This is a genomic window from Acholeplasma oculi (assembly GCF_900166985.1).
Classification (GTDB): domain Bacteria; phylum Bacillota_I; class Bacilli_A; order Acholeplasmatales; family Acholeplasmataceae; genus Acholeplasma; species Acholeplasma oculi.
This window is the reverse complement of the sequence record NZ_FUZK01000001.1, coordinates 230,687-288,357: the sequence shown is the minus strand read 5'-3', so window position 1 is coordinate 288,357 and position 57,671 is coordinate 230,687. Positions and strand designations below refer to the sequence as shown.

Here is a 57,671-nt window from a genome sequence, read left to right as displayed (position 1 = left end):
GACAATGCTATAGGCGGATTAAATAAAAAAATCGATTTATCGACTGTACCTGCAGTTACTTTTACAAACCCAGCAATTGCAACCGTTGGATTAACAGAGAAAGAAGCTAAAAATATAGGCTATGATGTAAAAACTTCTGTAATCAATTTAAATTTAGTCCCCAGAGCAATAGTAAATCGTGAAACAACCGGCATATTTAAGTTGGTTGCAGATACAAGAACACATAGAATACTAGGTGCACATATTGTATCTGAAAATGCAGGAGATGTTATTTATGCAGCATTACTAGCGGTAAAACATGGACTTACTATTGAAAATCTTATAGATAGTCTTGCTCCATATTTAACAATGGCCGAGGGGTTAAAATTAGCAGCACTAGCGTTTGATAAAGATGTTTCAAAATTATCTTGTTGTGCAGGATGATACAATAAGTAATATGGATTGGAAGCAATATAACGTGTTTATAAATAATTTAATTTTAAACTGGATGTTAAATTAAAGGAATTAAGTTATGCAAAGATAGCTGAAAATCATTATTTTGATAGACGTACAGTTTAGAAATCATAGTGTAAAATATTTTGTGTAAATGAAAATCTGAATATAATTAAAAAAGGAATCTCACTTCAGTATAATAGAGTTGTCTAAAACCAATATACAAAGGAGATCCCTCATGAATGATTTTACATTAGAAATCTTAAAAACGCTAGTCGAAGGTAAAGATATTAAGGAAATTTTCAGATTTCATGTAGAAAGTGCTGTTAATCAACTACTACAATATGAACTTTGATAATTTCTAGACTCTACAAATATGATCGTAAAGGCTGCTTCATATCAATATAGTGGGCATTTTAAGTAATAATGTCTTAACTTGAATAATATACTTCATAGGGAGTGCGCAACTTTTCAGTAGGGGTGCTAAAATTAGGCAAAGGGTGCTAAAAAAATTCATAGGGTGCTAATTTGTATTAAAATAGGTAGCATCACACACATAACACTAAATGGGTTGATACAAAATTGAGTGGTGATTAGAAACAAGCATTAGGCCTTTTTTGATTTTAGGGAAGGTTTTCTTTAAGTTTGCTAATGAATATGTTAAAATATTGATGAGAAAACTATTTGAACTAGAGGTATCATTTGAAAAAAGGCATCATCATTATACTGGTTTTATTGCTATTATCATCGATTGTGGTGATTTTAAACTTAAAACCAAAAAAACTAGAAAGAACCATTAATGGTATAACCACATCCGCACGTATTTACGATGGCGGTTTTTATCTATATGAAGAAAATGGGTTTAAAGAGACCTTTGTAAAAGGTGTTAATATTGGGGCAACCTTACCTGGTTATTTTCCTGGTGAACTAGGTATCAATAAAGAAACATATTTAAGGTGGTTTCATCAAATTAGTGAGATGCATGCGAATACCATTCGAGTTTATACGACGATGAAACCTGCATTTTATGATGCACTTTACGAGTTTAATCAAACGAGTCAAAACAAGCTTTACGTGATGCATGGGGTTTGGCTAAATGAAGATTTGATCAAAGAAATTAAAGACCCTTATGGGCAAGATAATCTATTAATCAATGAGTTCATCAAGGATGCGACTGATTTGGTTGACATCTTTCACGGCAATAAAACACTAGAGCCTAGACCAGGCTTTGCAAGTGGCGTCTATACGAAAGACGTTAGTGATTATATCATTAGTTGGGTACTAGGCATTGAATGGGACCCGGAATTTGTTATGACTACCAATGCATTAAACAATGAGGATACGGTTTATGATGGCAATTACTTATATACACAAAATGCATCACCATTTGAAGTCTTTTTAGCAAAAGTTGGGGATGCAGTGCTGTCGTATGAAGCTTTAACTTACAAAGAAACAAGACCCTTATCTTACACGAATTGGCTTACAACAGATCCTTTGATTCATATCAATGAACCAGATCCCAAAGAAGATATGGTAAGCGTGAATGTTGAACATATCCGTTTGAAAGATAAAGCATTTGCTGGACAGTTTGCCTCTTATCATGTCTATCCTTACTACCCAGAATTCATGAACCATTCAGAATCGTTAAAAGACGAATATGACCCGATTAATACTTATAAGGCGTATTTGAAAAAGTTAAATAAATTCCATAAAATGCCCGTATTGGTTGCTGAATTTGGTGTGCCTGCCTCTAGGGGAAAAGCTCATGATGCGAAGTATTCTGGATTTAATCAAGGTGGACATACCGAGAAAGCTCAAGGTGAGATTCTGGCTTCAATGCTTAAAGATATCAAAGAGACAAATAGCATGGGTGCACTTATATTTGCCTGGCAAGATGAATGGTTCAAACGCACTTGGAATACGATGGATTTTGATTTGTCTTGGCAAAGACCATTTTGGAGTAATGTTGAAACAAATGAACAAATGTTCGGACTGTTGAGTTTTGAACCAGGAGATCAATTGAAGGTTTTACTAGATGGGAATACAAGCGAATGGAAAGATATTGCCTATATTGGAAATAACCTTAAAGTGACTCAAGATGAGCGTTATCTTTACTTATTAATTGAAAAAGAAGAAGCGAATGAACCCCTTTATATCGGGATTGACACAATCCCAAATCAAGGAAACTTAAGTGTAGTAGATCCAAACATTCAGTTTAGTCGAGGTGCTGATTTCTTAGTATCGTTTAATGAACAACCTCGCATTCAAGTAGATCCTTATTACGACCCATTTAGTCATTTGTACGCAGAAGTATTAGACATGATTGAAAAGCCTTTAGGCATCGATACAATTAATGGTGGCATTTTTATTAATCGATACCACGCGTTATCAAATGCTCTAAGCATTCCTAATACATTTGAACATATTCCATTTTCTAAGTATGAAGCAGGGCTACTTACTGAAGGTATTTCAGACCCCAATGACCCGACATATAATTCTTTGGCAGATTACTATGAAACCGATCAGGTGATTGAACTTAGAATTCCTTATTTACTGCTTAATATTATGGACCCTTCAACCAAAGTAAGAATGGCCAATTTTAAAGGAAAATTCGTGTTCGAAGGTGAAAAATTTGAGGAAATCTACATTGGTGTTGGAAGTGAGTCAAGGACGGTTTTATTGAGTCCATATACATGGAACAACTGGCACATGCCAACGTATCATGAAAGACTTAAACAGTCCTATTACATCGTTAAAGAGGTTTTTAAAGCATATCAATAATAAATCAAAGATTTAGTTGAGATGGTTTAATACTATGGTAAACATGAAGCAAGAAAATGCTTCATGTTTTTTTGATTTCTATGGTTTAGTGTTTTGGTTTACTATATTAATCATATAATCAAGTTGTTATTTGGTTTGCGGGTGATGAATTTGTAGGCATCATTACCCAGGATTTAACTTATATTGATAAAACATCTCCTATTAATTAAAATATGGGTTCGATACCCAACAATAACCCGATAGTGGAATACCTTATTTTGACACAAAGAAAATACCACTAAAAATACTAGAAAAATTAAGCCTCTAAACTAAGCCATAATTTAGGGGTGTAATTTTTTGAGGTTGGGGTGCTAAAAAAACATGGGGTGCTTTTTTGTATCAAAATAGGTAGTATTATACATTAAACGAGCATAGGTCTGATACAATAGCGAATCACTATTCGCCTCAAGTATTAGCCCTTTTTTCATGCCTCTATGAAATTCTTATTCAATTATTTGCACGATTACCTAACTATTTACACGTTTACTCCACTTTTCACACGATTATATAATGTTGATAGTAGCTAACTCGAAGTAGATATATTGATACTTACAAGTAAATTTTCAATAACGCGATACGAGAAAACTTTAAAAAATCAAAATACGTGTAAAATAGGGTTATAAGAGGTGATCCTGATGAAGTTAGAGCGTAATATATAAGCAACTGCTTTCTTAGAAAAATGAAAATGGTAAAACTGCTTTACTCATCGAAGGTGCAAGACGTGTTGGAAAAAGTACTGTCGTTGAGGCTTTCGCAAAAAAAGAATACAAGTCATACATACTGATTGATTTTAGTATTGCTAGTGATGAAATTAAATCGCTTTTCAAAAGATGCTCACCGAATTTAGATGATTTTTTTCTTAACATCAATCACTGGGATTACACTTTATGAAAGGCAGTCACTCATTGTATTTGATAAACCATAATCTAGCAAAAAAGCCTCCTAAATTGATGTATGAACACATTTGATGTGTATTTATATTATGCCAACGAAAAACCCTATTAATGGTATATATGCAACAAATCGTAAGAAAAAAGTAACCCAACTGTACGTCTGGATTACTTCTTTTGAAAACCTGTTCTATTTTGTGATCCCCAATGACCACTTTCTTTTAAACTAGATAAGGTTGCTTTAATTCGGTGCAAACTCATCAATTGCCTAAAGCCAAAGTTTTCAGCAATAGCAATCATTATCATGATTAAAGTATGCTTCATTGGATAAAAATCATTTCTTCTTTCAGAAATCCACAAACTAATCAATGAAATATAAATACCAAATCCAATGGTTGCGTAGAATAATAAAATGACCAACTCAACATTTAGTATACCCAAGATAAACCCAGTGATTAACGCTAAATAACCAATGAGTTCTAAGAATGGGCCCATCATTTCAAAGATGAAGAAGTAAGGAAACCCAATGAGACCTGGTTGTTTATACCTAGGGTTAAATAGTAATGAACGGTGGTAACTTAATATATCTAGTAACCCTCGCTGCCAACGATTTCTTTGTTTTAGTAAAGATGACATATCAGATGGTAATTCTGTGTAACAGTTCGCATGATGGACATATTCAACACGATAAGGCAATTTATCCTTTATGGCTTTATACGTTAATCTAACAACCAACTCCATATCTTCACCAACAGTATCTTTCTTTAAATCACCACTGATGGTTAGATACCCACCTGTGTCGATCAAAGACTTACGGTTAAATAGGCCAAAAGCACCAGAAACAATCAATAAACTATGTAGTTTGGACCAACCAATACGGCCGGTTGTAAAGGCTCTTAAGTACTCCAATGTTTGAAAACGAACAATTGGGTTTTTACCCAATCCGCTTTGTTCAATTTTGCCTTTATCGACAATACAACCATTGACAGGGACAATATTACCACCCAATGCAATGTGTGTTTTCGCATCATCCAGTGTAACACTCATCAGTTTGAGTAATGCATCTTCATCTAATAATGAATCTGCATCGATACCACAGATGTAATCATTTTTAGCGACGTTTATCCCTAAATTCAAGGCGTCAGCTTTTCCACCATTTTGTTTGTCAATGACGATTAAGTTGGGTATTTGTTTAGACACATATACACTTCTAAGTGGCTTTGTCTTCAGTGGCAATTGAAAGAATGGATGCTTCCGTTCTAATTCAAAATGTTTCACTAAAACACCAATGGTATCATCTTTTGAACCATCATTGACAACAATAACTTCATATTTAGGATACTTTAAGTTTAGGAGTGAGGTCACACTTTCAATGATGCTTTTCTCTTCATTATAAGCTGGTGCGATGATGGAAATACTTGGTAATAAATCATGTTCAAATAATAAGGTTTGTTTTTTGATCGACCACATTTGGTCGCGTTCATTCGCACCTTTAAGCGAAAACAACAATAAAATCAGATAAATCGAGTTTACTGCGATGAAGTAAACCGATAAATAAGTATTCAGTGAAATCAAAAATGGCGTTAATAACGGTTCATTTGAGAAAATCAAATCGAGGTTTAAAAAGAAAAATATAATTGGCATAAACGTAATCGCAACGACAATCCAGAAAACTGTCCAAATGACTTTGGTTAGCTCAACCGGCGCTTTTTCTCTAACAGAGGTTGGTAGTGGTTTTTGAATTAAGCCTAACTTGTTTAGAATGCGTTGATTTAAGTAAATCGAAAATTCATCAAGCAAAAACTTATCTTGTGTCGCATACTTCTTAATGATATTGAGCATAATTTTTTCGACTTCTTTGTCTTTATTGATATTCATAAAGTCGATGAAATCTTCTACGATATGTAGTTTCAATAGGTCTTCAATGATTTCAGTGATATAAGAATAACTATCCGATTTTAGTTTTAACATTAAGTAGTCAATGTGGTGAGATAACACCCTAGAAATCGCCAATCTTTGGTGTTCTGTTTTGGATTTCGGATAGTAGTTCAGTAAGTAAATCAACAATGTTTTAGAATCGAACACAATTCTGGATAACGCGTTCGCACGGTTTAAATCTAGGAGTGTCCCATCCATGGCATTCAAATGGTAATCAACCATTTCTTGTGTGACTTTAATAGCGGATGCACGAATCGCTACTTTCCTAACCTCTAGGTCTTCATGTTCCAAGAAATGATCCGTAATAAGGTCTTCAGGATACATTAAAGACAGTGCATATAATGCTTCTTTTTTGATATCTTTATACTCGTTGGTTTGTTCAAACTTATCAAAGGCATATTGTCTTAAATTCGCATCGAAGACATTACTTGCTAGATAGAGTAAAAACTTTTTGATGCGGACGCGTTCATCTGAAAAATATTTACTGATGAATGGTCTAATGACATCATAATTGTTCTTAAATATCGCATATACCCATCTTGGATAGGATAAATCTGAATGACTCAAACTATTCATGGCTAAATTAAATATACGCTCATTGATGTGCGCCTTTAAGGCATATAAAATGAAAAAACGCACCGAATCATTTCGCTCTTTCTCAAGTCGTTTTTCAAATAAGCTGTTCACATCTTTTAAGTCTAATGACTGTAAGTAAAAGACAGCTAGTTTACGCTTATATTTGGATAGACTATTTAAATTTCTATATTGTTTTTTACAAAATCTGGTCTTTGAAATATCTTCAATGATCTTTTTTCTTACCACGGGTTCAATCGATACTTGTGTTTCTATATCGATGAATGCATTGAAGAAAAATTTGGCTGATACCGGTCTTTTAATGGGTTCATTGTCGAAGTATCTTTTAAATAAATAGTCTCTTGCGAGTCCTTGACGCATGCTATTTTTTCGGTTAATACGCTTTTGAAGTAAGATGAGTACGAGTAAGAATATGGTGATGCCAACAAATACACCAATGGCAATAAAGATGATGTCTTTATTCATAGGTTATTTCGCTTTATACGCATACGTTTTACGTGGCCAATCAGTTCTTCTGGAATGATTGGTTTTTCGATGATTAAATCGACATCCAAGACATTCCCACGTTTAATATTTTCAAGTGTTTTGTTGTGCGATACCATGATAAATGGGATATTCGCATGTTCCTTACTCTCATTCAAGTGACGTTTTAACCCAAACCCATCCATTTTCGATAAGTTAATTTCTGATATGATTAAATCGACTGGATAACTATCGACAATTGCAATCGCTTCTTCGACGGATGCAGCCATCTTCACCTCAAAGTGAATACGGTTAAATATACGGTATAGCATATTTCTGTTGATGTCATCTTCGTCGACTAATAAGATGATGCCTTCTGAGGCAACCGGTAAAATCGATTTTTGATCGACGATCTCGCCATTACCGATTTGTCTAGCAAAGTGGATACGTTTATCTAATAAAGTGAAGATTAGTTTGATTTTCTCATTGGTTGTTAGGACTGGACTCACTTCATCTAATGTAACAATCGATAAGCTTGCGGTGACTTTCTCAATAAATAAAATGGAGTCTCTGATTGCATTTCTAACCTTTAAGGCAACCTTGTTGATTGTTTTTGGCGAGACCATTTGGATATAAAGAATGATACCAGGGCCACTTTGTTTAAAAAGTGTTGCTTCATCTGGAATGACTTGTGTGGTTTGATAAGCTAAATTTCTAATTGCTTCATCCCCCGTTTCCTTACCATATCGTTTATTCAGTTCGTTGATTTGGTCTAGTTGGATTAAGATGTAGCCAGTGGTTTTATGTTCTGGCACTGGTGTAGTTAAATCTTTTTTAAGCAGTTCTCTAAAGAATTGTTCATTATATAGTTTTGTGATAGGGCATCTTAAAATCGCGTCTTTGGTTTCTTCAACTTGATTGGAGAGCTTCTCAACGCTTTCTTCTAATTCCTTGTTCACTTTTTGAAGTTGTTCGTTGGATTTTGTAATCTCAACCATTTTTGACATGTAAACAGTTGGCAATTCTAGCCCAAAGCTGTTGTTATATTGTTTAACGAGGGGTTCTAACATGGTCAACCATACTAAACCTTTTTTTGCATAAATAAACTCGAAAAACGCATTCCATAATTTATAACCTGCTAAACTAGTCGTTTTTAGTTCTAGTGGTTTTTTAGACAAGATGAACTCTGACTTAGAAAATGTATCATAAATTTCATCTTGATCAATGTGTATTTTCAAATGCGTGATCATATGATTGATGATTTCGATGTAGTTAAACTCTTTGACAAATTCATCGTTATACTTAAATACTTGATAAGTATTATAAAAATCCAAATGGTATTCATAATCTATCATTTGGTCGATGTCTTTTAAAATCATGGTACCAAATGCAGGTAAAATGGTCTTTATTTGATGTTGTCTGATGCGTTTTAGTGGGTCTTTAATGTATTCACTAGATGGCATATTGGCTTTATGATACGCAAATACCAAGTTTTTTAAGTCTGTATCTTTACTATCTGGTTGATAATAACTTGAAAACAGGGTTGACGAACACAGCGCATTTAAGTTAGCTTCATAGCTCATGAACATCAATGGAAAAGGTAAGAATTGCATCGGTAAAAATGAAAACTTGAAGTCCTCTAAGAATAAGTTATATTCAAGTGATTCAATGGTTTCAATGTCTTTGGATATGTCATTTTTAAGCAGTTGTTCTTTGATGGGTTGAGTGGTTATAATCTGTCCCTTAAATCCATCGACATTCAATCGTCTCATCGTATTGACTAAGGATAAAGACGGTAATTGAATGATTAAGTGTGTAATTTCGCTGATCTCACAATATGTACTAATCTGTTCTTCAAACAGCATAAATTGATCAACCGGTGGTAGATCGATTAAGACCTTTAACGTGTTTGATGTAAACAAGTATAGATTTTGTGTCTCATGTTTTTGGATAAAGAAAGGTCCTATTGGTTTGAAATGGATTGATGTTTTGATTAAGTTATTGTCCATCCTAACCACGCCCCTTGCCGCACTATCTAAAGATATTTTACCATAATTAGTCTAAGTTATAGAAGTATTATAATGAAGACTGTTATCTTTTAGCCAAGCGAATTACTTGAATAACTATATTATGCCGATAACGGCATAATAGGAAGGTGAAATAATGAAATACAAAAATATATCTTATTTTGCTACTAAATGGAATATAAAAGAAAGAAGAATTAGAATACTTTGCACAGAGGGTAGAATTCATGGTGTGAAAAAAGTTGGTAAAACTTGGTTAATTCCAGAAGATGCACAAAAGCCTATTGATAAAATATATCGACAAGTTAATGACTTGTTTTTTGATTCAATAGATTTTAATATTATTGATGAAAAATATCTAACGAAAAGATCAATATGGAGATTGAGTAAAAAGTACAAAATAGAGTACATCACATATTTAGAACATCAATTTTTGGGTCATCCAGAAGATACGATTATCTATTATAAAAATAAGAAAATTGCAATGATAATGGGCAACGTTAATAATCTGCAAGAATTAAAATCAGTAATTGACGATAAAACGAAGAAATAATTGGTAGTATAGTTATAGATTCAAAATGTCAGGTATTTAGTATAGAAAGATATATTAGAACCTGAAAGCGATGAGTATTTTTGTAAATTATTATGAGAAATTTATAACTTAGGATTCGACCTCATCTACAGTTAAGTTATTTAACCAAGTACCTTTTTTAATGATATGTCTGGAATAGATAAGTTTTACTATATCCGTCGATTTACTTGCAAAGAATATCATCAGAATATTTATACCTAATTCCATTCTAAAATGACTTAATAAGATAACTACTGGTAGACCTACCAAATATGTAGGAAGTTGATCAAGTAAGAAAGTTCTTAATGAATCTCCACCTGCTCTTAAAGCATAATAAGTCATTGCATTATATCCATATATTGCAATGAATACTACATTGATTAATATAACTTGATAAGCTAAATAATAAGTTGTATTTACTGGTGTAAAAATAAGTAGTATCAGTGGAGAAAGAACAATAATCAATATGATGATTGCAATATTTGTAATCATCATAATACCACGTAATTTTAATAAGTAATCTTTAGCCTTATTAAAATCACCTTCTCCAAGTGCTTGACCTAATATGACACCAGAAGCAGTTGCCATACCAGAGTAATAGACAAAGAATATATCTGTAGCATTTTGAGAGTAACCATATGCGGTAACCCATTCATAAACACCACTTGTTATAAACATAGCATATAGTACCATTGCAATTGACCATAAAACCTCATTAACAATGATTGGTGCACCTTTTAAAATATACATTTTTATTAAACGTTTTGTAATGACGTACTTTTTAAATATTTCTTTAGCGTAATTTTCTTCACTATATAAGAATGCAACAACAATGAGTACAACAAGTTCAGCAATTTTAGATATTAAAGTTGCCCATGCAGCTCCAATAGCACCCATGGCCGGAAACCCAAGAAATCCATAGATTAATATCATATTTAATATCATATTGACTATAATTCCAACAATACCTGCAAAAAGAGGAATGTTGGCACGGCCAACCGATCTATAAAAGGTTGAAATCATAAAAGAGGATAAGAAAACAACAGCTCCGTATCCAATAATTTGAATATACTCAATACCAAACTTAACGGCCTCTATTTGTTCAGGATCAGATGTTGGTAAAAACATTTTTATAACCATAGGACCGAAAAAATAAATTATAACTGTTGATAAAAATCCAAAAACGACGGATAAAATCAATCCTAATTGAAATGTTCCTACAATTCCTTTTTTGTTTTTAGCACCAAAGTATTGTGATACAAATACACTAATGCCTGCTGCAAGTCCTATCCAAAAGAAGTTAATGATAAACATAAACCTATTGGCAGTAGATACACCATTATAAGCTGTTTGTGAGAAACCGTTAATCATAAAAGTATCAATAAGACCAGCAATATTCAAAATCAATTGTTGAATAACAACAGGAATTAAAACTGCTAAAGCCATTTTATAGAAGGCTTTATCACCAAAATATTTGTTAAATCTTTTCATAAAAAATACCTCAAATTCAATTGTAACAAACAAAATGAATAAAGTATACACCTATAAGGTGGAATCGGGATTTGCTTAAAAAATCACATGATATTATGAAATATATCACGCAGTTGAGTCCTTATATAAAACATTCTAAAGTCTGCAGTTTAAGAAATAAATTGCTGTATGGTATTAATTAGGTTATAATAATTTATAGATGCAATTTATAAACTAAGAGGATAATCACATGATTTATATATTAGCAGGTATCGCTAAGTCAGGGAAATCTTTGATTGCTAACGAAATATTAAAAACTTACCAAATTCGAATCATATCCACAGACTGGATTATGATGATGCTTCATTATGGAAATAAAGACCTAAATATCGATATCAATCGAAGTGATAAATCTGTAAGTCATATGATAGAGCCTTATATTGAAGGGCTCATTAAATCATTAATAGAGTTTAAGAAGGATGTTTTAATAGAAGGTGTACATATTCAACCGGAATTTGCCAGTGTATTACAAAACCGATATCCTGGATTAATCCATATTGTTTTTTTGGGATATAAAAATATAAACCTAGATATAAAGAAACAAGAACTAAAGATTAACGCAAAATTTATTGATAATCCTTGGTACATAAACTATAATGAAGAAGAATTGTCAAAATTAATTCACTACTTGATTAAAGAAAGTGATGATTTGGAAAAAACATGTTTAAAATTTAAGCAAACTTATATTGAAGTCCATAACATTATCAATGATAAAGTAAACATTATAAACGTATTACTAAAAGGTAAACATCCAATAGCTTGAAGTATCTAATACATTTATATAAACAATAAAGGAGAATAAAATGGCCAAATTTATTTTGATTCGACACGCTGAACCACGCTATGACGAAGTAGATGGAAGAGGATACTTTGGAATGGGACATGAACTAGGAAGATTAACCTCAAATGGTGAGTTACAAGCACAACGCCGTGGACATGATGAAAGTTTGTTAGGCGCAGATATAATCATATCATCACCTTATACAAGAGCACTTCAAACAGCTGCAACCATATCTAGAATAACTGGCATAAAACTTACGGTTGAAAATGATTTACATGAATGGATGCCAGATACAACACATCAGTATAAGATAGATGATTTTACGAAGTTATACCATGAGTACCGTGAAAGTAAGGGTATAAGAAATGAACATACAAAGTATCCTTGGGAATCTTATGATGCTTTAAAGAAACGCTTATTTGGGGTACTTGATCAGTATAAACATTTAAAAAAGGTTATTGTCGTATGTCATGGTTTAATCATGTCAACAACAGGAGATTTTGAAGATTTATTTGATTTTGTAGAGACAAAAACAATAGAGTATAATTGATTAATACTTTGTTTGAACAAGGTAGGGGTATAATGGCAACTTCAAAAGAATTTAAAAATTTCGTTTTAGAACAACTCAATTTATTAGATGAAATCAATTCCAGACCTATGATGGGTGGATACTTATTTTATTATCGAGGTGTTTTGTTTGGTGGACTCTATGGTGATAGATTTTTAGTAAAAAAGGTCGAAGAGACACTAAAGTACCAATTACAAGAAGAAATACCTTATTCTGGTGCAAAGCCCATGTATCTCGTTGATGAACTTGATCATAAAGAACTTATTAAACAAATTGTTTTAGACACTTATGAAGGTTTAATAAAAACTTTAAAATAGAAAAAAACTAGAACAATCATGTTCTAGTTTTTTAAATATTAGGATTAGAAATCTTTTTTAACTGAATCTAAAATGAGCATGTCTTCTGATGATATTTCGAAATCAACTTGGGTATTCATGATAATACGTCCTTCATGTGTTGATTTAGGTAATGGAGCAGTACCTTTTTGAAGACAATATCTAATACAAATTTGAGCAGCAGATACATCATATTTATCTGCTATTTCATTAATGGTTGGATGATTCAATAATCTTCCTGTACCTAATGGTGAATATGCTTCAACAAAAATATTGTGTTTATTACAGTGGTCTATGGTTGCTTTTTGGTCTAGACCAATATAGTATGCAATTTGATTAACATGTGGAACAATTTCACAATGATTAATAATATTATCGATGTCTACAGGAGAGAAGTTAGAGATACCAATAGCTCTTATTTTTCCTTCTTTATAGAGTTTTTCCATAGCTTTATATGCTGCAACATTACCTTCATGACATTCTTTGCCAATTTCACTCCATGGCCATGGCGCATGAATTAAAAATAAGTCAAGATAGTCAAATTCTAGAGCTTGCATTGTTTTATTAAATGCCTCTATTGCACCCTCATATGACTTAATATGTGACTCTAACTTAGATGTGACAAAAATCTCATGTCTAGGGATACCAGAATCACGAATTGCTTTTCCAACAGAGGCTTCATTTTGATAACCTTCAGCCGTATCGATATGACGGTATCCATTTTTTAAAGCCATCATAACAGATTCATATGCTTCATCCCCATCTTTAATTTGCCAAGTACCAAAGCCAATTTTTGGTAATTTGACACCATTACTTAGTGTATAGTATTCATTAATTACTTTCATTTTTATATCATCTCCTTAATTTATTATAGCATACAATATAAGCGGAAATTTCTAACTTAAGTTACCAAGATATAGAGCATACCTTTCTAGATGTAAACATCTGATTATAAATGTTACTCTATATGTTTATGATATGCATATCTCGTAGTATCCGTATCTGTAGTTACATGTACGATTCCACAATATTTAAATCCTTGTCGTTCTAAAGATTTTATCATGGGTTGATTTAGAGGATGAGTATCGATTCGAATATCTTTTGAATTGAAATGCTTAAAAACGAAGTTAATCATAGTTTCTGTCATTCCTTTACCTAGAAAGTCATTAGAAAGAGCGATTCTATGGATGACTTTATATGGATTATCATTGAGCCATGATCCTTTGATTGCATCATATACTGAGTCATATGAAAAAACACTCATCGTTCCTATAATTTTATGATCCACGAGTAGAACAAAGATGGCTTCATTTAGAATATCACTTTTGATAATCTCATGATTTGGATAGTTGTTTTGCCACTGAGTCATTCCAGCAAGTCTCATTCTTTGTTGAGCTTCTTTAATGACAGATAAAATATCTTCAATATCATCTAGTGTTGCTTGTCTAATTTTCATATTTAGTACCTCACTAAATTCCATATACATTATACACTGTGTAACTGTAAATTTAAACTTAACTTAAATCTATAAACAAATTAAAATTTAGTTGTATAATAAAAACAACGTTATAAAAAGAGGTATATAAAATGAATAAACTAATAGATTTACTCAAATCCACATATTTTTCAGAAAATGAATCGATCATTTACATGTATTTACTAGAAAATCCAGGTCAAACAGTCTATGAGATTTCTAAAAATATTAGATTATCCCGTTCATCTACATATCCTATTGTTGACAAAATGCATCAAGAAGGTATGTTATTACTAGAAAGTGGTAAAAAAGAATTATATTATGCACAAGATCCTAAAGAACTATTAAATACGCTAGATTTTAAGCATAATGAAAATATGATCAAACTTAAAAAAGAGTTTGAAAAAGTTAAAATTCAACCACTTAAAACACCATATTTCAACTTAAATGGTTTTGATTCTATACTGGGTAAGGCTAGAACGCTTTTGTATGAGTCTAGGGATGAAGTTTATATGAGTACGGATTTACCTTTGGAATTATTTGAAGATGCTTTTGATTTTTTAAATCGAAAAGGTGTTGATGTTTATATATTTACGTTTTCTAAGACAAATTATTCAAAACCTAATGTATTTATATTTAGTCATCAAATAAGTGAACCCTCTTCAAATAGACTGATGTTAGTTAGTGATTTAAACTCAGTATTAGTTGCTAATTTTGATCCATTTAGAAATGAATGGCAAGCAACTGCGACTCAAAATCATCTTATGATTAGTATTGTTTCTGAGCACATACATCATGATATTTACTTAATTAAACTGAAAAATGCGATGAATGTAAGTCTTTTTGAAACATATCCTGAACTTGCCATTCACACAAAAGCAGAACAAATTGGGAGAAAATTACTTAAAACAGATGATGAATGATTCGTATAATCTTGAGTTTTTAATCGGTTTTTTTAATTCTGTAAGTGTATTATATATATCAATCAATTTTACTAATTTATATGCTACAATACATTTAAATACTAATTTAGGGGATTTTATAAATGGAAGTATTAATTGAGGTACTTATAGAATTATTTGGCCAATTATTTGGAGAATTAATTTTAACTGCAATAGCTAAATTGATTGGTTTATTTTTTAGAAAAGTGAATACAGATCACTTGCTAAGAAGCCGTATAAAATTTATCCTTACATATCTCTTTTTAGGATTAGTTATTGCATTAATCATAAGTTCTATGCTTAATCGTACAGGATTTTTAGTGATTATATCACTTTCATATATGCTCTTTCAATTATTTATAACATTGTTATTAGTTCTTAATAAAGATAGAGAAAAACACTTCTTCATGAAAATTGTACGAATATTAAGAAGTATAAGTCATTACGTATATCCAATTCTACTTATTATCTTTAGTTCACTGTACTTGGAGAATCAAAACTTATTAATTTCCATTAATATCCTATCCACTTTAACTATATTTGTATGGATATTAATGGATAGTTATAAAATCTGGAAATATTTCAAAAAAAATAGATAGGTAATAAAATATAATGGTGCAGAAAATAAAGTATCAGTATCCATATAACAAAGATCAATTCATTCAACAAATTAAAAATATTAAAAATCAAAATTTAGATGACTATATGATTACAATTGTTGATATGAATCATTTGATGATAGGTGTACAAAAAACTGATCATTCGAATGGTTATTGGTACAAAGCAGAAGTTATTGAACCAGATACATGCACGTTTATCAGAGGAGATTTATTAATACTTGGCAGTGATCAACAGATTATTGTAAATACATTTTTTGATAAGGTTAAAGAAATTCTACTCTTAGGTTTAGTGTTTATATTTCTTTGGTGGTTATTTCTAGGGTTTTAGATTGTTTTAACGATTCAGAAGAAAATTGAACGACACAAAGGTATGATCGTTGCCAAAGAAATAACACCAGAGAAAAAACTAGATTCATTAATGATTGATAGATTATCATGTAATCGAATCATTAGATAAGTAAGATATGTGTTTATAGATATACAAACATGATATAATTTAATCACCTTGGTACAGAGGGTAATACAGGTTCTACCTGTAAATATGTTGGCAAAGCCAATAGGAGAAAAGTTATGAAGAATGTAAAAATAACTGTACCAAGAAATTTAATTAAAAAGTTTTATCCACACCCAGAGCCATTAGGTGATGGCGCTTATGTTGTTGATTTAATCAATGACATGTACACAGATGTTTTCTATAGTGAAAAATATGAATTTATTACAATCACAAACGATATTGATTTGATACACTATTTGAATCATAAACGTGTTTTAAAAAGAGAATATGTTTTTCAACATGATCAATATGCTCTAAGAAAAGTTACAAATCAAGATTATCAACTATTAAGAGATTGGCAGACATTAACGCCAAATACATTAAAGTCTCATCAAGTGCTCCATTTTGATAAAGAAATAAAATTTATTTTTTGTTATTATCATATAGAAATAGGTTTAATTACCTTTGATAGTATTAAAAGACGTTTAATCTTTAAAACCTATAATAAAAAATTTATTAGTCAAAAAAATTTAGTAGAAGCGTTTATTTGGATGATTCATGTGTTAACATGAATCATCAATTCTTAAATATTTATCCTTAAAAATTTAATATATCTTAAGCCTTTTATAGGTATATATTCAAACTAAATAGTATAATTATTTTAGGATAGTTTTTAATATAAATGCATCAATATGTTTCTAGGAGAAGAACATTTATGAATATAAAAAATATTAAACCAATTCATCTAATATATGGTTCGCTTTTTTCGGCGATTGTGTTTGTTTTTACTTATATAGGTATTCAATTGCCTGCTTTCGGAGCATTCGGTGGTCTTACACACTTAGGAACTCTCGTAATGTTTTTAATATCCATTAAATATGGTAAATATTATGGAGCTTTATCAGGAGCTATCGGTATGAGCCTATTTGATTTATTATCACCATGGTCCGCATGGGCTATTGGCACATTTATCATACGTTTAATTGCTGGTTTTCTATTTGGTCTCATTGCACAACATAAAGACGGACAAGGTAGTTCAAAGGTCAAAAATTGGATAGCTCTTGGATTGGGTGGTGCAGTGATTGTTATCGGATACTTTATTTTTGAAGCAATATTCCTATCATCAGGATTTGCAGCACTTAGAAGTGTACCCGGCAATATTTTACAGATTGTAATTGCATCTGCAGGAATCTTCATTTATAAGTCGATGCCAGAATTAAAGAAATATATATAAATAAGATTTAAAAAGTTTGCATAACATATGAATTCATACGTCATTCAAACTTTTTTATAATTCGGATTGAGTTGTTAAGTAGTCAAATGTTAATGTCTCAGAAATGTATATTCTCCAGTTTTACGATTAGGATTCCAATCATAAATAATTCCAAAAACATACACATCACGGTTATCAAGTCCTGGTTCGACTTCATAATCTATTAAGAAATCCTCAAGATTCCCAACATCATTCTTAAAATATAGCCCTTTTTGAATATACTGAGTATCATTTTTTGTATAGGTTTCATTTGTAGTAAGTGCATAATCCCAACGTGTAGAGTTATGTTGATCTAGTTGAAGATATCCTTTAATCTTTAACATTGATTGTATATAACCTTGTTCTATATTGAAAACGATATTCTCTTTTTTAAGATTTAGTATGTCACTTAATAGGACCTCTTTACTATATAAATGAACTCTAATTTGTCGTTTATAACTTTCAAAATATGTAATATCAAACAGAATAAACGACATCTCTGATTGCTGACTTTTGAACAATATTACATCTTTATTAGAGGGATTATTCAAATCTTGAATTGTAGATAAAAATATATTTTCAAACTTATCATCATGAAGATTCTTGATCAAATAGTTTGTTGCTTTAGCCTCAAATGCATTAAAAACATAAGACTCTGAACTTGTTAAAAAAATGATTTTAGCAAATTGATTAAATTTAAGAATTTGGAGTGCTGTATCAATACCGGTTATAACACCTGTTTGGATATCTAGATAGATAAGATCGAATTTATTGGGTTGATCTTCTAGATAAAAAAGTAATATATAAGATATTATAACATGAAGTTATGAATAGAAATAAGGAGGAATTAAACATGAGTTTATATCAAATTTATGTAGAAGACAAGGATTTTAATCTTGTAGAGCTTAAAGATTATAAAGGTAAAGTGTTGTTAATTGTCAACACAGCGACAACCTGTTTTTTTACACCACAATACAAAGGGCTACAATATTTATATCAAAAATATAAAAGCCAAGGATTTGAAATATTAGATTTTCCAAGTAATCAGTTTTCAGATGCAAAAGGATCGAATCAGGAAATTGACGAATTTTGTGTTTCAAAATATGAAACTGAATTTAAAAGATTCAATAAGATCAATGTGAATGGTCCAGATGAATCCATTTTATATACATATTTAAAAAGACATGAAAAAGGTTTGTTTAATCAAAAAATTAAATGGAATTTCACGAAATTTTTAGTGGACCAAAATGGACGTGTCATCAGACGATATGCTCCACTCGTTAAACCTGAAAAAATAGAAAAAGATATTATTAAATTAATAAAGAAGGGAGTATAACAATGTTCTTAGCATTTAAAGAATTAAAATATGCAAAACAAAAATTTGCACTTATTATCGCAGTTGTAGTTTTGGTTAGCTATTTAGTATACTTTCTAACTTCACTGGCATATGGATTAGCTAGTTCTTATACCAATGCAGTGAATAAATGGGAAAGTGATCAAATCATTATGACCGTGGATGCAAATGATAATTTGATGATGTCATTTATGACACAAACTGATTTTAATAATACAAATATTGATGGAGAAAAAGCTAAAATTGGATTATTTCCTGCTGTTATTAAAAATCCACAAGAAGTAGAAGACCTCGATACAAGACTTAATATCTACTTATTTGGTATTGAAGATGACGGATTTTTAAAACCAACGGATTCAAATCAAACACTTACCGGTAATCAAGTCATTGTGAGTGATGAATTGTCAAAAAATGGGTATGGAATCGGTGATATGATTGCTATTTCAGGAAGTGAAATTGAACTTGAAATCATTGGTTTTACAAAAAATGCTACCTATCAAACAGCACCGGTAATTTATATGGCTTTATCAACATGGCAAGCATACCGTTTTTCAACCAATACACCTCCAAATCTATTTAGCGGAATTGTTGTAAGAGGAGAAATTGATAGCATCGAAAGTAAACTATCAAGTTACACGATTGATGATTATATTTTCACACTTCCAGGTTATACAGCACAAGTATTAACATTTACGATTATGATAGTATTTTTAATCATTATTGTTGCATTTGTATTAGGTATCTTTGTGTATGTTCTAACGATTCAAAAAACAAGTATGTTTGGGGTTATGAAGGCACAAGGTATATCGAATGGATATATTGCAGGATCTGTATTAATTCAAACATTACTATTAGTGGGTATTGGTATCATCATAGGCTTTATATTAACTGAAGTATCTGTATTTTTCTTAAGTGATATAGTTCCATTAGCAACCAATGTCTTATTCTATATTATTATCACATTAGCATTTTTCTTATTTGCATTATTTGGAGGATTATTCTCTGTATCTGCTGTATTAAAAATTGACCCATTAAAGGCAATTGGAGGTTAACATGAAAAAAGTATTAATTGAAATGAAGAATGTAACGAAGGATTTCTTACAAGGAGATAATGTTATTCGAGCATTAAAACCTACAAACTTCGTGGCATATGAAGGTGAGATGATTGGCATCGTTGGTCCGAGTGGATCTGGAAAATCAACCTTTCTAACCATATTAGGTGGTCTTCAAAAACCTTCAACAGGACAAGTATTTTTAAACGGTAAACCATTTAGTGAATTATCAGTTAAGGAGAAATCGAAGTTAAGACTAGAAGAAATTGGTTTTATTTTACAAGCATCAAATCTAATCCCGTTTCTAACTGTTAAAGAACAACTCGTTTTATATAACAAGATTATGCGTTCTAAAGTTGATAAAGTTTGGATGACTGAGTTGTTTGATAAACTTGGTGTTGAAAAACTTAAAGATAAATATCCAAATGAATTATCTGGTGGAGAAAGACAACGTTCTGCAATTGCAAAAGCACTATATCATAATCCAAATGTAATTTTTGCAGATGAGCCTACAGCAAGTTTAGATACAAACAAAGCATATGAGGTTGTTAAGCTACTTGCAAGAGAGACTAAAGAACAAAAAAAGGCTACCATTATGGTTACTCATGATGAGAGAATGTTAGAATTTTGTGATAAAGTTTATGTCATTGTTGATGGCGTATTGAGTCAAAGAGTGAATGCTTAATACTTAAAAATAAAAAAAATCTAATCATTTTATAATCTTCAATTTTGAAGAAATAATGATTAGATTTTTTATTTTATATTAGATAAAATCGCTAACTCTTAGAACAATATATTTTAAGTATAATGATGCATCCGCTGAAAATAGTACGGGATGATCACTATCTTGAATTTTAAAATCAATCATTTGAATACGACGTTTACTGTCTAAAGTTGCATCTCCTAACATTTCTAAAAATGTATCAGGATACATATAATGACTACAACTGCATGTAATAAGATATCCACCAGGACGTAACATTTTCATTGCTTGTAGATTGATTTCTTTATAGCCTTGGTAAGCTTTTTTAATGTCATCACTTTTTTTAGCAAATGCAGGTGGGTCTAGAATGATGACATCAAACTTTCTTCCCTCTTGATTAAAGGTTCTAAGTCTTTCAAAAACATCACATGTATCAACTTCTAAGGATAAGTTGTTGAGTTTAGCATTCGCAAGTATTCTATCTGTTGCATCCTTAGAAATATCTAAAGCAAGTACATGCTTAGCTCCAAATGATGCAGCATGCAATGCAAATCCACCTATATGGGAAAAACAGTCCAAAACTTCTTTATCACGTACATAAGGTTTAATTGCGAAATGATTGTGTTTTTGGTCTAAGAAGGTACCTGTTTTTTGTCCATTTTTAATATCAATAAGTAGTTTTATATCATTTTCATAAATTAAAACTTCATCAGGAACATCACCATAAAGTGTTCCTTTGATGAGTTCAAGGCCTTCTTTTTTCCTAGAAGGAACATCGTTTCTTTCATATATTCCTAATGGATTAAGTAATTCAACTAAAATATCTACAATCATATGTTTTCTTAAATCCACACCTAGTGAAGTGACTTGAATAACTAAATAATCTCCATATTTGTCAATAATCAAACCAGGTATTCCATCAGCCTCTGAGAAGAATAAACGATAAGCATTGTCAAAACCTAAGTCTTTTCTAGATTCATAGGCACTCTTAATCAGATCTCTAAAAAAATCTTTATTTAAATCAATATCTTTTCTGGTGAGTAATCTTACGACAATTTTTGATTCGGTATTTAAGAAACCTTTACCAATGAAAACTTTTTTTGAACTATAAACATAAGCCTCTTGGCCAGAGATTAAGCTTCCTTCAAAACTTTCAATTTCATTGGAGTAAACAAAACTTTCTCCTCTTAACAATCTAAACTCTTCTTTTGGTTTTAAATAAATTTCTAATTTTGACATATTGGATGCACCTCATTTGATATTATAGCACCTTTTTTCTTAGGGTTATTCCTAGAAGTATTCAATAATTAATTAAGATTACTATAAACAGGTTTAGTTATAATTCAATGGGTATGATAGAATAAGTATGGCGTATGAATTTGGATACGAATCGTCTACATTGAAAGGTTATTAGAGATGGAAGAAAAGAAACCAACAAGAAGAAAAAGATACAGTGGATTATATCCTAAAAAGTATAGTGAAAAATATAAAGAAAAAAATCCTGATAAATATCAAGAAACTGTGCAACGTGTTATGGAAAAAGGAAATACACCCGCAGGGTCACATCGTCCAATAATGGTAGATGAAATTTTATCATTTCTTGACATTAAAAAAGATGAAATTGGTGTTGATTTAACACTTGGATTTGGTGGTCATAGTCAAGAGATACTAAAAAAACTAAATCATACAGGTCATTTATATGGAGTTGATCAAGACCCGATTGAATTACCTAAAACAAAAAGTCGTTTAGAGAGGCTAGGATATGATTTAAACGATTTTACACTACATAATCTAAACTTTAAAGATATCGATTTGATAGGTGTTGATGGTTTTGACTTTGTTTTAGCTGATTTAGGGGTTTCTTCGATGCAAATTGATAACCCTGAACGAGGTTTTACATTTCGTGAAGATGGCCCACTGGATTTAAGAATGAATCCAGATACTGGAGAGCCTGCACATATTCGATTACTAGGATTAAGTGAGTTAGAAATTGAATATATGTTGATTGAAAACTCAGATGAAGTGTATGCAAAAGAAATTGCTGCTGAGATTACAAAAGAAAAGCAACAAGGTCGATTTATTCAAACGACAAAAGAACTATACAATGTTATAGGTAAAGCCCTTCATAAAGTGCCAAAATCTATTTATGCTGAAGAACTTAAGAAAGCAACCAGTCGTACGTTTCAAGCATTAAGAATTGATGTAAATAATGAATTTGAAGTCCTATATGAATTATTGGATAAACTACCTAAAATTTTGAAAAAAGAGGGTAGGGTAGCGATATTAACATTTCATTCAGGTGAGGACAGATTGGTTAAAAAAGCGTTTAAGCAATATTATAACGAAGGTGTATTTAAATTTATTGATGGTCCATTAATTCCAACAAAAGATGAAGTATTTAATAATCCAAGATCTCGATCAGCAAAACTGAGAGTTGCTATTAAATCATAAATAAGACATTTACTTTAGAGGATAACCATGAGGATTGAAACAGCTAGAATCATACTTAGACCCATAACATTAAACGACTTAGAAAGTGTTCATGCATATGCATCAAGTGAAACGATTTGTAAATATATGCTTTGGGGTCCTAATACATTGGATGAAACAAAGAAATTTATTGAATATACCATGAAATGTTTGAATGAAAAACCAATAACATACTATGAACTAGGTATTGATTATCAAGGTAAAATCATAGGTGGTGTTGCACTTATATTAAATGCATTAGAAAAAAAAGCTGAACTTGGATGGATTCTACATGAAGACTATCAAAGAAAAGGCATAGCTTTTGAGGCAGTATCAGCCATGATGAAGATGGGAATTGCATTAGGTTATCATGTATTTTATGCAACGGCTGATAGTAGAAATATAGCTTCTATCAAATTGATGGAAAAGTTAGGAATGAAATTCATGACTTTAGATAAAAGTGTTCGTCTAAACAAAGTTAGCGGGAAACATGAATTCGACCAAGTTATGTATCAGTGTGAAAATTGATTGAATGCTATAGGTAAAAAAAGTTGATAATGTGTCAACTTTTTTTTATGAGAAATATTTATGGATTGTAATTTTATAATTTGAGTGTATAATATAAATATGACAACCTTGTCATTTTGAGGGACATAATGCCAAAAGATACATTTAACAAACTGAATGAAGATAAAAAAAGTAGAATCACTCAAGCAATAATAAATGAGGTCTCTAAAACCAGTTTTGAATATGTGAATATTCAAAACATTATAAAAGATGCTAATATTCCAAGAGGGTCTTTTTACCAGTACTTTGAAGATAAGATGGATATGTATGAATATATCATGGATTATATTAGTTCAATAAAAAGATATTATTTTAAAAGTATATTTGAAGCAGTGAATCTGAATTTTATAGAGCGAATAGAGGCAATTTATTTAGCGGGTATAAAATTTAAGTCCGAGAACCCTGATTTTGTAAGAGCAGGAGAATTCATGCTTAAATCACCTTTATATTTAGATAATCCATCAGTAACAAAAGGTTTAGAACAAATGATTTCAATCTACGAGTCTTGGATTATCAATGATCAAGAAAAGAAAATCATTAATGATAAAATAAATCCAAGAGTACTTGCTACTATGGTTCTAGAGTTATTAAATAAATTAACAATTGACTCTTTTGTTCACCACAAATTAGACGATACATCGTATGAAACATCCATCAAAATGATGATTGAAATATTTAAGAGAGGTATAAGCTATGTTTAAAGTAGAAAACTTGAGTTTCCGATATCCCAAAAACGAAGAAAATACAATCAAAGGAATTAACTTTGATATTAAAAAAGGTGAAATTTTTGGTTTTTTAGGTCCTTCAGGAGCAGGTAAAAGTACTACCCAAAAAATCTTAATTAAACTACTTGATCATTATGAGGGTTTTATTCAATATGATGGTAGAAATTTGGTTGAAATAGATCATGACTTTTATGAAGACATTGGTGTATCTTTTGAAATGCCAATCCATTTTTCAAAATTGACAGCACTTGAAAATATTAATTTTTTTAAAAAGCTTTATAAAAATCATACTGATGTAGAGCAGTTAATGAAAAAACTTGGATTATGGGCTGATAGAAATAAAAAGGTTGGTGAGTACTCTAAGGGTATGAAAATACGACTAAATTTTGTAAGAGCGATGTTGAATCAACCTAAAATGCTTTTTTTAGATGAACCTACCAATGGATTAGATCCTAGTAATGCAAAAATTTTAAAAGACATGATTAAAATTTATCAAAAAGAAGGTGGGACGGTTTTTATAACATCCCATATAATGTCAGATATAGATGAACTTTGTGATAGAGTAGCATTTATTGTGGATGGACAGATAAAAGAAATAGATTCTCCTAGAAACTTGAAAATCAAGTATGGTCAAAGGACACTTAAAGTTGAGTATAGTGAAGAGAATCAAACAAAGACAGTTATTTTTAACTTAGATGACATTAAAACGAATGAGGAATTTATAAAACTTATTAGAGAAAAAAATATCGAGACAATTCATACAGGAGAAACGACATTAGAAGATATTTTTATCAAAGTGACAGGTGTAGGATTACATCATGACTAGAATGCTATTTTTAATTCAATCTGAATTAGTTAGACTTAATAAATACAAGGTGACTTTGGTATCATTTCTTGTTGCACTTGTATGGTTCTTATTGTTGTTCTTTATTGAAGATAAGAATTTATTGAATCAGATGTTGCCATTTATCATAACAGTCGATGCTACAATGATGAGTATTCTTTTTATAGGTTCAGTCATGTTTTTTGAAAAATCTGAACAAACTGTATCAACAATATTAGTTACACCAACCACATATCATGAGCAAATATTGTCTAAAGTCATATCTAATACAGTTCATATGATGTTATCAAGTTTATTGATATTACTTGTATTTTATTTTTTAAGAGGTGTCACGATGAATCTATTCATAATGATACCTGTATTAATAATTAGTATCTTTCTACATAGTTTACTAGGGTTTGTATTTTCATATCATTCCAAAGATTTTACATCCATGTTAATGCTTGCTATGATGTATAGTTTTATTTTTTTAATTCCATCAGTTTTATATCAGTTTAATATATTTTTCACAGAAACATTCTGGAAATATATTCTTATATTATCACCATCTCAAGCTGCATCCTATCTCATGGAATGGGGATTTTCCGGGGTTATAGAGATAGAAACCATAGTATCTTTAATATATTTAGTGTCTTTATCGATATTGGGGTATATATTTTATGTTTTTCCTAAATATAAATATTATGCTGTCAAACAAAGTGGGGTATAAAAAATGTTTAGTAGAGTATTAACGCATGAAATTAGAAATATTCTAAGAGAAAAAATGTATCTTTTTTTCCTGATATATCCTGTTGTTTTATTAGCATTATCCCTATGGTTAGTTCCGTATTTAAGAGTCAATGTAAATGATTTATCAGCGAACATCTTTATTATGATGCTCATACTCATGACGTCATTCATTTATGGAGCAATTACTGGGTTTACTTTATTAGATGATCAAGATGATCACGTATTATTTGCACTTAGAGTGACACCAGTTAAATTAAATTACTATGTAACCATTAAACTATTGGTAAGTTATTTGTTTGGGTTTATCGCTACCCTTATTGTATTAATGATAACTAACTTTTTAAATGCCCAATTAATTGACTTATTACTTATTGCTATTCTATCTAGTCTACAAGCGCCTTTAATTGCACTCATAGTTAATGCATTTGCTTCAAATAAAGTAGAGGGTTTTGTTGTTATGAAAGGTTCAGGATTGATATTATTAGTGCCTATTGCAGCGTTATTTATCAATCATTGGACAGAAACATTATTGGGTATTGTACCAGGTTTTTGGGTTGCTAAAATGATTTCTATTATATTAATACCCAACGACTATTTATTCAATATATATGGATATTTTGGATTTGGAATTACAATAAATCTATTCTATATCTATGTACTCTATAAAATATATTTAAATAGAATTACACGTAATTAGGTAATATTGAATTGAATTTATTTATATCAATGTGGTGATGAAATGAAATATAATTTGTATCTTAAGAATACTCGAGTTAGTCAATTAGGTTTTGGTGCGTGGCCGCTTGGCAATGAATCCAGAGGTATTAGAATGTCTGAAGATTATGGGGTTACACTTGTCAAAAAAGCAATACAAAGTGGGATAAATTTTTTTGATACTGCCCCAAACTATTCGCTTGGTTTAAGTGAATCCATACTTGGTATAGCAATCAAAGATATGAGAGATAAAGTTATCATTAATACAAAGTTTGGACATCATGTGGATGATCAAATTGATTTTAGTTCCAGTAGAATTAAAGAATCATTGTTAGGTAGTCTAAATAGGTTAAATACAAATTATATTGACACACTGATGTTACATAATCCACCATTTGAAGTTTTAGAAGGCAAGACAGATCATTTTGTGATTCTAGATAATTTAAAAAAAGAAGGCTATATTAAAGGATATGGTGTCAGTATTGATTCTAAACTAGAATTAGAAACGACACTTAAACATCTAAAGGTTGATTGTATTGAACTACTTTTTAATATATTCTTCCAAGAGACAAAATCACTTTTTGATGAAGTTAAAAGAAGAGGTATCGCATTAGTCATTAAAGTACCATTGGATTCTGGATGGTTAACAGGAAGTTATCATAAGGATATGGTTTTTGATGGTGTTAAGTCTAGATGGACTGATGCAGTTAAGAATAGAAGAGATGCATATGTAAAAGAGATTCAAAATAAAACAGGAAAAAAAACAATTACTGAAGTAGCCTTATCATTTATATGGTCTTTTAATGCAGTTGCAACAATTATTCCTGGAGTTCGATCACTTGAACAATTAGAAGAACATTTAAATGCTGTGAATTACAAAATAAATGATCAAGATAAGTCATTTTTAGAATCATTATATGATGAAAAGATTAAACCCAATCCACTTCCTTGGTAGAAAATAAAGCGTATTGAAAATTAGCTATCAAGTGTTTAATATCTGGTCATTATGATTTTATTTTATTCGCTATTGAAAAAGACTATTTGATGATATAATCTATATTACATTATCGTTTGAATCGGGGTTTTTTTATGAAGGATAAAAGATATCTATATTTAGTCATTAGTTTATTAATTGTTTTAATAGCGTCTGTCATATCATTGTTTGCAGGAACTTTTTTAGCTGCAAATTTTGATGTTATTGGTATAAGAATTGCGATGCTGATTGTTGCTTTTGCATCGTTTGGTTCAAGTACACTTTTTAGTTTGTTAGTATATTTAAATAATCGTACAGTCAGTAGAATTAATGATGACCAAAACAAACGTGCAGAGTTATATAGAGATTTACAGTTTGCATCATCAAACTACTCTATTATTGAATTCACAGACAGAATGTTGATTCAAAAGGAATCCGATCGTTACTTACATAAATTTCATCAGAAAGATACACCTAGTTTTCATATGGTCATTTCAGACATTGATTTAGAAAAACCACTAAGTTTTTATACCATTCGAATACCTTTTAAAGTCATTGAAGGAAAAACAGCAGGTAGTATTTATATATCCAAAATTCGATTTGAAAAAGATCTTGTTAAGTACGATTTTCAACCTATGGCACATGAACATGAGACACAATCCTATATGCTATACAACGAAACTACACAAAGAAAGAACTTAATTGTTAATTTAGTTTTTAATTCAGGTAGTAGTTATTTTAATGAAGAAGCACTGAATCCATATACAAAAATTAAAATTCAAATGGAAGTTACCAGTATACTGGGAGTATCGATTGCAGGTCTAAGTGAATTATACTTTACAAACCCTACACAAGTTGAGGGGAACGGTCTTCACACCTATAAAATCAATTCATCTAATTTCACTTTAAATAAAACACCATTTATTCGACATAAAAATCAATAAAAGAAAGTCCTGTCAATTTGATAGGACTTTTTATATGATGAATCCAAGAATCATTGCAACAATAACTACCACATATCCTGGAATACGTTTAGAATGTAATAAGAGAAGTCCAATTAAAAGAATCAAGATATTTTGCCATATCATATCAAGTTGTATGGTTTGTCTAATTCCTGTTGATAAAATGAGTGCGGCTGCAGTTATGGATACACCGATTAAAAACTTTTTAAAAAATTCGATATGTCTAAATTTTTTCCAAATAGGATATATCAAGTACACGAGCAATATTCCAGGTAAGAAAATACTGAAAGCACTTAGTATTCCATAGAAGAATGCAAATGAAGAGCCTACAAACGATCTAGAACCTACAAATGCTGCGAAGCTAAAAAGGGGACCAGGGATGGCTTGATCGATTGCATATCCTGATAAAAAATCATTTAATGTAATAAGGGATTGTGATTCAACGAGGTCCGTAATCATTAAAGGAATTACAATTTGTCCACCACCGATTACAGAATATCCATATCGGTAAAAAGAAGTAAATATATTAAGCGCAGAATGATTGATTATAGGATTCATAATCTCTGAAATAATAGCGATCAATACAATACATATTAAAATCCACCACGGAGTTTTTATATTGACTTTTTCTATTGTAGGGGTTTCTTCCTTATATTTTAGATAAGTAATCAATCCAGAAACAACAAGTAATATAGGAACAAACCATAAACTAATAGGTACTAAAAAATAAGAAATAACGAACATGATTAAATAAATAAAGAAATGAAACTTCAATTTAATAACTTTTTTTGTTAAGGAGATTGCTGCATAAAATATAAAAGAAATTGCGATAGCCGGTAAGTATCTTAAGATATTTTCGATAAATTCTGAATTTGAACTGAAAGAAACTAATATACCAAATACACTCATGATGATGATTGCTGGTAATGCCCATACTAGAAATGTTAAAAAAGCTAAGATAGGTCCACCTACATGATAACCTATAGCGGTTATTGTTTGAGTACTGCCAGGGCCTGGAACCAGACTATATAAGCCAATCATTTCAACGAGTGATTCCTCTGTAATATATTTTTTCTTATTCACTAAAACAGATGAAAAGACACCATAATGAGCCTCAGGTCCTCCATAAGAACTCAACGAACATATAAAGACGTCCCAAAGAAAGATTAACCAATTTGTGTTGTATGTCATGATACACCTCTCTTAGAGATTATAACATGGTTAAAATAAGGCATTGATTCAAAAGCATAGTTAATTTTGTTGATAAGTATTAATATTAATTTTATTATTAAAATAATATTAAGTCTTAACTTAAATTAAGAGGTGAAAATATGTTTGAATGGTTTATGAATTTAGATACTTGGGTACAAGCATTAATAGCAGGGTTATTTACGTGGTTTGTAACGGCGTTAGGAGCTAGTTTAGTATTTTTCTTTAAAAATATACATAAAAATATCTTAGGTATGATGTATGGTTTAGCATCCGGTGTCATGGTTGCAGCAAGTTTTTGGTCACTACTTGCGCCAGGTATTGAAATTGCAGAAGAACAAGGTAGAATCGCTTGGTTAGTTGCTGCAATAGGATTTGGTCTAGGTGGATTATTCTTATTTGGGGCAGATAAACTTATCCCACATATACACTTTGGTAAACAACACACTAAAGAAGGTGTTCCTACAAAATTAAAAAGAACGATATTATTAGTATTTTCAATTACATTGCATAATATTCCAGAAGGATTAGCAATTGGGGTTGCTTTTGGAGCGATAGGATTCCTATCTGGTTCTGTTGAAGTCGCAACCATTAGTGCAATAGCACTTGCAATAGGTATTGGTATTCAAAACTTCCCTGAAGGGGCTGCTGTTTCTATCCCACTATCTAATGAAAAGATGGGCAGAAAAAAAGCATTTTTCTTGGGTCAAGCATCAGCAATTGTTGAACCAATAGCTGCTGTAATTGGTGCAATACTTGTTAATTCAATGCAAGTAATCCTTCCATACGCTCTCGCATTTGCAGCAGGTGCAATGATTTATGTAGTTGTGGAAGAATTAATACCAGAAGCTCAAGAAAATGCTGATTCTGGTACACACTATGCAGTATTTGGATTTATGATTGGATTTATTATAATGATGATTTTGGATGTTGCATTAGGGTAAAGAAAAGGGACATATCAGAATGTCCCTTTTTTGTTATTAGAAGAATTTAGATCTAGCTTGTTCTTTAACTTCTTTAGAAGCAGTAAATGGTATACGAGTTGTATAACCTGAACGTGCTGCAACGATCATCTTAGTTGGCCAAGCAAATATATCTTGATTCCATCTAAGTACTGTATCATTGTATAACTCTCTCGCAGCAGTAATCTCTTTTTGCAAGTAAGAGTTTTGTTGCATCGCATCAGCTAATGAACGATGAGCCTTTAAATCTGGGTAAGCTTCAAATGCAATATTAATTGAACGCATTGCACTATCAACTTGACTTTGAACTTCATTACGGTTGGTTTCATCAGGATGTACACCACCTCTTAATGCAGCAACTGATTTCATAACATCTTTATCTAAATCAATAGATTTTTCAACAATACCAACAACATTTTGTAGTATTTGAACACGTTGTTCTAAGTAATTATCGATTTGTGATGCATTGTATTGAATTCTTTGTTGCAGTTGATTAAAGTATTTTTTAGCATTAATCTTCATAAATAAGAAGATTAATCCAGGAATGATTCCTAATACCCATAAAACAATCTCGAATATTAATGATCCAACACCTACTTTTACTTGAAGTTGTTTGTCAATAACATTGATATCTCTGCCTTGTTCATTCACAGGGCCATTCATTTCATTTAATTCATTTCCCATTATTTTTTCCTCCGTTTCCTTTTATTTTATCATTTATTTTATTATTTGTAACACGGGCAATAAAATTAGTTAATATAAATAGGTCCTTTTGATCTATTTCTTTATTTTTTAAACCTTCTATCATGTTTCTGATTTTATCTTGTGGTGATTCTTTAGAATCTTCCGATATGATATTTATTTCAACATTAGAAGCACGATCTACACTGATATATTCGTCCCAGTGAACAGGAATCGTATGCATCTTTCCATCTCCACCAAATTTCGTTACATAATCAACTCTTGGTACTCTCTTATAACCAAAGGATACAACATGTAGTTGATCTTTTTGATCCTTACTTTGGATAACACGTGTTTTTAGAATATTTCTAGTCACGGATTCAGGATGTTTAAAATCATTTTCATTCATTCGATTAACGATACTCTCATGCTCGAAGAAAGAGACATAACTTGAATATAAATCTTTATATATATATTCTTGAGTAACGGTTTGTTGGTAAAGTGGAATAGCAAGTACAGGAGCAAATGCAAAATATACATGTTTTAAATAAGAATTATTATAATTTATGAATTTTTCTTTAATGAGCTCTATATCGTAACTATGAAAATAACTAGGTTCTACATTTAATTTAATTTCTGCTAAGTGTTCAGGAAGAATAATATTAATTTTTTTATGTTTAATGAAGTCAAAATCATCACCAAATCCAATTTCTTTTTCCTTCATTAATTCTAGTAAATGCTTTTGAGCTAAGGGTGTGAATAGTAATCTAAATTGTACTTCATTATTTCTGTTAGTAGCACCCCATAATACTTCAAACTCAGAATTACCAATAACTGTATAATTCGAACCTGTTGTAATAGCTTTTTGTGATTTTTTCTCGAGTTGTTTGATTTGTCTATTTACATGTCGATCAATTTGTTTCTCATTTAGATTTTCTGCATCAGAATCTGCTCTAGAAAAAATCAAATCTGGGGCAGCATCATTAGCATAAACTAAATAACTTTGTTCTGCATACATTGGATATGGCTTCGTAACAGTTGCTGTTAGTACTTGCGTATGACGATTTACTACCGTACGTCCATTAACTCTAGAAGTAGTTGTCCAGTGAATCGTAATCGAACCGGAATAATTCTTTTGACCCATTTGATGAACTAAATCTTCTGCTATATAAAATGGATTTCCTTTTATTTCACCTGATTTAACATATAAAGTAGAACGGTTTAAATCTGGAGTATCATCTAATCCAAATTTATTAACCATGTAATCCAATCGTTTAGAATCAAACATTTTGTCTAGTTGAATGAGTGGTATTGTTTTTTGGAAAAGTTCACTCGCCATACCTTCATAAAACAAACTATTGAGTGGAAGCATCTGAGCATATGCTTCATCATATAAAACTTTAATTTTTTCATCCATATTATATTTTTCAATCTTTAATGTTTTTAATTTAGGATTGATTGTTTTAATAATAAGGATAATAAATATGATAGGTAAGATGATTCCCAATGGTAGAAGAATCAATGAGAGTAAATCGGGTCCTAATGAATAGATTTGATATCCTCCATAAATTGCAGCAAGAAAACCAGAAACTATAAGTAATACAAGAAAAATTTTAAGTGTATTTTGTCCATTAATTTTTTTGACAATTTGATCTCTTAAGGATTCTTTTTCTCGTATTTTTTTGACAGTTGCTTGATTCGATGCAATATCAACTTGTGATTTTTCAATTAATGTATTCAAAAATTCAACAACATTTTCATGGTGTTTATCTTTATAAATGTTTTTGTAATCTCTCAGAGGTTCATGTATAACCATCTCATCCGGAGTTTGTTCCATTTATTCATCCCTCTATTCTAAATAAAACAGCGTTTATATACGATAATAGTTTACACTAATCTCAAACATTGTCAAATGTTTTAAACGAAAATGACTATAAAAAAAGAAATTGATTTACCTAACCAATTTCTTTGAGTTAATTTATTTACCTAAAAAACATAAACTGACAGCATCTAATCCAATATGTGCAGTCATGACACTTGCTATTCTACCTTTTCTAATATGATTAAATCCTCTTTGAGCTAACAAATTAAGTACATCATTTAATAATTCTTCATTTGCTGAGTAGTTAACACCAATAACTGTATTCTTATCTTTAGAATTTGCTTCAACATAGTTAACAAGTTCAATCAATGCACGTTTTTTACCGATACCATTTTTATGATGTTTTATATATCCTTGATCAAGTTTTAATACAGGTTTTATAGATAATACAGAACTTATTACAGATTTAATGGCAGATATTCTACCGCCTTTTCTAAGTTGAGTCAAGTCATCTAACATAATCACATGATGCATTTGTGCAGCAAGTTCATTTGAGAAGTTTACGATTTCATCAAAGTTATCATGTGTTTGCATGAAGTCTAAAATATCCTCTACCATCATAGCAGTAGCCAAACCACCATTTTTTGAATCAACTACAGCCATTTGAGTACTGTATTTTTCTTGTAATTCCTTAACCAATATATTAGCAAAGTTATTGGTACCGGATAATGCTTTAGCAAAAGAAATGAAGATAAATGGTTGGTTTTCTTTAGCGTATTTTTCAAATATAGGGGCTATATCATCATAAGCTGGTAGTGATGTTTTAACATCATCAGAGTTTCTAATATGGTCATATAAAGTTTCTACACTCATTTCGAATTTATCCTTATAAGAATGTCCATTAACAATAACTTGTAAAGGAACTACATCAATTTTAAATTTAGAGATTAAATTTGAATCTAAATCACATGTTGAATCTATAATTAATTTTATCATGGGTTATTTCTCCTTGTTTGTGTTATTTTTATTATATAATTTGCACCTATTTTATACAACCTACTCATAAATATGTAAAAATAGAGTTATTTTTGATTAATCTACTATGAGTAGAGTCGTATTTGTGATAGAATAAACACATGGAAAATAATAAAAAAGAGCTTGTAAATCATTTAGCTGAGAACATCGCATACTATAGAAAAAAGATGTCCTTAACTCAAATGGAATTAGCAACAAAATTAAATTATTCTGATAAATCGATTTCCAAATGGGAACGTGGTGAAGGTGTACCTGATATATTTGTGATCAAGGAACTCTCTTTATTTTTTGGGATAACAGTCGATCAAATGATAAGTAAGAGAAGAAAACATTTTTCACTCTTCAGATATCGGTACATCTTAGCTTATTTCTACGCATCCATTGTTTGGTTAATTAGTGGATTTAGCTTTGGACTGTTGTCAGTATTAAGAGTCGAATATGATGCGTGGAAATTATTTGTTTATTCTATTCCGGCATCTAGTTTAATCCTATTGTGTTTCTTTATCGTTTGGAGACATATTAAATATATTTATGTGTATCTGACAATCTTTATCTGGTCACTTGCACTATCCATAACATTATTGATGGATGACCCAACTAATTACTGGATATACATCATTATGTTACCAATTTATTTTTTCACTGTATTCATGTTCTACGTAATCTATAAACCTAAGAAAGAGAAATAAGCCAATGAAAAAACAATTACCAAAAAGAAATGAAGTAGAAGTTAAACATACTTGGAATGTTCATTCTATTTATGCAAACGATCAATTATTTGAACAAGCATTACAAAACTTAGAAAATAAAGTAGAAACCTTCAATGCTAATTTTGAAGGAAAAGTTAAGGATTCTTTATCTATTAATATGGGTTTAGACGCACTTAGAAGTATTCAAGAAATCATGGTTAAAGTCAGTGCATATGCTCAACTTCAATCCTCTGCAGATTCTACGAGTGAAGAAAACCAAATGCGTGTAGGTAAAACTATGCTAAGATTACAAAAACTTTACAAGAAATTAGACTTCTTTGAAAGTGAATTAAAAGATTTAGATGAAGAAACATTGCTTGAAGCATCTAAAAACTCAAGCGATAATGAAAAATATTTACTAGACTTCATTGAATATAAAAAACACTTACTGACAAAAGAAGCTGAAAAAGTTTTAACCGCTTTAAGTCCAGTCTTAAATGCACCATATCAAAGTTATAATCGATTTAAACTTGTCGATATGAAGTTCAATGATTTTACTATTGATGGCGTAAATTATCCGAATTCGTTTACATTATTTGAAAATGAATATGAATATGAGATTAATCATCAGGTTAGACGTAAGGCATATGAGACGTTCTATCAAAAACTAGGTGAGTATCAACATGGTTTTGCGAGTCAATATTATGCTCAACTACAAAAAGAAAAAGCAATGGCTGACTTACGTGGTTTTAATTCTGTTTTTGATTATCTATTAGAAAGTCAAAAGGTTCCAAGAAGTTTTATGGACCGTCAAATTGATCTAATCATGAATGAACTTGCACCAGTTATGAGAAAGTATGCAAAACTTCTCCAAAAAGTACACGGACTTGAAAAAATGACCTATAGTGATTTAAAAATTGCCGTAGATCCATCCTTTGAACCTAAAGTAAGAATTGAGGATGCTAAGGATATGTTGATGGATGGATTATCCATTTTAGGTGATGAATATTTAGAACTTGTACGTCGTTCTTTTGATGAAAGGTGGATTGATTTCCCTCAAAATGTTGGTAAATCAACAGGTGGATTCTGTTCATCACCTTATGGAGCAAACTCATTTATTTTAATTAACTGGAATGGTCAAATGGATGAAGTTATGGTACTTGCTCATGAAATTGGTCATGCAGGTCATTTCCAATATGCAAATAAATTCCAAAATATATTTAACACTCGACCTTCATTATATTTTATTGAAGCACCTTCCACAACGAATGAACTTATTATGAGTAAACACCTCATTCAAAAAGCAACTGATGAAAGAACAAAAAGATGGATTCAGTCTGTGATGATTTCAAGAACTTATTATCATAACTTTGTTACACATTTATTAGAAGCTGCATTCCAAAGAGAAATCTATGAAAAGATTGATAAAGGTGAACCAATTTCAGCAAATGTGTTAAATCAAACTAAACTGAGTGTATTAAGAAAGTTTTGGGGAGATACAGTAGAAATTCCAGAGTGGGCAGGTTTAACTTGGATGAGACAACCTCATTACTTCATGGGACTATATCCTTATACGTACTCAGCAGGTTTAACATTAGGTACAGTTGTATCTAAGCGTATCTTTGAAGGTACACTTGATCCTAAGCGTTGGATTGATGTTTTAAAAGCTGGAGGAACCAAGAAACCTTTAGATTTAGCTTTAATGGTTGATGTTGATCTTTCAACAGAAAAACCATTAAGAGATGCTATCCAGTTTATTGAAGCGACCATCGATAATATTATTAAACTAAGTTAATTCATAAATACAATAGAATTCCTGATTTGTAGTAAAATAGATTTGAAAGAGAGGATTATGTATGAGAAGATTAGTGGGTTTAGTAGGTCTAATTGTTTCAGGTGTCGTATTTGCATCATTGTTCTTAGGGTCATTCCAACAATACTTAGATGCATGGAATTCATCAACTGATTTATGGGAACAAGCTCAAGCAGTTGTTGCAATTATCTGGAATACAGTTTATCAACCATTAGTATTATTAATCTTGAGTTTAATAGCACTCGAAGGTAAATAATCATAAATCAATTAGCCACTTAAAAATTAAGTGGCTAATTTTATAAAATTTGCTTAAAAGGAGAATTTCAATGTGTGGCATATTTGTAGTACCAAAGACAATCAATCAAAATAAACTGGATGATTCTTTTAACCAAATTTATAAAAGAGGTCCTGATCAATCTAAAAAATTAGCAACAAGTAAACATTTATTCATGTTTCATAGACTCTCTATTATGGGAATCAGCGAAACAGGTATGCAACCCTTTGTAAGAGGAAAAAATATTTTAGTTACAAATGGTGAAATTTATAATTATAAAAAATTATTAGAACATATGAATCCACTTGAATTGACTTCTGAGTCTGATTGTGAAGTTTTATTACCATTATATGAAAAATTTGGTGTTGAAATGTTCTCTATGTTAGATGCAGAGTTTGTAACAATTATTTATGATGGAGAAAAAGACCAAATTATTGCTGCTAGAGATCCAATTGGTATTAGACCTTTATTTTATGGTTATACAGAACATGGAGACATAGCGTTTGCAAGTGAAGTGAAATCCTTAATAGAAATTACTGAGAAAGTTTATCCTTTTCCTCCAGGACATTATTATATGAATGGAGTATTCACTTCATATATGGATATTTATCCATCAACATATAGTGAGGATGACCTACCAGAAATACTTACTAACATACATGATAAATTGATTGACGGCGTTCAAAAAAGATTGCAAAGTGATCAACCTATAGGATATTTATTGAGTGGAGGATTAGATTCAAGTTTAGTTTGTGCAATAGCTCAAAAAATGCAAAATAAACCTATAGAAACATTTGCTATTGGTATGGACAAAGATGCTATCGATTTAAAGTATGCAAAAATAGTTGCTGATTACATCGGTTCTAATCACCATGAAGTCATTATGACAAAAGATGATGTTTTATCTTCATTAGAAGAAGTTATACGTGTGTTAGAAACGTTTGATATTACTACAATTCGTGCAAGTATTGGTATGTATTTAGTGGCTAAGTATATTCATTTAAATACCAATATTAAAGTACTTTTGACAGGTGAAGTAAGTGATGAGTTATTTGGATATAAATATACCGATTATGCACCTAACCCTGAAGCATTCCAAAAAGAATCTGTTAAAAGAATAGAAGAATTGTATATGTATGATGTTTTAAGAGCAGACCGAACGATTTCATGTCATTCATTAGAAGCAAGAGTCCCTTTTGCAGACAAGGCATTTGTTAAATATGTGTTAGCTATAAACCCTAAATATAAGATAAATATATATCAAATGGGTAAATATTTATTAAGAAAAGCATTCGAAAAAGATAATTTATTGCCAGCGAGTATTTTATATAGAGATAAAGCGGCATTTTCAGATGCTGTTGGACATTCTATGGTAGATGATTTAAAAGAGTTTGCTGAAAATCATTATTCTGATGAAGAATTTATGAATCGAAAACTTAAATATCAAGAACATCAACCAATCTCAAAAGAATCACTATTATATAGAGAAATATTTGAAAAATATTATCCAAAACATGCGCATTTGATCAATGGTTTTTGGATGCCAAATTCAGAATGGGAAGGTTTAAAAGATGTTAAAGATCCTTCCGCTAGAGTGCTAAAAAACTACGGTAAAAGTGGTGAATAGTATGAAAGTTGAGATATATACAGATTTTTCATGTCCTTTTTGTTATTTAGGTAAGAAACGACTTGAAGAAGCTATCCAAATCTTAAAAGATGATATTCAAATTGAGTTGAGTTATCGTTCATTTATTTTGAATCCAAATGCACCTCTTGTTCAAAACATGGATTCATATACATATTTTTCTAAACTCAAAGGTATTCCTCTAAATCAAGTTAAAGATATATTTTTACAAACTAAAGAACAAGCAAAAAAAGATAATCTCAATTTTAACTATGATGTCATGAAAATGACTGCAACAACATATGCTCACTTGATTATCAAATCAATCAAGGAACCTCGTATGCAAAAAGAAATATCGAATCTATTTTTTAAAGCGTACTTTGAAGAGGGTTATAATTTATCAGATTTAGATGATTTAGCGACTATTTTAAAACCTTTTGATTTAAATCGTAATAAAATAGAAGAAATCATTCAACATCAAGTTGCCCAAGAATTATTACAAGAAGATATTTCATTAGCAGAGGCATATGGGATAGAAAGTGTACCTTTTATCATTGTGAATGATCAATATGCCATAAAAGGTGCACAGCCAACACAAGTTTTTAAGCAATATTTAGAACAAATTTATAACAATATAACAGAGGAACAACATCTTAAAAATGATTCATGTTCAATATAAAACTTTTATGAAAGAGGAGGACTATGTTCAATTTATTATTTGATAAAATAAAAGAATCGGCAATTGCTGTATTACCCATGACAGTGATTGTTACTGTAATTAGTGTTTGGATTGGTATGCCACTTACACTTATTACAGACTTTGGAATTGGAGCAATTCTATTAATTTTAGGACTTGCAATATTTTCAATGGGTGCAGAATCATCCATGATGACAATCGCACTAGAGATTGGAACTTTTCTTGTTAAAAAGAAAAAGCTATTATTACTAATTATTGTTATTTTTCTTCTGGGTTTCTTGATTACTGTAGCAGAACCTGCTTTATGGGTTTTAAGTGATCAGTTTAAAGCAGTCGTAAATCCGTTAATCTTAATTTTTACAGTTGCAATCGGCACTGGGATATTCATATTATTAGCTATTTTGCGTATTGTATTCCAATTTTCATTACGAACACTTGTGATGATTGGGTATGCAATTGTATTTATTGTAGCTGGTATCGTAAGTATATCAAATCCTGCGTTTATTCCAGTATCCTTTGATTCAGGTGGTGTGACGACTGGACCAATGGCAGTACCATTTATTATGGCTATTGGGATGGGTTTGAGTAAATCTCGTGGTGATAAAAATGCGGATATGGATACATTCGGATTAATTGGAATTGCAAGTATAGGACCAATTATTAGTGTACTTTTATTAGGATTGATTTATACAACACCGAATGCTCCTACCATGGATTTATCTACGACATATTTTGAATATTTTGTACAAAATACTTATCAAATGCTCATAGCAATAATGCCTTTTGTCTTATTCTTTGCAGTATTCCAAATATTTGTATTTAAATTCTCTATGTCTAAAGTCATTAAAGTATTGATTGCTTTTGGATATGTATATTTAGGTCTTGTGTTATTTTTAACAGGAGCAAATGCTGGGTTAGTTAACCTAGGTTATGCACTAGGTGAATTCTTTGCAACATCTGCTGTGCCTTGGGTCATCGTTCCAATTGGTATGTTATTTGGATTCATATCGATTGCTGCAGAACCATCTGTTATGGTCTTAAATAAGCTTGTTGAAGATGTATCCGCTGGAGCAGTAACCAAACGTATGATGTTAATTTCATTATCTATTGGTGTTTCTATTTCAATTGGTTTAGCAAATCTTAGAGTCTTAACAGGTATAAGTATTTGGTGGATTATATTACCTGCTTATATTTTAATTATTGGATTAACATTTATAACGCCTAAGATATTTTATGCGATAGCCTTTGACTCAGGAGGAGCCGTATCAGGAGCTCTGACATCAGCTCTTTTAATGCCATTTACATATGGTGCTGCTGTAGGAATTGACCCAAGTGGAGCAAATATCTTGCTTGATGCATATGGTATGGTAGCATTTGTTGCAATGACTCCACTCTTGACAATTCAAATATTAGGGTTATTATATAAAAGAAAAGAATCTAAAAAAGAACGTACAATTGACCATGAAGGTATTGTACAACTTGAAAGTGAGGATCCATCATGAAACTTGTTGTAATTATTTCCAACAAAGGCAAATCTCAAGAGTTTATTAAAGTTTGTCACATGATTAACTTATTACCTCAAGTTACCATAATGGGTAGAGGTACAGCACCAACAGAAGTATTAGAAGCATTATCACTTTCTGAAACAGATAAAGATGTGATTATTGCACTTGCACCACCTGAAGATGTTAAAGTAATCTTTGATACACTAGAGGAACAACTTAACTTCACCAAAAAAGGTTTAGGTGTCGCATTCTCAGTAAACTTAAATGGTATTTCATCGAAATCATTGACTCATTTAAATGAGTTGATCCAAAAGGAGGATTTATAATGACTGAATCTACTCAAAAATCGTTAATCGTTTATATATGTAATCACGGATTTGCATATGAGGCTATGAAAGAAGCTAGAAGAGCAGGTGCTAGAGGCGGAACAATACTTCACGGAAGATCATCTATCTCACAAGAAAAATCTAAATTTTTCGGTATTACAATTCATCCTGAAAAAGATGTATTATTAATTGTTTGTAAGGAAGATCAAAGAGAGATATTAATGACAGCAATCACCGATCATTACGGTATTGCAAGTGAAGCAAAAGGTCTTTGTTTCTCATTAAAAGTTTCTGATGCTATCGGATTTTCATTTGATCCATTACCACCACTTGAGTCATAAAATATAGGTTTTAAAATTAAAAAGGTATTTTCTTAAATGAAAATACTTTTTTTCTTTTTTATGCTTGTTTTTATGCAAAATTAACATATAATATAGTTAAGAAATCGTTTTCTTAAAAATTGAAGGTAGGTAATTGAATATGTCACAATACATGAAAACAATCGAAAAAAAATCTATGTCTCCACTAGATGAATTAAGAGATTTATCTAAATATGTTGCAGAAGAAGGCATAGTTTTACTTGAAAATAAAAAGAATGTATTACCTATTATCAACAAGCATGTTGCTGTTTTCGGTAGAATTCAATTTAATTATTATAAATCAGGTACAGGTTCTGGCGGTTTAGTCAATGTTAGAAATGTACCTAATTTTATCGATACACTTAGACAAAGTCCAAACATATTTGTAGATAATACGGTTTATGAGTTATACAAAGAATGGGTGATGGACCATCCTTTTGATGCTGGTAATGGACAATGGGCATCAGAACCGTGGCATCAAAAAGAAATGGAACTCGATTTATCACACATTAAAGATGCTGCTAAGATGAATGATATTGGTATTGTCATTATTGGAAGAACAGCAGGTGAAGATAAAGACAACTACCGCGGTGAAGGAAGTTATTATTTAACTCAAACAGAAGATGAATTAATCAAAAATGTTTCAGAACACTTTAAGAAAACTATCGTTATTCTCAATGTAGGTAACGCAGTTGATTTATCCTTTATGGATAAATATTCAATTGATGGACTTATTTTTGCATGGCATGGTGGTGGTATGGGTGCACAAGCACTTACGGATATTATTGCAGGATTTAAATCACCATCCGGAAAATTACCAATGACCTTGATTAAAGATTTAAAAGACGATCCGAGTGACAAAAACTTTGGTCATCGTGGTGAAGTTATTTATGAAGAAGATATTTATGTAGGTTATCGATATTTTGAAACATTCCATAAAGATGCTGTAAGGTATCCTTTTGGATATGGATTAACATATACTAAATTTCTGATTGAACCTAAAACATTTGATGTTGTAGATACTCAGATTAAGTTTAGTGTTTATGTTAAAAACATTGGTTTAGAACTTAGCAAAGAAGTTGTTCAAATTTATTTAGAAGCTCCACAAGGCTTACTAGGAAAACCAAAAAGAGTTTTAGCTGCTTACGAAAAAACAAAAGGTTTAGCTCCTAATGAGGAAACTACATTAGAATTTGAAATAGATTTATTTAATTTAGCATCTTATGATGATTTTGGCCATATATATAAGTCCAGTTATGTACTAGAAAAGGGTCAGTATAATTTCTATATTGGAAACTCTGTGAGACATACTAAAAAATTTGGGAAAATCATTTTAAAAGATGATTTAATTACACTAAAATCAGAAGAATTAAATGCTCCAAATCAACCATTTAAACGAATTAAGCCTGATCAAAGTTTTAATGTAAGTTATGAAGATGTTCCTCTAAGAACAGTTAACTATAATGAAAGAATAAAAAAAGAGACTAAAAAGCCGCTTCAAACCAATGATTTAAACATTAATCTATTAGATGTTTACCAAAAGAAATATTCTATGGATCAATTCATTGGTTCATTAAGTGTGGATGAACTTATTGAACTTACACGTGGTGAAGGTATGAGTTCACCAAAAGTTACTGCAGGGACTGCTGCTGCTTTTGGTGGTGTGTCCTCTAAATTATTGAAAAAAGGCGTGCCGATTGCTTGTGCTGCTGATGGACCATCTGGTATTCGTATGGATTCTGGTTTCTACGCTTCAAGTTTACCGATTGGTATATTATTAGCATCAACATTTAACTTAAAACTTGTTGAACATTTATATGAACTTTTAGGACAAGAAATGCTTGCATATAATGTTGACGTTATTTTAGGTCCAGGTATGAATATTATAAGACACCCACTGAATGGAAGAAACTTCGAATATTTTTCTGAAGACCCACTAGTAACAGGTATGACTGCTGCATCCTTAGTCCATGGATTACAAAATGCAGGTGTAACAGGAACATTAAAACATTTATTTGCAAATAACCAAGAAACTGATAGATTCAATGTGAATGCGGTTGTTTCAGAACGCGCTCAAAGAGAAATTTATCTTAAAGGTTTTGAAATTGCTATAAGATCTGCTAAAGCAAAAGCAATTATGACATCCTATAATCCGGTTAATGGTCTATGGACTGCATCAAACTACGATATAAATAAAAAACTAGTCCACGATGAATGGGGATTTAAAGGAATCATTGTAACCGATTGGTGGGCCAAGATGAATGATTGGGAAGGTCCTGGTGATGTTAAAAATACCAAGGCTATGATCATCAGTCAAAATGATTTATACATGGTCATCACAGATGCTGAATCAAACTCAAATAATGATAATGCTAAAGCATCATATCACGAGGGTAGCTTATCACTTTCTCATCTTCAATTAACTGCCAAAAATATTTTAAAATTCTTATTGACTACACCAGCTTTTCATAGAATGCATCAATTGACATTTAAGAAAGAAGTGTTAAGATATCAACCTTTCTTTAGAACAAATCAAACATCATTACACATTCCTTATTTAAAACAATTTGAAATTAATGGTGAACAAATCAAGGTAAAACCTTATCTGCAACAAATTGAACTTCAAGATATTGAATCCATTGAATCAATGAAAGCTAAATCAGATTCTATTGAACTACATCCAGACTTCAAACATGCAGTTATTAAGAAGATTGAAAAAGGTGAAACATATCTGCTTCATGTGCTTGTTGGAGAAAAAACAGATCACAGTAATGATTTAGTCGATTTAAATTCTATTGATTTTAAAATGGCATTACCAGTAGGTGAATCTGCTTGGAATCCAATTATCTTAAAGCTCAATGAGTCTGTACAGTTATCAGAAGGTATTGATGTAAATTCCGATAGAATACAAGTGAATCAACAAAATTCAACAATTTCATATGTATTAGAGTTTGTTAATTCTGGTAAATACTTACTGGATTTCATGGTTTCTAGTGAACAAAGTCCACTTGCACAACTTCCATTCTCTATATATTTAAACAATACATATCAAACGACTTTAACAATTAATGGTTCTGAAGGACATAAAAAATCGTCTAGAGCATCTATTTTAGTTGAACCTGGTAAACATGTATTAACATTAAAGTTTAATCGATCCAGTATCAATATTCATGAATTTAAGGTAATGCGCCATGGTTAAAACAAAAAAAATAAAAATAGATAAAAACCTAGGGTATTACCTACCTTTATTCAATGAGTTAGGTATTAAATCATCAATCACACCATATTTTGGTGGTGATTTAAAGCTGGATCACCATCACTATTTGTTAGAACCAACCAGTGAACTCGATTTATTCAAAAATAGTTATGCAAGAAACGTGATTTTTACAGTGAATCATCAACAGTATTTTTTAAATGGATCATCCTTGCATCAACAAGATGATTTATTAGAATATGAATCTGGAAGATTATATCAAAGAGTTACGAGAACAAATGCTTTATTTAGCTTAGAAACTACAACTTATGTACCAGTAAGTGATCCTTTAGAGGTTCATGAGATTCACATAAAAAATATTTCTAATCAAGATTTGGAAATGGATATTATAACTGCAATTCCAATTTATGGAAGAAGTGCAGATAACCTTAGAGATCATCGTCATGTTACATCATTGTTAAATCGTATTCAAAGAGATGATTCAGGTGTTTTAATGACACCAACATTATCATTTGATGAAAGAGGACATATTAAAAACACATATACTTATGCAGTTTATGCCCATATAGATGATGTTAAAGTCCAACGTATGATCACAAACATCGATGATTTTCTAGATGGTGGTACATTCAATTTTCCTAAAGGAATTTACAACACCCAATCACCCGATAGAGAAGGTTATGAAGCAATCGCTGGGATTGGTTTTGAAAAAATTTCTCTAAAACCCAATGAGACTAAAACTTTATACATCACTTTAGGTATTCATGAAAATACACCATTAGAAATACGTAAGACACATGAAAAGTTTCACCAAAAAGCTCATTTTGAACATGAACTGAATCACGTTATTAAACATTTTGATGCGCTAAAACATAAGTTGAATTTCAACCTAATTAGTGATGAGACAAGTGAATTATTAGATTGGGTCGGTGTTCAACCAGTACTAAGAAGATATTTTGGTAATTCTTATTTACCTCATCATGATTATGGTAGAGGTGGTAGAGGTTGGAGAGATTTATGGCAAGATTTATTATCACTTATTATGCATAATGAAAGTGAGATTAAAGATTTACTCATTAACAATTTTGCTGGTATCCGAATTGATGGTTCAAATGCAACCATTATTGGTAGTAAACCGGGTGAATTCTTAGCGGATAGAAATAAAATTGTTCGTGTATGGAGTGACCATGGTGCTTGGCCATTACTAACCACTGAGATGTATATTCATGAAACAGGTGATATATCATTTCTAAAACTTGAACAATCATATTTTGATGATAAATTTACACATTATACCTATCAAACAAAAGATTCATTTGATAAAGGCTATATTTTAAAGGTGAATGAGTCAATTTATAAAGGAACTGTATTAGAACACTTACTTATCCAAAATATAGTTGCTCACTTCAACACAGGTGAATTTGGATTCATTAAACTTGAAGATGCTGACTGGAATGATGGACTTGATATGGCTAAAGAACATGGTGAAACTATTGCATTTACACATTTTTATGCCAACAACTTAAGAAGATTAGCAGTCTTAATTGAAAAATTAGATGATGATATAAAAATATATTCAGCTTTAAAAGAACTCATATTTGGTGAGATTAGCTTAGAAACATTCTTTGAAAAGGCTAAATCATTTGATGGGAATCAAGTTAGAGTTGAAAAAGATAAACTTATCAAACGTTTAGAAGAACTTTCAATAGAAAGAATTAATCATATAGAAAAGCATGCTTGGATAGATGACACGCATCTTCAAAGTTATGTAACGAATCATAAAGCATTTTTAGATGATTCCAATTCATCGAATCTTACTGGACAAGCAATGGCATTACTAAGTCAAACCATCGATCATCAAAAAGTACATCGATTAGTCCAAAAAAATAAAGAACTACTCTTTGATAAGAAAAGAGGAGGATACCATTTAAATACAGATTATAATAAACTACTCACAGAAATGGGTAGAGCGTATGGATTTAGCTATCACCATAAAGAAAATGGGGCAGTTTTCTCACATATGGCTATTATGTATATATATGGACTCTATCAATACGACTTTGTTAAAGAAGGTAGTGAAGGATATCATGCACTTGTGGCACGTTCATTAGAAAAAGAATCTCACATTCTGCGTGGTATACCTGAATACTTCAATGATTTAGGGGTAGGTAAATATTTATATTTAACAGGTAGTGCATCATGGTTGTTAAAACTCCTTAGAGAACAAGTCTTTGGAATTAGACTTCAATATGGTAAGTTAACACTCAATCCTAAACTTACATTAAATGAGTTTATCAACAAAGAAGCATCGATTGAAACAATGATTCAAGGAAATTCAATTAAAATCACGTATAAGAACTTAAAAAACTTAGATTATGGTCAATATAAAATTAAAGAAATTCATCAGGATGGCAAAATTATTGATGAAAATAACCTAAAACCATCGGGTAGAATTGAGGTATATCTAGATGAAATATGAGATTTTTTCTTTCAATGACCCAGGATACAAAACACTCATGAGTTATCAATCATGGAGAGTTGCAATACTTAATTTCATTGATGAACTATTAGTGGATAACTTAAGTTATGTAGAATCTCACAGTAAGACAGATGAGGTATTTGTTCTACTAGAAGGTGAGGCATCATTAATTTTTGCGGATGTTGAGGCAAATGTGATTCAATCATTTGAGGTATTAAAATTAGAAAAACATAAAGTTTATAATATTAAAAAAGGAATCTATCATACACATGTCTTAAGTAAGAATTGTAAACTACTAATTGTTGAAGAGGAAGATACCTCTGATGAAAACTCTATACGTATCTACTTAGAAAAAGAACACATAGAAGAAATTAAGGAGAATAATTATGAGAAAGTTAATTTTTGAAGACCATTTTGATGAATTAAATGAAGAAAATTGGACTGTTGAAGTTGGTGGTCATGGTTTTGGAAACAATGAAGATCAATTTTATACCAAAAGAAGCGAAAATATTTTTGTAAAAGATAGCTTACTACATATCGTTGCTAGAAAAGAAACATACGAATACCGACAATACACATCAGCAAAAATTGTTTCCAAACATAAAGTACATATGAAATATGGAAGTATGGAAGTTCGTATGAAATTACCAAGTGGATTAGGTACTTGGCCTGCTTTTTGGTTATTAGGTGAAAATATTAAAGAAGTTGGTTGGCCTGAGTGTGGAGAGATCGATCTGATGGAATTTGTAGGTAAAGAAGATAATCATATTCATTTTTCTCTACATTCAAAGAACTATAATCATACCAAAAACAATAATTTACACTTTAAACATTTTGTCAAAGACTTAACACATGATTTCCATGTGTACCGCATGGACTGGGATGAATTTGGTTTTAAATTCTATTTTGATGATCAATTACTTTTAGAAGAACTTAAAGGCGATAAATCCGGAAGCCAAGATTGGCCATTTGATCAACCTTTTTATATGATAGCAAATTTTGCTGTTGGAGGTAATTGGGGTGGAAAAATTGATGACTCTATATTCCCACAAAGTTTCTTAATCGATTATGTTAAGATTTATGAATAAGAGGTGTCATTGTTGAAAAAAATACTAACGATATTAATGGTGAGTTGTCTTTTTATAATAACAGCTTGCAACCCACCTATAGAAATAGAGGAAGAACCTGTGAAAAAACTATATGATGTGAAGCATTTCATAACAGCTGGAAATAAATCAAAATTACTTAATGAAGAATTAGAAACATCTACAGAATTTGATTTAAATGTAAGTGGATTAAAAGTCACTATTAATCCCGAAAAGACTTTTCAGGTAATGGATGGTTTTGGTGCAGCAATGACTGAATCTAGTGCAATTGTTATTGCGAATCTTGAACCCTCTAAAAGAACTGAGGTCATGAATCAATTATTTGGACCAGATGGCATAGGTATTTCATTTATAAGAATTGCAATGGGGGCATCAGATTTTTCGCTGAATGATTTTACATATAATGACACTTTAGGGAATGTTACGGATTTAGATTTAGTCAATTTTACGATTGAACGCGATGAAACTTACTTAATACCGATTCTAAAAGAAGCACTTGCTCTTAATCCTGATTTACTGATTATGGCAAGTCCATGGTCAGCTCCTGCTTGGATGAAAGACAATAAAAACTTAAATGGTGGACGCTTATTAAGTCAATACCATGAAGTTTATGCAAATTATTTTGTTAAATTTATAGATGCATATAAAGCACATGGTATAGATATATATGCGGTAACCCCACAAAATGAACCTTTACATGAAACAAATGGTTATCCTTCAATGTATATGCCTGCGAGTCAACAAATTGAATTTGTTTATAAGTTAGGACAAGCATTTGAAAGAGAATCTATAGATACGCTGATATTTGCATATGATCATAACTGGGATAGAATGGATTATCCAATTAGTGTATTAAATAGTAAAGCAGCAAAATACACAGCTGGTGCTGCATTACATGGTTATGGTGGCAATGTAAGTGAAACCTCAAGATTAGAAAGATTATTTCCTGATAAGGGCATTTGGTTTACTGAAATATCAGGTGGATTATGGGCTACAAGCTTCCCTGATAATATTACATGGAATATGGAAAACATATTCATGGGTATGATTAACCGAAGTGCTAAAGGTGTATTGATGTGGAATATCGCACTGGATCAAGATAATGGACCTAAAAATGGTGGTTGTCAAAATTGTAGAGGTGTTTTAACATCCAATACAGAGACAAATACAGTGACCATGAATGAAGAGTACTATATCATAGGACATTTTTCAAAATTTGTTGAACGTGATGCTCTGAGAATTGAGAGTATTTCAAACAACGGAAATATAATCGTTTCAAGTTTTAAAAATCCAGATGGATCGATTGCAGTTATTGTACATAATAAAAATACATTTAATGCATCCATATTCTTAAATATTCATGAGTCAAGCCAACAATATAACATACCAGCAAAAGGTATTGCATCGTTTATTCTAACTGAAAAATAAAGCATAATTCCTACTAAAAATGCGTAAAATGTGATTATTGAGCATTTTTATAGGAAAACGCTTTATCTATTTACGAAAACGTTGTAAAAAAGTTTATATTTTTGTTGAAATCGTTTTCACATAGTGTTATAATAAAACTGAGATATAAATCGAAATCCAAATATAGGAGGGAAAAATGAAAAAATATCTTGTTACAATTATGTTACTCGCAGTAACTTTCATCTTAGTTGCATGTGGACCATCATACGCTGGTCTAGACACTGCTACTGAAGGTGAAATTACAATTATGTTATGGTCAGGGGATGGTCAGTTCTATGAAAATATCGGTAAACAAACGATAGCTGACGAAGACCTAACATCACAAAATGCTGCAACAATATATGCTGTTGCAAAAGCTTTTAATGAAGTTTATCCGAATGTAAAAGTGAACGTCATCACTAAGATTGGCGGTCCGAATGACAACGGAGTTAGTTGGTCACAATTCAGAGAAAACTTCGAATTAGAATATGGTAAAAAAGTTGACATTTGGGCTTCTACAGACTTAGTAGGGGAAGTAACTCGTGGTATGGTTGCTGACTTATCTGTGTTTAGTAATGATCCAATGTATCAATCTTTCAACCCAGGTATTATGTCCATGATGAACTATTATGGTGTACAAGCTGGTTTACCTCAATTCTTACAACCTTGGGGCGTGTTTATCAATAAAGAATTAGCTGAAAATAACAATATTGATATTCCAGAACCAAACTGGACAATTGAAGAGTATACAGATTTTGTTAGCCATTCAAGTCCAAACTCATGGTATGGTTCTATGGATACTCCTAAGAGCTTTATCTTCACTGGTACAACTACAATGGCTCAAATGCTTGTTGAACAACAAGGTGATGCTCCATTCTTAAACATGAATTCTAATGAAGTTCGTTCATTAATTCCATTAATTCAAGAATGGGCTGATCATTCAGTATGGCCACAATGGGATAAATCTGCTGCAACTGAAGTAGATAATAATTCTCCAATGAGACCATTTATGGATGCTAACGGTTGGTGGAGCTTCAACTTCTTCAAAAATGGTGCTTTATTAACACTTGATGGAGACCCTTGGATGTTAGGTGATGCTGCAAATACAACACCTGGACACTGGGGAGCTGTACAATCTAATGACTGGGATATTTATCCAAGACCAAGTACTGACTATGTAGACAATACAGTTGGTGTTGTACTTGACCCTCTAGCTGTTAGAAACTATGCTTTAGATGATTCAAATAAAGAATTATCTGAAGAAGAATATGCTAAATTACAAATAGCTTATACATTTGCATCATTCTGGATTGGTGATGACAGAGCATGGCAAGCACGTGCTGATCAACAATTTAAAGATGGGGAAACAATGAAAGTAGCTATTAATGACTCTGTTCCAACTGTTACTGGTGATGCATTCAACCGTCAAATGGAAATTTGGTTCAGTGCACCAAATCACTCAATTTTAGCAGATAAAGATAGATTCCCTGGATTCCACTTCATGATGGAAAAATTTGCAAACGGTAACGTTAAAGACGTTTCTGACAAAGCATATCCATGGTTCTATGATAAAGATGGTGTTCGTACAGAAATTCTTTATGAGTGGAATAACTTCAACTTACCATCCGTTTTAACTGGTAATCCTGAAGCAACTTCACCAAGAAGAACAGATGCTGGATTCACAGACGCAGTATTAGCTAAGTTACCTGAATGGAATACTCTAGCTAACCAAAGATTTAGTGCTGAAGTTGCTTTATTACAACAAGGCTTAAAGACTCACTACGGAAAAACTGACGCTGATTTTTAATAAATATAAGATACAGAAATAATTAATCTTTGTTATGTAGGCACTGGACTTATGTTTGGTGCCTTCATAATGATATAGGAGGTAATTTAAAACATGATGGGTAGAATTAAGCGTAGTTTTGTGTGGATATTCGCAACTTTAATAGTTATACTATTAATTGTGTGGTTTTCTGGAGGGACATCTATTTATGTGCCTACTGGCGAATTAACTCAAACACAAATCAATCAATCTACTGTAATGTTAGATAATGATTTAATGAATCCTAGATACACTTACGTCGATTATTTAAGCGATCATCAACAAAATGTTGATTATGGCTTAAGTAGTGTACAGGCCTCATTAACCAATCTTAACGCTACTTTAGATGATGAAATTGGTCAAAATGTATTAATAATGAATAAAGACGAAGTCGCTATATACGATTTTGTCGTTTCAGAGGAAGGCTATTATCATATTGAAGTTGATTATAAAGTAGCAGCTGCTACACTAAATCAAATAACAGTTGCAGTTAAAGTTAACGGTCAAGTATATTATGATGAAATGTCTACGATTGAAATTCCAATTATTTGGCAAGATGAATCTAAAACGTATTTAACAGATCGTTATGGTGATGAAGTTTTACCAAATCAAGTTATTGATGGTTCATGGCAATCCGTATCTTTATATAACAATACATATGTAAGTGTTGATCCGCTGCTTTTTTGGTTTAATGAAGGTAGCAATCTTGTAACTATTGAAAATACAACATCTTCAGTATTTACAATTTCGGATGCAAAATTAACTGCTCCTAAACAATATTTAACATATCAAGAGTATCAAACTCAAAATCCTGGAACTAAACATGATTCTATTGTTGACATTCAAGCAACAAACTATAAACAAAAGAATTCAAGTTATGTACAAGCTTTTGCTGAAAACAATCCAAGTCTTAAGCCGTTTGATTCAGTTTATAAAAAACTAAATATTATTGCCGGTAATACTTGGCAACTTTCTGGTCAATCTTTATCATATGACGTAGAGGTTGAACAAGCAGGGCTTTACAAGATTGCATTTAGATATTCCAATAATAAATTTGATTTCCCAGTCTTTAGATCTATTTATATCAATGGTGAGATTCCTTTTGAGGAAGTTAGATCATATGCTTTTGCTAATACTGCAACTAGCCAATGGAATGTAGAAACCTTAGGAAATGCTGAAGGTGAATTTTACTTTTATCTGAATCAAGGGGTTAATGAATTAACGATTAGAGCTGAAAGTGAACCTGTCCAAAATGCAGTAAGAAAAGTTCAACTAGTTATTGACCACATCAATACATTCTCACTAGAAATTAGAAAAATTACCGGTAAAGATATTGATAAAAATAGAACTTGGAAGTTTACAAATTTTATACCAGAAACTCCGCTTTATTTAGAAAGTTATATCATTTTATTAAAACAAGCTATTACTGAGTTATCTGTTTACGCACCTAATGGTTCTGCTTCAAGTACGATCAACAATCTACAAAAAGCATTATCAAGAGTAGAAAATATTTATGATGATTACGAAAGAATTCCACTATACTTAGATGATTTAGTGGGTGGTACTGGATCAATATCTCAATTTTTAGGTGATTCATTACAAACAATTACGAATCAGCCATTATACCTTAATCAAGTTCACATTTATAATAATCACACTTTAGCGAAAGCAAATGCAAACTTCTTTGAGGTTGTAGGATCTACTTTCCAATCATTCTTTGCAAGTTTCACCTCTAATAAATACTCACTGACTAAAGAAGAAGGTGTTGTTGATGTTTGGGTGAACCGTCCCATTACTTATGTAGATATGATGCAAAAAATGGCAGACCAAACTTTCACACCTGAAACTGGAATAAAAGTAAAAATTTCAGTTATGCCAGATCCAAATAAACTCGTCATGGCATCTGCTGCTGGTCAACAACCTGACGTGGCATTAGGTCTTGCAAGTTATATGCCTTATGATTTAGCAATCAGAAATGCAGCATATGATTTATCAAGTTTCCCTGATTATTGGGAATATTCAAGTCAGTTTGCACCTGGTGCATTTGTGCCTTATATTTTAAACGATAAAGCTTATGCATTACCAGAAACTCTAGATTTTAATGTCATTATGTATAGAAAAGATATTTTTGACTCTCTAAACTTCATGGTACCAGATACTTGGAATGAAGTAATTGATATCTTACCTGAACTTCAAAAATATGGCATGAATTTTTATCATCCGATTGCGGGTGGTGTAGCAATTAAATGGTTCTATCAAACATCTGGTTTTGTGTATCAATTTGGTGGAAATGTTTATACTGAAGACGGATTAAGAACAAATATCGCTTCAAAAGAAGCTGTACAAGGTCTAACATTCTTAAACCAATTATTTACAAATTATGCATTACCTGAACAAGTCGTTTCATTTTATAATTCATTTAGATACGCAACACTTCCTATTGGTATTGCAGACTTTGCAACATATCAATTAATTAAAAATGCTGCACCAGAACTCACTGGTATGTGGGAGATTGCACCATACCCAAGTATTACAACTGCGGAATATGGAACTAATCGTCATTACATTGCCAATGGTACAGCAGGTATGATTATGCAAGAAACTGATCAACCGGATGATGCATGGTCATTCTTAAAATGGTGGATGAGTACTGAAACTCAATCACAATTCTCATTTACACTACAATCAACCTATGGTCCTACATATGCATGGATTTCTGGAAATATTAATGCATTCATTGAATCACCATTCCCAGAAAAACATAAAGAAGTTATTTTAGAACAAATCAAGTGGTTAATTGACGTTCCTAGAACTCCAGGTCAATATATGTTAGAACGTTCAATTTCTGATATATGGAATACTGCTGTGTTTGACGGTACACCAACGGGTATCGCTATCGACCGATATACCATTCAAATTAACCGTGAAATGCGCAAAAAGATGATCGAATTTGGATTTTTAAATACAAACGGTGATGTCATTAGACCATATACCATTAGAGATATCCATTGGGTAAGAGAGCAGATGTTGAATGCAAGTGGAGGCTATCATGGATCAAACGATTAAACTTAAAAAAGAAAGTTATAACAAAGCAAGATTCAAAGATGGGCTAACAGTGTTTCTAATGTTAATGCCTTATGTCTTGTTATTTAGTTTATTTATTGCTTTTCCAGTAGCGGTCGCCATATTCTTATCACTCACGTCATTTAACGTTATTGAAATGCCGTCTTTTATAGGATTAACAAACTTTATTAATATTTTTACTCAAGACTCTGTATTCTTTAGATACATTTTACCGAACACATTGATGTATGCATTACTTGTGGGTCCTGGTGGATACTTATTATCCTTTATTCTTGCTTGGATGCTTGCTCAAATTCAAAAAGTACCTAGAACAATTATTGCACTTGCTGTCTATTCACCTTCGATGGTTGGTGGTGTATTCATTTCAGTTGTTTGGAGAACACTTTTCTCTGGTGATGAATCTGGATATATCAATGCAATTATGATGGATATGGGTATGATTGATCGTCCAATTCAGTTTTTACAGTCACCTGAATACTTAATGCCAATTGTTATTGTCGTTGCATTATGGAGTAGTATGGGTGTTGGATTCTTAGCAATGTTAGCAGGGATTTTAAATGGTAATGAAGAATTATACGAGGCTGCCTATATTGAAGGTATTAAAAATAAATTCCAAGAAGTAATGCATGTAACCATTCCAATGATGAAACCACAAATGTTATTTGGTGCAGTTATGGCAATTGTTTCTACATTTACAAATGGATATATAGGTGTTGCGTTGTCAGGTTCTAACCCAACACCACAGAATGCAGCACAGCTAATTACCAATCATATTGATGATTATGGATTTATTAGATATGAAATGGGATATGCAGCAGCTTTATCAGTTGTCTTGCTCTTACTCATTTGGGTATTCTCCAAAGTAGCTTATAAGCTCTTTGCAGATAAAGATTGAGGAGGTAATATATGAGCTTTCAAGGAACTAAAATCAATCCAACAAGTTTTAGCAAATCACAGATTCCGTTTTATATTATCTTAATACCAATGGCTATATTTATGCTACTTCCGGTTGTATTCATTTTTAACCAAGCATTTAAGCCATTGGATGAGTTATTCTTATTCCCGCCTCGTTTCTTTGTTCAAAACCCAACATTTGATAACTTTAACCAGTTATTTAGAACAGCAACAACAACTGGTGTACCACTTGTAAGATATTTATTCAATACATTACTGATCACAGTTATCTTAGTTTTCTTAACTATTTTCATCAGTGTTATGACAGGGTATGTATTATCTAAAAAACAATTTAGGGCTAAAAAGGCATTATTTGGTTTAAACCAAACAGCTTTAATGTTTGTTCGTACTGCAGTTGTAATTCCAACCTACTTTATCATTGTTCAAGTTGGATTAAACAATAATCCTTTAGTACACATTCTACCTTATTTAGCGGTTCCTGTGAATGTATTCTTAATGAAGCAATTCATTGACCAGGTCCCAGATCAAATTTTAGAAGCCGCAAGAATAGATGGAGCATCTGATATACAAATTTTATTTAAAATCATTTATCCATTAACAAAAAATGCAATAGCAACCGTAGCAATTCTGACTTTCCAAGCAACTTGGGGAGCTGTAGAGGCATCCAACCTTTACATTCAAGATGAAACAATGAAGTCATTTGCATTCTATTTAAATACATTAGCTGTTGCAAATACTGGTTCAGCACTGGCTGGGGTAGGTATGGCTGCTGCAGCTGCACTTATTATGTTCTTACCGAATTTAATCATCTTCATTATCATGCAATCTAGAGTCATGAATACAATGGCTCATGCAGGAATTAAGTAGGTGATGACATGAGAAACATAAAACGTATTATTATAATTATATTAACAATATCACTTCTATTTATGACGATTCAAACATCTTATGCATCAAGTGCTACAAGTTATACAATGACTTTAAATGCTAAAGGGCAATACGTTCATACTCAGGATGCATATCTTCCAGCAAGAACAACTATGGAACTTCAATTAAATGCTCCAGAAGATATGATATTTGATGAAGATGGATATTTATGGATTGCAGACACGGGTAACTTACGTATTATCAAGTACGATACAAGACAAAACCAAATGGTTTATTCATTAACACATCCCGATTTTAGAGCACCTAAAGGCGTCTTTATATCATCAAGAGGTATATATGTTGCAGATTCTGCTGCACAAAAGGTTTTCAGATTCGATGCTTTAGGTACTTTAATTGAAACATTTAGCAGACCAGATTCTATCTCATTTGGAAATACGAATTTTGCACCTAATAAACTTGCTGTAGATAATAGAGGAAATATCTATATTTATGGTGAAGGTGTATCAAATGGTATCATTCAACTTTCAAATAGTGGAGAATTCTTAGGGTTCTTTACAACGAATCGAATTCAACTTTCTCCAATACAAGAATTCCAAAGACTGATTCTAAGTCAAGAACAGTTTGATAATATTGTAGCAAGAGACCCACAAACATTCTCAAGTATATTTATTGATAAAAACTCAATGATTTACACAACAACAATGAGTACATATCGTGCTGCAGTCAAAAAGCACAATACTCAAGGTGGTAATATCTTTAGAGGTGTCATTAGTTTTGATGATGCTAGAGATATCTATGTGGATGAACAAGGTATTGTATATGCCGGAATGCAATCTGGTGTAATATTTGTTTATGATCAAGCAGGTGACTTTATTTTCAACTTTGGATCAAGTTCAAGTGA

53 protein-coding genes (2 of these 53 running past the window's edge) are annotated in these 57,671 nt (G+C 31.3%); 42 read left to right on the top strand and 11 right to left on the bottom strand.

Annotated elements, in window-relative coordinates; all coding sequences use genetic code 11:
* From merA to B5X49_RS07805, 3 genes are all read left to right on the top strand, one after another.
* On the top strand, positions 1–423 hold the end of the coding sequence (gene merA, locus B5X49_RS01325; RefSeq protein ID WP_045749398.1) for a mercury(II) reductase. 1,212 nt of this gene lie to the left of the window's left edge; only the last 423 of its 1,635 coding nucleotides appear in the window; its start codon lies beyond the left edge, outside the window; its stop codon occupies positions 421–423.
* A 711-nt stretch (positions 424–1,134) separates the two neighbouring features.
* Positions 1,135–3,213 (top strand): hypothetical protein, encoded by a 2,079-nt coding sequence (locus B5X49_RS01320; protein WP_045749396.1) that lies wholly within the window; start codon positions 1,135–1,137, stop codon positions 3,211–3,213.
* A 744-nt stretch (positions 3,214–3,957) separates the two neighbouring features.
* Positions 3,958–4,143 (top strand): AAA family ATPase, encoded by a 186-nt coding sequence (locus B5X49_RS07805; RefSeq protein ID WP_211026745.1) that lies wholly within the window; start codon positions 3,958–3,960, stop codon positions 4,141–4,143.
* A gap of 167 nt (positions 4,144–4,310) precedes the next feature.
* On the opposite strand, the gene B5X49_RS01310 is transcribed toward B5X49_RS07805, so the two are convergent.
* Together B5X49_RS01310 and B5X49_RS01305 are read right to left on the bottom strand one after the other, a co-directional pair.
* The gene (locus tag B5X49_RS01310) at positions 4,311–7,139 is read right to left on the bottom strand and encodes a glycosyltransferase family 2 protein (protein ID WP_079560587.1); all 2,829 of its coding nucleotides are present in this window, start codon (positions 7,137–7,139) and stop codon (positions 4,311–4,313) included.
* Positions 7,136–9,145 carry a response regulator gene (locus B5X49_RS01305; RefSeq protein WP_079560585.1) on the bottom strand — a complete coding sequence of 670 codons (2,010 nt, stop codon included), beginning with the start codon at positions 9,143–9,145 and terminating at the stop codon, positions 7,136–7,138. Before B5X49_RS01305 ends, B5X49_RS01310 begins: the two co-directional genes overlap by 4 nt.
* 154 nt (positions 9,146–9,299) lie before the next feature.
* On the opposite strand from B5X49_RS01305, the gene B5X49_RS07710 reads away from it, so the two are divergent.
* Positions 9,300–9,713, top strand: coding sequence for a hypothetical protein (locus B5X49_RS07710; RefSeq protein ID WP_245943178.1), 414 nt, complete (start codon positions 9,300–9,302; stop codon positions 9,711–9,713).
* A gap of 108 nt (positions 9,714–9,821) precedes the next feature.
* Here the strand turns inward: B5X49_RS07710 and B5X49_RS01295 are convergent, their stop codons facing one another.
* The gene (locus B5X49_RS01295) at positions 9,822–11,222 is read right to left on the bottom strand and encodes an MATE family efflux transporter (protein ID WP_045749394.1); all 1,401 of its coding nucleotides are present in this window, start codon (positions 11,220–11,222) and stop codon (positions 9,822–9,824) included.
* A gap of 229 nt (positions 11,223–11,451) precedes the next feature.
* Between B5X49_RS01295 and B5X49_RS01290 the strand changes: the two genes are divergently transcribed.
* The 3 genes from B5X49_RS01290 to B5X49_RS01280 are packed head-to-tail and all read left to right on the top strand — an operon-like array spanning position 11,452 to position 12,927.
* Complete coding sequence (locus tag B5X49_RS01290; protein WP_045749393.1) at positions 11,452–12,024, top strand: hypothetical protein; 573 nt, start codon at positions 11,452–11,454, stop codon at positions 12,022–12,024.
* A gap of 40 nt (positions 12,025–12,064) precedes the next feature.
* Positions 12,065–12,592, top strand: a complete 528-nt coding sequence (locus B5X49_RS01285) for a histidine phosphatase family protein (RefSeq protein ID WP_052670034.1) — start codon at positions 12,065–12,067, stop codon at positions 12,590–12,592.
* Positions 12,593–12,624: 32 nt separating this feature from the next.
* On the top strand, positions 12,625–12,927 hold the full coding sequence (locus tag B5X49_RS01280) for a TfoX/Sxy family protein (protein ID WP_045749392.1): 303 nt from the start codon (positions 12,625–12,627) through the stop codon (positions 12,925–12,927).
* 44 nt (positions 12,928–12,971) lie between these two features.
* Here the strand turns inward: B5X49_RS01280 and B5X49_RS01275 are convergent, their stop codons facing one another.
* A complete protein-coding gene (locus B5X49_RS01275) occupies positions 12,972–13,790 on the bottom strand; it encodes an aldo/keto reductase (protein ID WP_045749391.1) in 819 nt (272 codons plus the stop codon).
* A gap of 113 nt (positions 13,791–13,903) precedes the next feature.
* Positions 13,904–14,401 (bottom strand): GNAT family N-acetyltransferase, encoded by a 498-nt coding sequence (locus B5X49_RS01270; RefSeq protein ID WP_045749390.1) that lies wholly within the window; start codon positions 14,399–14,401, stop codon positions 13,904–13,906.
* Between the two features lie 131 nt (positions 14,402–14,532).
* Between B5X49_RS01270 and B5X49_RS01265 the strand changes: the two genes are divergently transcribed.
* The 5 genes from B5X49_RS01265 to B5X49_RS01245 all read left to right on the top strand — a co-directional run bounded on the left by B5X49_RS01265 (position 14,533) and on the right by B5X49_RS01245 (position 17,707).
* Positions 14,533–15,342, top strand: a complete 810-nt coding sequence (locus tag B5X49_RS01265) for a TrmB family transcriptional regulator (RefSeq protein WP_045749389.1) — start codon at positions 14,533–14,535, stop codon at positions 15,340–15,342.
* Positions 15,343–15,464: 122 nt separating this feature from the next.
* The gene (locus tag B5X49_RS01260) at positions 15,465–15,959 is read left to right on the top strand and encodes a hypothetical protein (RefSeq protein WP_045749388.1); all 495 of its coding nucleotides are present in this window, start codon (positions 15,465–15,467) and stop codon (positions 15,957–15,959) included.
* Between the two features lie 13 nt (positions 15,960–15,972).
* A complete protein-coding gene (locus B5X49_RS01255; RefSeq protein WP_045749387.1) occupies positions 15,973–16,308 on the top strand; it encodes a hypothetical protein in 336 nt (111 codons plus the stop codon).
* A 242-nt stretch (positions 16,309–16,550) separates the two neighbouring features.
* Entirely contained in the window at positions 16,551–17,045 is a 495-nt protein-coding gene (locus B5X49_RS01250) for a hypothetical protein (protein ID WP_045749386.1), read from the top strand.
* Between the two features lie 143 nt (positions 17,046–17,188).
* On the top strand, positions 17,189–17,707 hold the full coding sequence (locus B5X49_RS01245) for an ECF transporter S component (protein WP_045749385.1): 519 nt from the start codon (positions 17,189–17,191) through the stop codon (positions 17,705–17,707).
* A gap of 89 nt (positions 17,708–17,796) precedes the next feature.
* Here the strand turns inward: B5X49_RS01245 and B5X49_RS01240 are convergent, their stop codons facing one another.
* Complete coding sequence (locus B5X49_RS01240; RefSeq protein ID WP_045749384.1) at positions 17,797–18,336, bottom strand: hypothetical protein; 540 nt, start codon at positions 18,334–18,336, stop codon at positions 17,797–17,799.
* A 242-nt stretch (positions 18,337–18,578) separates the two neighbouring features.
* Between B5X49_RS01240 and B5X49_RS01235 the strand changes: the two genes are divergently transcribed.
* The 3 genes from B5X49_RS01235 to B5X49_RS01225 are packed head-to-tail and all read left to right on the top strand — an operon-like array spanning position 18,579 to position 20,816.
* Positions 18,579–19,061 (top strand): glutathione peroxidase, encoded by a 483-nt coding sequence (locus B5X49_RS01235; protein ID WP_045749383.1) that lies wholly within the window; start codon positions 18,579–18,581, stop codon positions 19,059–19,061.
* Positions 19,062–19,063: 2 nt separating this feature from the next.
* Positions 19,064–20,131, top strand: coding sequence for an FtsX-like permease family protein (locus tag B5X49_RS01230; protein WP_045749382.1), 1,068 nt, complete (start codon positions 19,064–19,066; stop codon positions 20,129–20,131).
* 1 nt (position 20,132) lies between these two features.
* Positions 20,133–20,816: an ABC transporter ATP-binding protein gene (locus B5X49_RS01225; protein ID WP_045749381.1), complete on the top strand. Its 684-nt coding sequence runs from the start codon at positions 20,133–20,135 to the stop codon at positions 20,814–20,816.
* A 78-nt stretch (positions 20,817–20,894) separates the two neighbouring features.
* Here the strand turns inward: B5X49_RS01225 and B5X49_RS01220 are convergent, their stop codons facing one another.
* On the bottom strand, positions 20,895–22,073 hold the full coding sequence (locus tag B5X49_RS01220; RefSeq protein ID WP_045749380.1) for a class I SAM-dependent rRNA methyltransferase: 1,179 nt from the start codon (positions 22,071–22,073) through the stop codon (positions 20,895–20,897).
* Positions 22,074–22,250: 177 nt separating this feature from the next.
* Between B5X49_RS01220 and rsmH the strand changes: the two genes are divergently transcribed.
* From rsmH to B5X49_RS01180, 8 genes are all read left to right on the top strand, one after another.
* The gene (rsmH, locus tag B5X49_RS01215; RefSeq protein WP_045749379.1) at positions 22,251–23,285 is read left to right on the top strand and encodes a 16S rRNA (cytosine(1402)-N(4))-methyltransferase RsmH; all 1,035 of its coding nucleotides are present in this window, start codon (positions 22,251–22,253) and stop codon (positions 23,283–23,285) included.
* 27 nt (positions 23,286–23,312) lie between these two features.
* Positions 23,313–23,831, top strand: coding sequence for a GNAT family N-acetyltransferase (locus B5X49_RS01210; RefSeq protein WP_052670031.1), 519 nt, complete (start codon positions 23,313–23,315; stop codon positions 23,829–23,831).
* A gap of 128 nt (positions 23,832–23,959) precedes the next feature.
* Positions 23,960–24,571, top strand: coding sequence for a TetR/AcrR family transcriptional regulator (locus tag B5X49_RS01205; RefSeq protein WP_052670029.1), 612 nt, complete (start codon positions 23,960–23,962; stop codon positions 24,569–24,571).
* Positions 24,564–25,421, top strand: coding sequence for an ABC transporter ATP-binding protein (locus tag B5X49_RS01200; protein WP_045749378.1), 858 nt, complete (start codon positions 24,564–24,566; stop codon positions 25,419–25,421). Before B5X49_RS01205 ends, B5X49_RS01200 begins: the two co-directional genes overlap by 8 nt.
* Positions 25,414–26,148 (top strand): ABC transporter permease, encoded by a 735-nt coding sequence (locus B5X49_RS01195; protein WP_045749377.1) that lies wholly within the window; start codon positions 25,414–25,416, stop codon positions 26,146–26,148. The genes B5X49_RS01200 and B5X49_RS01195 overlap by 8 nt, the downstream gene beginning before the upstream one ends.
* A gap of 3 nt (positions 26,149–26,151) precedes the next feature.
* The gene (locus B5X49_RS01190) at positions 26,152–26,865 is read left to right on the top strand and encodes a hypothetical protein (protein ID WP_045749376.1); all 714 of its coding nucleotides are present in this window, start codon (positions 26,152–26,154) and stop codon (positions 26,863–26,865) included.
* A gap of 42 nt (positions 26,866–26,907) precedes the next feature.
* Complete coding sequence (locus tag B5X49_RS01185) at positions 26,908–27,837, top strand: aldo/keto reductase (protein ID WP_045749375.1); 930 nt, start codon at positions 26,908–26,910, stop codon at positions 27,835–27,837.
* A 134-nt stretch (positions 27,838–27,971) separates the two neighbouring features.
* A complete protein-coding gene (locus tag B5X49_RS01180; protein ID WP_045749374.1) occupies positions 27,972–28,799 on the top strand; it encodes a hypothetical protein in 828 nt (275 codons plus the stop codon).
* A gap of 30 nt (positions 28,800–28,829) precedes the next feature.
* On the opposite strand, the gene chrA is transcribed toward B5X49_RS01180, so the two are convergent.
* Positions 28,830–30,008 carry a chromate efflux transporter gene (gene chrA / locus B5X49_RS01175; RefSeq protein WP_045749373.1) on the bottom strand — a complete coding sequence of 393 codons (1,179 nt, stop codon included), beginning with the start codon at positions 30,006–30,008 and terminating at the stop codon, positions 28,830–28,832.
* A 140-nt stretch (positions 30,009–30,148) separates the two neighbouring features.
* Here chrA and B5X49_RS01170 point away from each other — a divergent pair, with 140 nt between their 5' ends.
* On the top strand, positions 30,149–30,970 hold the full coding sequence (locus B5X49_RS01170; RefSeq protein WP_045749372.1) for a ZIP family metal transporter: 822 nt from the start codon (positions 30,149–30,151) through the stop codon (positions 30,968–30,970).
* Between the two features lie 36 nt (positions 30,971–31,006).
* Here the strand turns inward: B5X49_RS01170 and B5X49_RS01165 are convergent, their stop codons facing one another.
* The 3 genes from B5X49_RS01165 to B5X49_RS01155 form a co-directional block, all read right to left on the bottom strand.
* Positions 31,007–31,672 carry a LemA family protein gene (locus tag B5X49_RS01165; RefSeq protein WP_045749371.1) on the bottom strand — a complete coding sequence of 222 codons (666 nt, stop codon included), beginning with the start codon at positions 31,670–31,672 and terminating at the stop codon, positions 31,007–31,009.
* Positions 31,662–33,506: an MAG1210 family protein gene (locus B5X49_RS01160; RefSeq protein ID WP_045749370.1), complete on the bottom strand. Its 1,845-nt coding sequence runs from the start codon at positions 33,504–33,506 to the stop codon at positions 31,662–31,664. The genes B5X49_RS01165 and B5X49_RS01160 overlap by 11 nt, the downstream gene beginning before the upstream one ends.
* A gap of 141 nt (positions 33,507–33,647) precedes the next feature.
* The gene (locus tag B5X49_RS01155) at positions 33,648–34,487 is read right to left on the bottom strand and encodes a DegV family protein (RefSeq protein WP_045749369.1); all 840 of its coding nucleotides are present in this window, start codon (positions 34,485–34,487) and stop codon (positions 33,648–33,650) included.
* A gap of 140 nt (positions 34,488–34,627) precedes the next feature.
* Between B5X49_RS01155 and B5X49_RS01150 the strand changes: the two genes are divergently transcribed.
* The 18 genes from B5X49_RS01150 to B5X49_RS01065 form a co-directional block, all read left to right on the top strand.
* On the top strand, positions 34,628–35,215 hold the full coding sequence (locus B5X49_RS01150) for a helix-turn-helix domain-containing protein (protein WP_052670027.1): 588 nt from the start codon (positions 34,628–34,630) through the stop codon (positions 35,213–35,215).
* Positions 35,216–35,219: 4 nt separating this feature from the next.
* Positions 35,220–37,010 carry an oligoendopeptidase F gene (pepF, locus tag B5X49_RS01145; protein WP_045749368.1) on the top strand — a complete coding sequence of 597 codons (1,791 nt, stop codon included), beginning with the start codon at positions 35,220–35,222 and terminating at the stop codon, positions 37,008–37,010.
* A 61-nt stretch (positions 37,011–37,071) separates the two neighbouring features.
* Positions 37,072–37,284: a hypothetical protein gene (locus B5X49_RS01140; RefSeq protein ID WP_045749367.1), complete on the top strand. Its 213-nt coding sequence runs from the start codon at positions 37,072–37,074 to the stop codon at positions 37,282–37,284.
* Between the two features lie 70 nt (positions 37,285–37,354).
* Positions 37,355–38,929, top strand: coding sequence for an asparagine synthase B (gene asnB / locus B5X49_RS01135; RefSeq protein WP_045749366.1), 1,575 nt, complete (start codon positions 37,355–37,357; stop codon positions 38,927–38,929).
* 1 nt (position 38,930) lies between these two features.
* The gene (locus tag B5X49_RS01130) at positions 38,931–39,605 is read left to right on the top strand and encodes a DsbA family oxidoreductase (protein ID WP_045749365.1); all 675 of its coding nucleotides are present in this window, start codon (positions 38,931–38,933) and stop codon (positions 39,603–39,605) included.
* A gap of 23 nt (positions 39,606–39,628) precedes the next feature.
* Positions 39,629–41,125, top strand: a complete 1,497-nt coding sequence (locus B5X49_RS01125) for a DUF1538 domain-containing protein (protein ID WP_045749364.1) — start codon at positions 39,629–39,631, stop codon at positions 41,123–41,125.
* Entirely contained in the window at positions 41,122–41,454 is a 333-nt protein-coding gene (locus tag B5X49_RS01120; protein WP_045749363.1) for a hypothetical protein, read from the top strand. Before B5X49_RS01125 ends, B5X49_RS01120 begins: the two co-directional genes overlap by 4 nt.
* Positions 41,454–41,795 carry a hypothetical protein gene (locus B5X49_RS01115; protein WP_045749362.1) on the top strand — a complete coding sequence of 114 codons (342 nt, stop codon included), beginning with the start codon at positions 41,454–41,456 and terminating at the stop codon, positions 41,793–41,795. The genes B5X49_RS01120 and B5X49_RS01115 overlap by 1 nt, the downstream gene beginning before the upstream one ends.
* 151 nt (positions 41,796–41,946) lie before the next feature.
* Positions 41,947–45,012, top strand: coding sequence for a glycoside hydrolase family 3 protein (locus B5X49_RS01110; RefSeq protein WP_159444472.1), 3,066 nt, complete (start codon positions 41,947–41,949; stop codon positions 45,010–45,012).
* Complete coding sequence (locus tag B5X49_RS01105; protein ID WP_045749361.1) at positions 45,005–47,506, top strand: GH36-type glycosyl hydrolase domain-containing protein; 2,502 nt, start codon at positions 45,005–45,007, stop codon at positions 47,504–47,506. The genes B5X49_RS01110 and B5X49_RS01105 overlap by 8 nt, the downstream gene beginning before the upstream one ends.
* Entirely contained in the window at positions 47,496–47,912 is a 417-nt protein-coding gene (locus tag B5X49_RS01100) for a cupin domain-containing protein (protein ID WP_045749360.1), read from the top strand. Before B5X49_RS01105 ends, B5X49_RS01100 begins: the two co-directional genes overlap by 11 nt.
* Positions 47,893–48,594: a glycoside hydrolase family 16 protein gene (locus B5X49_RS01095; RefSeq protein WP_045749359.1), complete on the top strand. Its 702-nt coding sequence runs from the start codon at positions 47,893–47,895 to the stop codon at positions 48,592–48,594. The genes B5X49_RS01100 and B5X49_RS01095 overlap by 20 nt, the downstream gene beginning before the upstream one ends.
* Positions 48,595–48,693: 99 nt before the next feature.
* Positions 48,694–50,040 carry a glycoside hydrolase family 30 protein gene (locus B5X49_RS01090; protein ID WP_052670022.1) on the top strand — a complete coding sequence of 449 codons (1,347 nt, stop codon included), beginning with the start codon at positions 48,694–48,696 and terminating at the stop codon, positions 50,038–50,040.
* 175 nt (positions 50,041–50,215) lie between these two features.
* Positions 50,216–51,865: an ABC transporter substrate-binding protein gene (locus B5X49_RS01085; RefSeq protein WP_045749358.1), complete on the top strand. Its 1,650-nt coding sequence runs from the start codon at positions 50,216–50,218 to the stop codon at positions 51,863–51,865.
* A 189-nt stretch (positions 51,866–52,054) separates the two neighbouring features.
* Complete coding sequence (locus B5X49_RS01080; protein WP_245943174.1) at positions 52,055–54,949, top strand: extracellular solute-binding protein; 2,895 nt, start codon at positions 52,055–52,057, stop codon at positions 54,947–54,949.
* Entirely contained in the window at positions 54,933–55,862 is a 930-nt protein-coding gene (locus B5X49_RS01075; protein WP_079560577.1) for a carbohydrate ABC transporter permease, read from the top strand. Before B5X49_RS01080 ends, B5X49_RS01075 begins: the two co-directional genes overlap by 17 nt.
* Before the next feature lie 11 nt (positions 55,863–55,873).
* Complete coding sequence (locus B5X49_RS01070; RefSeq protein ID WP_045749356.1) at positions 55,874–56,749, top strand: carbohydrate ABC transporter permease; 876 nt, start codon at positions 55,874–55,876, stop codon at positions 56,747–56,749.
* Positions 56,750–56,757: 8 nt separating this feature from the next.
* Positions 56,758–57,671, top strand: partial view of a YIP1 family protein gene (locus B5X49_RS01065; RefSeq protein WP_045749355.1) — the 5' end (the start) only. Its footprint extends 1,123 nt past the window's final position; the window shows 914 of its 2,037 coding nt (coding positions 1–914); the start codon lies at positions 56,758–56,760; its stop codon lies beyond the right edge, outside the window.

What these genes read in the sequence shown, in the direction of transcription:
- B5X49_RS01120 (WP_045749363.1), top strand. Translation starts at nt 41,122, where the DNA reads ATGAAACTTGTTGTAATTATTTCCAACAAAGGCAAATCTCAAGAGTTT.
- B5X49_RS01220 (WP_045749380.1), bottom strand. Translation starts at nt 22,073, where the DNA reads ATGTCAAAATTAGAAATTTATTTAAAACCAAAAGAAGAGTTTAGATTG.
- B5X49_RS01195 (WP_045749377.1), top strand. Translation starts at nt 25,414, where the DNA reads ATGACTAGAATGCTATTTTTAATTCAATCTGAATTAGTTAGACTTAAT.
- B5X49_RS01185 (WP_045749375.1), top strand. Translation starts at nt 26,908, where the DNA reads ATGAAATATAATTTGTATCTTAAGAATACTCGAGTTAGTCAATTAGGT.
- asnB (WP_045749366.1), top strand. Translation starts at nt 37,355, where the DNA reads ATGTGTGGCATATTTGTAGTACCAAAGACAATCAATCAAAATAAACTG.
- B5X49_RS01125 (WP_045749364.1), top strand. Translation starts at nt 39,629, where the DNA reads ATGTTCAATTTATTATTTGATAAAATAAAAGAATCGGCAATTGCTGTA.
- chrA (WP_045749373.1), bottom strand. Translation starts at nt 30,008, where the DNA reads ATGACATACAACACAAATTGGTTAATCTTTCTTTGGGACGTCTTTATA.
- B5X49_RS01285 (WP_052670034.1), top strand. Translation starts at nt 12,065, where the DNA reads ATGGCCAAATTTATTTTGATTCGACACGCTGAACCACGCTATGACGAA.
- B5X49_RS01160 (WP_045749370.1), bottom strand. Translation starts at nt 33,506, where the DNA reads ATGGAACAAACTCCGGATGAGATGGTTATACATGAACCTCTGAGAGAT.
- B5X49_RS01165 (WP_045749371.1), bottom strand. Translation starts at nt 31,672, where the DNA reads ATGGGAAATGAATTAAATGAAATGAATGGCCCTGTGAATGAACAAGGC.
- B5X49_RS01210 (WP_052670031.1), top strand. Translation starts at nt 23,313, where the DNA reads ATGAGGATTGAAACAGCTAGAATCATACTTAGACCCATAACATTAAAC.
- rsmH (WP_045749379.1), top strand. Translation starts at nt 22,251, where the DNA reads ATGGAAGAAAAGAAACCAACAAGAAGAAAAAGATACAGTGGATTATAT.
- B5X49_RS01225 (WP_045749381.1), top strand. Translation starts at nt 20,133, where the DNA reads ATGAAAAAAGTATTAATTGAAATGAAGAATGTAACGAAGGATTTCTTA.
- B5X49_RS01310 (WP_079560587.1), bottom strand. Translation starts at nt 7,139, where the DNA reads ATGAATAAAGACATCATCTTTATTGCCATTGGTGTATTTGTTGGCATC.
- B5X49_RS01095 (WP_045749359.1), top strand. Translation starts at nt 47,893, where the DNA reads ATGAGAAAGTTAATTTTTGAAGACCATTTTGATGAATTAAATGAAGAA.
- B5X49_RS01130 (WP_045749365.1), top strand. Translation starts at nt 38,931, where the DNA reads ATGAAAGTTGAGATATATACAGATTTTTCATGTCCTTTTTGTTATTTA.
- B5X49_RS01150 (WP_052670027.1), top strand. Translation starts at nt 34,628, where the DNA reads ATGGAAAATAATAAAAAAGAGCTTGTAAATCATTTAGCTGAGAACATC.
- B5X49_RS01155 (WP_045749369.1), bottom strand. Translation starts at nt 34,487, where the DNA reads ATGATAAAATTAATTATAGATTCAACATGTGATTTAGATTCAAATTTA.
- B5X49_RS01260 (WP_045749388.1), top strand. Translation starts at nt 15,465, where the DNA reads ATGGAAGTATTAATTGAGGTACTTATAGAATTATTTGGCCAATTATTT.
- B5X49_RS01230 (WP_045749382.1), top strand. Translation starts at nt 19,064, where the DNA reads ATGTTCTTAGCATTTAAAGAATTAAAATATGCAAAACAAAAATTTGCA.
- B5X49_RS01255 (WP_045749387.1), top strand. Translation starts at nt 15,973, where the DNA reads ATGGTGCAGAAAATAAAGTATCAGTATCCATATAACAAAGATCAATTC.
- B5X49_RS01170 (WP_045749372.1), top strand. Translation starts at nt 30,149, where the DNA reads ATGTTTGAATGGTTTATGAATTTAGATACTTGGGTACAAGCATTAATA.
- B5X49_RS01295 (WP_045749394.1), bottom strand. Translation starts at nt 11,222, where the DNA reads ATGAAAAGATTTAACAAATATTTTGGTGATAAAGCCTTCTATAAAATG.
- B5X49_RS01110 (WP_159444472.1), top strand. Translation starts at nt 41,947, where the DNA reads ATGAAAACAATCGAAAAAAAATCTATGTCTCCACTAGATGAATTAAGA.
- B5X49_RS01070 (WP_045749356.1), top strand. Translation starts at nt 55,874, where the DNA reads ATGAGCTTTCAAGGAACTAAAATCAATCCAACAAGTTTTAGCAAATCA.
- B5X49_RS01245 (WP_045749385.1), top strand. Translation starts at nt 17,189, where the DNA reads ATGAATATAAAAAATATTAAACCAATTCATCTAATATATGGTTCGCTT.
- B5X49_RS01105 (WP_045749361.1), top strand. Translation starts at nt 45,005, where the DNA reads ATGGTTAAAACAAAAAAAATAAAAATAGATAAAAACCTAGGGTATTAC.
- pepF (WP_045749368.1), top strand. Translation starts at nt 35,220, where the DNA reads ATGAAAAAACAATTACCAAAAAGAAATGAAGTAGAAGTTAAACATACT.
- B5X49_RS01270 (WP_045749390.1), bottom strand. Translation starts at nt 14,401, where the DNA reads ATGAAAATTAGACAAGCAACACTAGATGATATTGAAGATATTTTATCT.
- B5X49_RS01075 (WP_079560577.1), top strand. Translation starts at nt 54,933, where the DNA reads ATGGATCAAACGATTAAACTTAAAAAAGAAAGTTATAACAAAGCAAGA.
- B5X49_RS01140 (WP_045749367.1), top strand. Translation starts at nt 37,072, where the DNA reads ATGAGAAGATTAGTGGGTTTAGTAGGTCTAATTGTTTCAGGTGTCGTA.
- B5X49_RS01190 (WP_045749376.1), top strand. Translation starts at nt 26,152, where the DNA reads ATGTTTAGTAGAGTATTAACGCATGAAATTAGAAATATTCTAAGAGAA.
- B5X49_RS07710 (WP_245943178.1), top strand. Translation starts at nt 9,300, where the DNA reads ATGAAATACAAAAATATATCTTATTTTGCTACTAAATGGAATATAAAA.
- B5X49_RS01305 (WP_079560585.1), bottom strand. Translation starts at nt 9,145, where the DNA reads ATGGACAATAACTTAATCAAAACATCAATCCATTTCAAACCAATAGGA.
- B5X49_RS01100 (WP_045749360.1), top strand. Translation starts at nt 47,496, where the DNA reads ATGAAATATGAGATTTTTTCTTTCAATGACCCAGGATACAAAACACTC.
- B5X49_RS01205 (WP_052670029.1), top strand. Translation starts at nt 23,960, where the DNA reads ATGCCAAAAGATACATTTAACAAACTGAATGAAGATAAAAAAAGTAGA.
- B5X49_RS01250 (WP_045749386.1), top strand. Translation starts at nt 16,551, where the DNA reads ATGAAGAATGTAAAAATAACTGTACCAAGAAATTTAATTAAAAAGTTT.
- B5X49_RS01265 (WP_045749389.1), top strand. Translation starts at nt 14,533, where the DNA reads ATGAATAAACTAATAGATTTACTCAAATCCACATATTTTTCAGAAAAT.
- B5X49_RS01290 (WP_045749393.1), top strand. Translation starts at nt 11,452, where the DNA reads ATGATTTATATATTAGCAGGTATCGCTAAGTCAGGGAAATCTTTGATT.
- B5X49_RS01200 (WP_045749378.1), top strand. Translation starts at nt 24,564, where the DNA reads ATGTTTAAAGTAGAAAACTTGAGTTTCCGATATCCCAAAAACGAAGAA.
- B5X49_RS01280 (WP_045749392.1), top strand. Translation starts at nt 12,625, where the DNA reads ATGGCAACTTCAAAAGAATTTAAAAATTTCGTTTTAGAACAACTCAAT.
- B5X49_RS01115 (WP_045749362.1), top strand. Translation starts at nt 41,454, where the DNA reads ATGACTGAATCTACTCAAAAATCGTTAATCGTTTATATATGTAATCAC.
- B5X49_RS01275 (WP_045749391.1), bottom strand. Translation starts at nt 13,790, where the DNA reads ATGAAAGTAATTAATGAATACTATACACTAAGTAATGGTGTCAAATTA.
- B5X49_RS01085 (WP_045749358.1), top strand. Translation starts at nt 50,216, where the DNA reads ATGAAAAAATATCTTGTTACAATTATGTTACTCGCAGTAACTTTCATC.
- B5X49_RS01180 (WP_045749374.1), top strand. Translation starts at nt 27,972, where the DNA reads ATGAAGGATAAAAGATATCTATATTTAGTCATTAGTTTATTAATTGTT.
- B5X49_RS01235 (WP_045749383.1), top strand. Translation starts at nt 18,579, where the DNA reads ATGAGTTTATATCAAATTTATGTAGAAGACAAGGATTTTAATCTTGTA.